48 protein-coding genes and 1 pseudogene (1 of these 49 cut by a window edge) are annotated in these 56250 nt (G+C 73.0%); 26 read left to right on the top strand and 23 right to left on the bottom strand.

Translation table 11 applies throughout. From position 1 onward, the window contains the following. Positions 1-2107 carry the 3' portion of a VCBS repeat-containing protein gene (locus ACGF2Y_RS17805; RefSeq protein WP_392947987.1) on the top strand. Its footprint begins 557 nt before the window's first position, so 2107 of the gene's 2664 nt are visible here — the last part of the coding sequence; the start codon falls outside the window, past its left edge; its stop codon occupies positions 2105-2107. Between the two features lie 71 nt (positions 2108-2178). Here ACGF2Y_RS17805 and ACGF2Y_RS17800 read toward each other — a convergent pair whose 3' ends face one another. Next, positions 2179-3168 carry an aldo/keto reductase gene (locus tag ACGF2Y_RS17800; RefSeq protein WP_392947984.1) on the bottom strand — a complete coding sequence of 330 codons (990 nt, stop codon included), beginning with the start codon at positions 3166-3168 and terminating at the stop codon, positions 2179-2181. A gap of 223 nt (positions 3169-3391) precedes the next feature. Continuing rightward, a complete protein-coding gene (gene thpR / locus ACGF2Y_RS17795) occupies positions 3392-3988 on the bottom strand; it encodes an RNA 2',3'-cyclic phosphodiesterase (RefSeq protein WP_392947981.1) in 597 nt (198 codons plus the stop codon). A 102-nt stretch (positions 3989-4090) separates the two neighbouring features. Between thpR and ACGF2Y_RS17790 the strand changes: the two genes are divergently transcribed. Further along, entirely contained in the window at positions 4091-4675 is a 585-nt protein-coding gene (locus tag ACGF2Y_RS17790; protein ID WP_392947979.1) for a Uma2 family endonuclease, read from the top strand. A gap of 78 nt (positions 4676-4753) precedes the next feature. On the opposite strand, the gene ACGF2Y_RS17785 is transcribed toward ACGF2Y_RS17790, so the two are convergent. Both ACGF2Y_RS17785 and ACGF2Y_RS17780 read right to left on the bottom strand, forming a co-directional pair. Then, positions 4754-6088 (bottom strand): MFS transporter, encoded by a 1335-nt coding sequence (locus ACGF2Y_RS17785; RefSeq protein WP_392947976.1) that lies wholly within the window; start codon positions 6086-6088, stop codon positions 4754-4756. A 138-nt stretch (positions 6089-6226) separates the two neighbouring features. Next, the gene (locus tag ACGF2Y_RS17780; RefSeq protein ID WP_007452526.1) at positions 6227-6667 is read right to left on the bottom strand and encodes a MarR family winged helix-turn-helix transcriptional regulator; all 441 of its coding nucleotides are present in this window, start codon (positions 6665-6667) and stop codon (positions 6227-6229) included. A 134-nt stretch (positions 6668-6801) separates the two neighbouring features. Here ACGF2Y_RS17780 and ACGF2Y_RS17775 point away from each other — a divergent pair. After that, positions 6802-6984 (top strand): annotated as a pseudogene (locus ACGF2Y_RS17775) (ribbon-helix-helix protein, CopG family); the annotation flags it as partial. Between the two features lie 109 nt (positions 6985-7093). On the opposite strand, the gene ACGF2Y_RS17770 reads toward ACGF2Y_RS17775, so the two are convergent. Continuing rightward, positions 7094-8548 (bottom strand): NCS2 family permease, encoded by a 1455-nt coding sequence (locus ACGF2Y_RS17770; protein WP_392947972.1) that lies wholly within the window; start codon positions 8546-8548, stop codon positions 7094-7096. Positions 8549-8772: 224 nt separating this feature from the next. Between ACGF2Y_RS17770 and ACGF2Y_RS17765 the strand changes: the two genes are divergently transcribed. Continuing rightward, positions 8773-9123, top strand: a complete 351-nt coding sequence (locus ACGF2Y_RS17765; RefSeq protein ID WP_392947969.1) for a DUF2530 domain-containing protein — start codon at positions 8773-8775, stop codon at positions 9121-9123. 233 nt (positions 9124-9356) lie between these two features. Beyond that, complete coding sequence (locus tag ACGF2Y_RS17760) at positions 9357-11855, top strand: HAD-IC family P-type ATPase (RefSeq protein ID WP_392947967.1); 2499 nt, start codon at positions 9357-9359, stop codon at positions 11853-11855. 148 nt (positions 11856-12003) lie between these two features. Here the strand turns inward: ACGF2Y_RS17760 and ACGF2Y_RS17755 are convergent, their stop codons facing one another. Both ACGF2Y_RS17755 and ACGF2Y_RS17750 read right to left on the bottom strand, forming a co-directional pair. Continuing rightward, positions 12004-15231, bottom strand: a complete 3228-nt coding sequence (locus tag ACGF2Y_RS17755; RefSeq protein ID WP_392948213.1) for a sacsin N-terminal ATP-binding-like domain-containing protein — start codon at positions 15229-15231, stop codon at positions 12004-12006. Positions 15232-15569: 338 nt separating this feature from the next. Beyond that, positions 15570-16502: a DUF3027 domain-containing protein gene (locus tag ACGF2Y_RS17750; protein WP_392947964.1), complete on the bottom strand. Its 933-nt coding sequence runs from the start codon at positions 16500-16502 to the stop codon at positions 15570-15572. Between the two features lie 620 nt (positions 16503-17122). On the opposite strand from ACGF2Y_RS17750, the gene ACGF2Y_RS17745 reads away from it, so the two are divergent. From ACGF2Y_RS17745 to ACGF2Y_RS17730, 4 genes are read left to right on the top strand one after another with little or no spacing between them, the layout of a single operon-like run. Beyond that, positions 17123-18574, top strand: coding sequence for an MFS transporter (locus tag ACGF2Y_RS17745; RefSeq protein ID WP_392947961.1), 1452 nt, complete (start codon positions 17123-17125; stop codon positions 18572-18574). A gap of 27 nt (positions 18575-18601) precedes the next feature. Further along, positions 18602-19078, top strand: a complete 477-nt coding sequence (locus ACGF2Y_RS17740; protein WP_392947958.1) for a DUF2771 domain-containing protein — start codon at positions 18602-18604, stop codon at positions 19076-19078. A 54-nt stretch (positions 19079-19132) separates the two neighbouring features. Next, entirely contained in the window at positions 19133-19882 is a 750-nt protein-coding gene (locus tag ACGF2Y_RS17735; RefSeq protein ID WP_392947955.1) for a futalosine hydrolase, read from the top strand. Continuing rightward, positions 19860-20747 (top strand): 1,4-dihydroxy-6-naphthoate synthase, encoded by an 888-nt coding sequence (locus ACGF2Y_RS17730; RefSeq protein ID WP_392947952.1) that lies wholly within the window; start codon positions 19860-19862, stop codon positions 20745-20747. Before ACGF2Y_RS17735 ends, ACGF2Y_RS17730 begins: the two co-directional genes overlap by 23 nt. A 53-nt stretch (positions 20748-20800) precedes the next feature. On the opposite strand, the gene ACGF2Y_RS17725 is transcribed toward ACGF2Y_RS17730, so the two are convergent. After that, positions 20801-21184: a cold-shock protein gene (locus tag ACGF2Y_RS17725; RefSeq protein WP_006126557.1), complete on the bottom strand. Its 384-nt coding sequence runs from the start codon at positions 21182-21184 to the stop codon at positions 20801-20803. Positions 21185-21345: 161 nt separating this feature from the next. On the opposite strand from ACGF2Y_RS17725, the gene ACGF2Y_RS17720 reads away from it, so the two are divergent. Next, positions 21346-21585 carry a hypothetical protein gene (locus tag ACGF2Y_RS17720; protein WP_392947950.1) on the top strand — a complete coding sequence of 80 codons (240 nt, stop codon included), beginning with the start codon at positions 21346-21348 and terminating at the stop codon, positions 21583-21585. Positions 21586-21597: 12 nt separating this feature from the next. On the opposite strand, the gene ACGF2Y_RS17715 is transcribed toward ACGF2Y_RS17720, so the two are convergent. Then, complete coding sequence (locus ACGF2Y_RS17715; RefSeq protein WP_392947947.1) at positions 21598-22281, bottom strand: HAD family hydrolase; 684 nt, start codon at positions 22279-22281, stop codon at positions 21598-21600. Positions 22282-22564: 283 nt separating this feature from the next. Between ACGF2Y_RS17715 and ACGF2Y_RS17710 the strand changes: the two genes are divergently transcribed. From ACGF2Y_RS17710 to ACGF2Y_RS17695, 4 genes are read left to right on the top strand one after another with little or no spacing between them, the layout of a single operon-like run. Next, positions 22565-23605 carry a FecCD family ABC transporter permease gene (locus ACGF2Y_RS17710; RefSeq protein ID WP_392947946.1) on the top strand — a complete coding sequence of 347 codons (1041 nt, stop codon included), beginning with the start codon at positions 22565-22567 and terminating at the stop codon, positions 23603-23605. Next, positions 23602-24717 carry a FecCD family ABC transporter permease gene (locus ACGF2Y_RS17705; protein WP_392947944.1) on the top strand — a complete coding sequence of 372 codons (1116 nt, stop codon included), beginning with the start codon at positions 23602-23604 and terminating at the stop codon, positions 24715-24717. The genes ACGF2Y_RS17710 and ACGF2Y_RS17705 overlap by 4 nt, the downstream gene beginning before the upstream one ends. Continuing rightward, positions 24714-25631, top strand: coding sequence for an ABC transporter ATP-binding protein (locus ACGF2Y_RS17700; protein ID WP_392947942.1), 918 nt, complete (start codon positions 24714-24716; stop codon positions 25629-25631). The genes ACGF2Y_RS17705 and ACGF2Y_RS17700 overlap by 4 nt, the downstream gene beginning before the upstream one ends. Positions 25632-25635: 4 nt before the next feature. Continuing rightward, the gene (locus ACGF2Y_RS17695; protein ID WP_392947940.1) at positions 25636-26613 is read left to right on the top strand and encodes an ABC transporter substrate-binding protein; all 978 of its coding nucleotides are present in this window, start codon (positions 25636-25638) and stop codon (positions 26611-26613) included. Between the two features lie 10 nt (positions 26614-26623). On the opposite strand, the gene ACGF2Y_RS17690 is transcribed toward ACGF2Y_RS17695, so the two are convergent. Next, a complete protein-coding gene (locus ACGF2Y_RS17690; protein WP_392947937.1) occupies positions 26624-27883 on the bottom strand; it encodes a hypothetical protein in 1260 nt (419 codons plus the stop codon). A 54-nt stretch (positions 27884-27937) separates the two neighbouring features. Between ACGF2Y_RS17690 and ACGF2Y_RS17685 the strand changes: the two genes are divergently transcribed. Further along, positions 27938-30406: a helicase C-terminal domain-containing protein gene (locus ACGF2Y_RS17685; protein ID WP_392947936.1), complete on the top strand. Its 2469-nt coding sequence runs from the start codon at positions 27938-27940 to the stop codon at positions 30404-30406. A 76-nt stretch (positions 30407-30482) separates the two neighbouring features. Beyond that, complete coding sequence (locus ACGF2Y_RS17680; protein WP_392947934.1) at positions 30483-31268, top strand: YqjF family protein; 786 nt, start codon at positions 30483-30485, stop codon at positions 31266-31268. Between the two features lie 41 nt (positions 31269-31309). On the opposite strand, the gene ACGF2Y_RS17675 is transcribed toward ACGF2Y_RS17680, so the two are convergent. Both ACGF2Y_RS17675 and ACGF2Y_RS17670 read right to left on the bottom strand, forming a co-directional pair. After that, entirely contained in the window at positions 31310-32281 is a 972-nt protein-coding gene (locus tag ACGF2Y_RS17675; RefSeq protein WP_392947932.1) for a hypothetical protein, read from the bottom strand. A 99-nt stretch (positions 32282-32380) separates the two neighbouring features. Continuing rightward, positions 32381-32833: an SRPBCC family protein gene (locus ACGF2Y_RS17670; RefSeq protein ID WP_392947930.1), complete on the bottom strand. Its 453-nt coding sequence runs from the start codon at positions 32831-32833 to the stop codon at positions 32381-32383. A gap of 69 nt (positions 32834-32902) precedes the next feature. Here ACGF2Y_RS17670 and ACGF2Y_RS17665 point away from each other — a divergent pair, with 69 nt between their 5' ends. Further along, positions 32903-33430, top strand: coding sequence for a MarR family winged helix-turn-helix transcriptional regulator (locus tag ACGF2Y_RS17665; protein WP_392947928.1), 528 nt, complete (start codon positions 32903-32905; stop codon positions 33428-33430). Positions 33431-33788: 358 nt separating this feature from the next. Continuing rightward, on the top strand, positions 33789-35429 hold the full coding sequence (locus tag ACGF2Y_RS17660) for a DNA repair helicase XPB (protein ID WP_392947926.1): 1641 nt from the start codon (positions 33789-33791) through the stop codon (positions 35427-35429). 28 nt (positions 35430-35457) lie between these two features. Here ACGF2Y_RS17660 and ACGF2Y_RS17655 read toward each other — a convergent pair whose 3' ends face one another. Continuing rightward, entirely contained in the window at positions 35458-35646 is a 189-nt protein-coding gene (locus ACGF2Y_RS17655; protein WP_392947925.1) for a hypothetical protein, read from the bottom strand. A 416-nt stretch (positions 35647-36062) separates the two neighbouring features. Between ACGF2Y_RS17655 and ACGF2Y_RS17650 the strand changes: the two genes are divergently transcribed. Further along, entirely contained in the window at positions 36063-38138 is a 2076-nt protein-coding gene (locus tag ACGF2Y_RS17650; protein ID WP_392947923.1) for a HelD family protein, read from the top strand. A 64-nt stretch (positions 38139-38202) separates the two neighbouring features. On the opposite strand, the gene ACGF2Y_RS17645 is transcribed toward ACGF2Y_RS17650, so the two are convergent. Next, the gene (locus ACGF2Y_RS17645; protein WP_392947921.1) at positions 38203-38892 is read right to left on the bottom strand and encodes a copper homeostasis protein CutC; all 690 of its coding nucleotides are present in this window, start codon (positions 38890-38892) and stop codon (positions 38203-38205) included. Between the two features lie 238 nt (positions 38893-39130). Here ACGF2Y_RS17645 and ACGF2Y_RS17640 point away from each other — a divergent pair, with 238 nt between their 5' ends. Further along, entirely contained in the window at positions 39131-41455 is a 2325-nt protein-coding gene (locus ACGF2Y_RS17640; RefSeq protein WP_392947919.1) for a heavy metal translocating P-type ATPase, read from the top strand. Between the two features lie 49 nt (positions 41456-41504). Here ACGF2Y_RS17640 and ACGF2Y_RS17635 read toward each other — a convergent pair whose 3' ends face one another. From ACGF2Y_RS17635 to ACGF2Y_RS17625, 3 genes are read right to left on the bottom strand one after another with little or no spacing between them, the layout of a single operon-like run. Next, on the bottom strand, positions 41505-42377 hold the full coding sequence (locus ACGF2Y_RS17635) for a biotin-dependent carboxyltransferase family protein (RefSeq protein ID WP_392947917.1): 873 nt from the start codon (positions 42375-42377) through the stop codon (positions 41505-41507). A 28-nt stretch (positions 42378-42405) separates the two neighbouring features. Further along, positions 42406-43272, bottom strand: coding sequence for an allophanate hydrolase subunit 1 (locus tag ACGF2Y_RS17630; protein ID WP_392947915.1), 867 nt, complete (start codon positions 43270-43272; stop codon positions 42406-42408). A 35-nt stretch (positions 43273-43307) separates the two neighbouring features. Next, entirely contained in the window at positions 43308-44057 is a 750-nt protein-coding gene (locus ACGF2Y_RS17625) for a LamB/YcsF family protein (protein ID WP_392948210.1), read from the bottom strand. Between the two features lie 126 nt (positions 44058-44183). On the opposite strand from ACGF2Y_RS17625, the gene ACGF2Y_RS17620 reads away from it, so the two are divergent. The 3 genes from ACGF2Y_RS17620 to ACGF2Y_RS17610 all read left to right on the top strand — a co-directional run bounded on the left by ACGF2Y_RS17620 (position 44184) and on the right by ACGF2Y_RS17610 (position 47776). Beyond that, a complete protein-coding gene (locus tag ACGF2Y_RS17620) occupies positions 44184-44936 on the top strand; it encodes a hypothetical protein (protein ID WP_392947913.1) in 753 nt (250 codons plus the stop codon). A 241-nt stretch (positions 44937-45177) separates the two neighbouring features. After that, positions 45178-46410, top strand: a complete 1233-nt coding sequence (locus tag ACGF2Y_RS17615) for a PQQ-binding-like beta-propeller repeat protein (protein WP_392947911.1) — start codon at positions 45178-45180, stop codon at positions 46408-46410. Positions 46411-46525: 115 nt separating this feature from the next. Further along, a complete protein-coding gene (locus ACGF2Y_RS17610; protein ID WP_392948207.1) occupies positions 46526-47776 on the top strand; it encodes a Cmx/CmrA family chloramphenicol efflux MFS transporter in 1251 nt (416 codons plus the stop codon). On the opposite strand, the gene ACGF2Y_RS17605 is transcribed toward ACGF2Y_RS17610, so the two are convergent. Continuing rightward, positions 47727-47999 carry a DUF4031 domain-containing protein gene (locus ACGF2Y_RS17605; protein ID WP_392947909.1) on the bottom strand — a complete coding sequence of 91 codons (273 nt, stop codon included), beginning with the start codon at positions 47997-47999 and terminating at the stop codon, positions 47727-47729. The two genes, ACGF2Y_RS17610 and ACGF2Y_RS17605, sit on opposite strands and share 50 nt — an antisense overlap. Continuing rightward, a complete protein-coding gene (locus ACGF2Y_RS17600; RefSeq protein WP_392947907.1) occupies positions 47996-48364 on the bottom strand; it encodes a hypothetical protein in 369 nt (122 codons plus the stop codon). The genes ACGF2Y_RS17605 and ACGF2Y_RS17600 overlap by 4 nt, the downstream gene beginning before the upstream one ends. 136 nt (positions 48365-48500) lie before the next feature. Here ACGF2Y_RS17600 and ACGF2Y_RS17595 point away from each other — a divergent pair, with 136 nt between their 5' ends. The 3 genes from ACGF2Y_RS17595 (at position 48501) to ACGF2Y_RS17585 (ending at position 52110) form a co-directional block, all read left to right on the top strand. Then, a complete protein-coding gene (locus tag ACGF2Y_RS17595; RefSeq protein ID WP_392947905.1) occupies positions 48501-49418 on the top strand; it encodes a MurR/RpiR family transcriptional regulator in 918 nt (305 codons plus the stop codon). A 65-nt stretch (positions 49419-49483) separates the two neighbouring features. Next, positions 49484-50497 (top strand): N-acetylmuramic acid 6-phosphate etherase, encoded by a 1014-nt coding sequence (gene murQ / locus ACGF2Y_RS17590; RefSeq protein ID WP_392947903.1) that lies wholly within the window; start codon positions 49484-49486, stop codon positions 50495-50497. A 62-nt stretch (positions 50498-50559) separates the two neighbouring features. Next, positions 50560-52110, top strand: a complete 1551-nt coding sequence (locus tag ACGF2Y_RS17585) for a PTS transporter subunit EIIC (protein WP_392947901.1) — start codon at positions 50560-50562, stop codon at positions 52108-52110. 27 nt (positions 52111-52137) lie between these two features. Here ACGF2Y_RS17585 and ACGF2Y_RS17580 read toward each other — a convergent pair whose 3' ends face one another. The 4 genes from ACGF2Y_RS17580 to ACGF2Y_RS17565 all read right to left on the bottom strand — a co-directional run bounded on the left by ACGF2Y_RS17580 (position 52138) and on the right by ACGF2Y_RS17565 (position 56051). Next, a complete protein-coding gene (locus ACGF2Y_RS17580; protein ID WP_392947898.1) occupies positions 52138-54630 on the bottom strand; it encodes a bifunctional serine/threonine protein kinase/MFS transporter in 2493 nt (830 codons plus the stop codon). A gap of 10 nt (positions 54631-54640) precedes the next feature. After that, complete coding sequence (locus tag ACGF2Y_RS17575) at positions 54641-55348, bottom strand: DUF6585 family protein (protein WP_392947895.1); 708 nt, start codon at positions 55346-55348, stop codon at positions 54641-54643. 234 nt (positions 55349-55582) lie between these two features. Continuing rightward, on the bottom strand, positions 55583-55819 hold the full coding sequence (locus tag ACGF2Y_RS17570; RefSeq protein WP_392947892.1) for a hypothetical protein: 237 nt from the start codon (positions 55817-55819) through the stop codon (positions 55583-55585). Beyond that, positions 55809-56051: a hypothetical protein gene (locus ACGF2Y_RS17565; RefSeq protein WP_392947890.1), complete on the bottom strand. Its 243-nt coding sequence runs from the start codon at positions 56049-56051 to the stop codon at positions 55809-55811. The genes ACGF2Y_RS17570 and ACGF2Y_RS17565 overlap by 11 nt, the downstream gene beginning before the upstream one ends. Positions 56052-56250 lie beyond the last annotated feature (199 nt).

Genomic DNA, 56250 nt, shown 5'->3' with positions numbered 1-56250 from the left:
GATCGCCTACAAGAAGCACCCGAACAGCTCGTTCTTCAACGGTGCGAACTGGAACACCGTCAAGGGCACCACGACTGCCCGCGTCGGGTACGAGAGCGTGACCAACGGGCTGGCCCGGTCCTTCTTCCGGATGAACGCCAGCAACTTGTGGTCCACCAAGAAGGTGGTCTCCTCGTCCACCTTCCGGATCAAGAACACCTGGTCCTGGTCGTGCACCAACCGGACCGTCGAGCTCTGGGCGACCAGCGCGATCTCCTCGTCCACCACCTGGAACAAGCAGCCCACGTGGCGGAAGAAGCTGGACTCCGTCAACGACTCCCGCGGCTACGACTCGGGCTGCCCGGCGGGCAACCTCGCCTTCGACGTGACCGCGGCGGCGAAGGACGGCATCGCCAACCGGTGGAACACGCTCACCTTCGGCATGCGGGCCTCCAGCGAGAGCGACGTCTACGGGTGGAAGAAGTTCGACGCCAACTCGGCCACGCTTTCGACGACGTACAACACCGTGCCCAACGTGCCGAACAGCCTGGACACCATTCCCAGCTCCGGCGGGTGCGACACGGTCGCTCCATACACCACGATCGGGAACACCGACGTCACCCTGACCGCCAAGGTCTCCGACGCGGACGGGGGAACGGTCCGCGCCCAGTTCCGCATGTGGAGGACCAACAGGCTGGCCGGCGGGACCGAGATTTTCAACCAGATCGTGTCTGCCACTTCCGGCACGGTGGCGAAGGTCAAGGTCCCCAAGGCCACGCTCCAGCAGCACCTGGCCGCGGCGAACGGCCACTTCGGGTGGAAGGTGCAGACACTCGACGCGACGTCCAAGTCCGCCTGGACGCCATCAGGCATCTGCGGGTTCACGTTCGACCCCACCCGGCCCAGCACCCCGCCCACCATCAGCTCCCAGCAGTTCCCCGACGGGACGGACGGCTGGCCCGCCACCACCGGGGAGGCCCGCACCGCCGGGACCTTCGTCCTCGGCGACGGAGGCGTCAACGACGTGAAGTCGTACGAGTACTGGAGTGACTGGGACCCCGCTGTGCGCACCGTCACACCCAACACCGACCTCGACGGAGACGGCAGGATCGATGCCAAACTCGTCCTGACCCCGCCCGCCGCCGGATCACAGCGGCTCTACGTCCGCAGCCTCGACGCCGCACAGAATCGCTCCGACCGGGCCTCCTACCTCTTCTACGCGAACGGGCTCTCGGTCCCCGACAAGGCCGGCGACCTCAACGGGGACGATCACGCCGACCTCTACGGTGTCCGGAACAACGGCGAACTGTGGCTCTACCCCGGTCAGGGCAACGGCTACATCGGAGTCGGAACCGTCGCGAGCAACAGCGACTTCACTCAAGCCGGCATCACCCACCGCGGCGACTGGACGGGGGACGGCCTCGAAGACCTCGTCGCCATCCTTCCCGGAGACGGCGGCAAGACCCTGCGGCTCTACCCGAACAACGGAGTCGGCTGGGCCTGCACCGCACGCGACGAGCAGGCCGACGGGCACTCGCGCTCCTGTCTGTACGACCGCCAGGAGCTCGCCGTCTTCGAGGAGGCGAACAACCACTGGGCGAACGCCGACCAGATCCTCGCCATCGGTGACGTCGACGGCCCCCTCGACACCGACAGCGACGGCACCAGCGATGTCGCCGGCTACCCCGATCTTCTGGTGAAGGAGGGCGACCTCCTCTGGCTGTACTTCGGTTCCGCATCCCTCTACCTCGACGACACCCGCGCGCCCGTCCTCGTCAGCAGTGGCAACTGGTCCAACTACGACCTGCTGGCCCCCGGTGACCGCACCGGCAATGGACGCGTCGACCTCATCGCCCGGAACAAGACCAGCGGAGACCTCCGCCTCTACGAAGGCATCGGCCCCGCGGGCGAAGGCCTCGGCAACGGCCCCACGGCGACCGTCACCAAGACCGACTGGACACTCGCCCACCGGCCGCTGCTCACCGCGTTTCCCGACGCCGGCTCCGACAACAGAGCCGACGCCTTCGCCACGGGCAGCGACGGCAAGCTCTACGTCTATCCCAACCTCTCCGGCAGCGGCGTCGCCGTCGGAGCCGGCGGCTGGCTCGACTTCCAGGCCCTCAGCTGACGGACGGACCAGCGGCACCGATGGGGGCCTCCCGCCACTGTGGCGGGAGGCCCCCATCGCGCCCGCAGGCGCTACCAGGCGAACGCCTCCGGCGAAGCCCCCGGCCCCGGGAAGATCTCCTCCAGGCCCGTGAGCACGGCCTCCGGGAGGTCCAGTTCCAGGGCGCGCAGGGCGCTGTCCAGCTGGCCGGCGGTGCGCGGGCCGACGATCGGGCCCGTGATGCCGGGGCGGGTCAGCAGCCAGGCCAGGGCCGCTTCGCCGGGCTCCAGGCCGTGCTTGTCGAGCAGGTCCTCGTACGCCTGGAGCTGCGCGCGGGTGGCGGGGTCGGCCAGGGCGTCGGCCGCGCGGCCCGAGGTGCGGCGGCCGCCTTCGGTGGTCTTCCTGATGACGCCGCCCAGCAGCCCGCCGTGCAGCGGCGACCAGGGGATGACCCCGAGTCCGTAGTCCTGCGCGGCCGGGATGACCTCCATCTCGGCGCGGCGTTCGGCGAGGTTGTAGATGCACTGCTCGCTGACCAGGCCGAGCGAACCCCGGCGGGCGGCCTGCTCGTTGGCCTGGGCGATCTTGTAGCCGGGGAAGTTCGACGAACCGGCGTAGAGGATCTTGCCCTGCTGGACCAGGACGTCGATCGCCTGCCAGATCTCGTCGAAGGGCGTGTTCCGGTCGACGTGGTGGAACTGGTACAGATCGATGTGGTCGGTCTGGAGGCGCTTGAGCGAGGCGTCGACCGACCGCCGGATGTTCACGGCGGAGAGCTTGTCGTGGTTCGGCCAGGCATCGCCGTCGGCGGCCATGTTCCCGTACATCTTGGTGGCCAGGACCACCTTGTCGCGCCGGCCGCCGCCCTGGGCGAACCAGGTGCCGAGGATCTCCTCGGTGCGCCCCTTGTTCTCACCCCAGCCGTAGACGTTGGCCGTGTCGAAGAAGTTCAGGCCCGCGCCGAGCGCGGAGTCCATGATCGCGTGGCTGTCCGACTCGTTGGTCTGCGGGCCGAAGTTCATCGTCCCGAGAACGAGCCGGCTGACCTTGAGTCCCGTACGTCCGAGCTGTGTGTACTCCATGGCCCCCAAGCCAACTCCTTCGAGTCCACTCCAGGCAAGCATGGCTCCAGGACGCGCCGGGCCGCCCGGCGGCGTGCGACACCGCCCGGCGGCCCGCCGGTCCCGCCGGTCTCAGCCGCCGAGGGCGGCCCCCACGGCGACGACGACGAATATCAGCACGAGCACGGCCGCCATGATGCGGTTTCTGGTCTTCGGGTCCACCCTTCGAGCGTAACGGCACCGCTCACCGTCCCAGCCGCCAGGACCGCACCACCTCATGGCGCGGCTGCTCCCCCGGCACCCCGGACACCGGCAGATCGCTCCGTACGAGACTCAGCTCCCCGGCCTCCCAGCGCTCCCCCTCGAACCCCGCCAGCGCCGCGGTGAACGGTCCCAGGTCCGCCTCGCCCCGGCTCCGGGCCAGCGTGAGGTGCGGGGTGTGGCGGCGGTGCTCCTCCATCGGCAGTCCGGCCCGCCGGGCGGCGGCGTCGGCGCGCCCGGCGAGCAGCCGCAGCGTGTCGAGCCCGCCCGCCGCCCCGGCCCACAGCACCCGCCCGCCGTAGTGCCCCGCACCGCGCACCCGGAGCGGGAAGCGGTCGGTGCGGTGCGCGGCGCGCTCCAGGCGGGTCTCCAGCTCCGGCCGTACGTCCTCCGGCACCTCGCCGTAGAACGCCAGCGTGAAGTGCCAGCTCTCGGGGCCCGTCCAGCGCAGGTCCCGCGCACCGGGCAGGGTGCGGATCGGTGCGAGAGCCGTACGGAGTTCGGCGACCGCCCCGGCGGGCGGGAGGACGGCGGCGAACAGGCGCTGGGCGGGCGGACGGCCGGGGCTGTGGCTGCTCATGCGCGCGAGTCTGGCAGGTCCGGGCGTGTCCGGGGCGCCGGGCCTATCGTTGTACTACGCGGCTGCCCGCACGCCCGTGCGGCAGCGGGGAGGAGCGGCACGATGACCGTCGTAGACACCGACAGGATCGACATGGCCGACACCAGCGACGAGCGCACCCTGGACATGATGTTCGAGTGGCTTGAGCCCGTCCCCGAGGGATTCAAGGTCGAGATCGTCGAGGGGAACGTCTACATGTCGCCGCAGCGGGACACGCACTGGGAGATCACCTTCGACATCCTGGAGCAGCTGCGCACCACCTACGAACGCCGGCAGCTGAAAACCGACGTACGCATCGACTTCCCCGGCCTCCTCAACGGCTTCGCCTCCGATGTCGCAGCCCTCTCCGCGGACGCGGCCAAAGGCGAGGACGGCCGCTGGCGGTGCCAGGACATCGAGTTCGTCGCCGAGGTGATCTCCCGGAGCACGGCAGCCAACGACTACGGCTCCAAGAAGGCCGCGTACGCCCTCGCCGGTGTCCCCGTCTACCTCATCGTCGATCCGTACACCGGCACATGGCACCTGCACACGCTGCCCAAGGACGACGAGTACCGCAGCGTCCTGAGCCTGGACTTCGGGACCCCGGTCGACCTGACGTCGACCGTCGTCGGTCTCACCCTGACCACCGACGCCTTCCCCCGCGACTGACCCCGCCGCACGCAGAACGCCCTCCTCCCGGTCGCTCCGGGAGGAGGGCGTTCTGCGCGTACAGCCGTATCCAGTGCGTTACGCCGCCGTCGTCAGCTGCTCGCGCGGGACGAAGCGGACGTGCGGGCGGCCGGGGCGGAGGTCGACCTTCAGGCGGAGGCCGCCGACGCGGGCGAGGGCGAAACCGACGCCCAGGGCGGCGATCACCGAGATCGCACCGCCCGCCGCGAAGCCGGTCCTGGCGCCGTACGTGTCGCTGATCCAGCCGACGATCGGGGCGCCCACCGGCGTACCCCCGACGAAGACCATCATGTACAGGCTCATCACCCGGCCCCGCATCTCCGGGTCGGCGGCCATCTGGACACTCGTGTTCGCGGTGATGTTCGTCGTGAGGCCGAGCATGCCGATCGGGACCAGCAGGATCGAGAACAGCCAGACCGACGGGGACAGCGAGGCGGCGATCTCCAGCAGCCCGAACGCCGTGCCCGCGATCACCAGCATCCGCAGCCGGGTGGCGCGGCGGCGGGCCGAGAGCAGGGCTCCGGCCAGCGAACCGGCGGCCATCAGGATGTTGAAGAAGGAGTACATGCCCGCGCCGCCGTCGAAGACGCCGTCGGCGAAGGCGGTCAGCCAGATCGGGAAGTTGAAGCCGAAGGTGCCGACGAAGCCGACCAGGACGATCGGCCAGATCAGCTCCGGGCGGCCACGGACGTACGTCAGTCCTTCCCGCAGCTGGCCCTTGGCGCGGGGCACCCGTACCGAGGCGTGCAGCTCGTCTCTGCGCATCATCAGCAGCCCGACGAGCGGGGCCAGGAAGGAGAGGCCGTTGAGCAGGAACGCCCAGCCGCTGCCGACCGTGGTGATCAGGACGCCCGCGACGGCGGGGCCGATGAGCCGGGCGGACTGGAAGTTCGCCGAGTTCAGGCTGACCGCGTTGCGGAGCTGCGCGGGGCCGACCATCTCGGAGACGAACGACTGGCGGGCCGGGTTGTCGACGACGGTCACCATGCCGAGCAGGAACGCGATCAGGTAGACGTGCCAGACCTCCACGGCCCCGGAGAGGGTCAGGACGGCCAGGGCGATGCCGCACAGGCCGAGCATGGCCTGGCTGACGAGCAGGATCTGCCGCTTCGGGAGGCGGTCGGCGATGACGCCGCCGTACAGGCCGAAGAGCAGCATGGGCAGGAACTGGAGGGCCGTGGTGATGCCTACGGCGGTGGCGGAACCCGTCAGGCTCAGGACGAGCCAGTCCTGCGTGATGCGGGACATCCAGGTACCGGTGTTGGAGATCACGGCGCCCGTGGCGAACAGGCGGTAGTTACGGATCTTCAGCGACGAGAAGGTCCCGCCGGTCTTGCTCTCGTGGGTGGAAGTCGGTGCGGGGGCGGAGTCTGCTCCGGATCCCGTACTCAAAAGGGTTCATCTCCTCGGGCGTCTGCGGTGTTCGGTCCGACGAGGACGTGACGACGGGCGCGCCGGCGGTGATCCGAGCCGGACCGGATGGCGTGCTTCCGGTCCAGCGGCGGATCACCGCCGGCGCGCCCGCGGGGGTCACAGGTGGGCGAGCTTCTCCAACACGGGCGCTGCGGCCCGAAGCGTCTCCCACTCGTCCTCGTCCAGGCCCTCGGCGAGGTGGGACAGCCAGGCGTTCCGCTTGGTGCGGCTCTCCGCGAGCATGGCCTCGGCCTGCTCGGTCTGGCTGACCCTCTTCTGCCGACGGTCATCGGGGTGCGGTTCGAGCCTGACCAGCCCCTTCGCCTCCAGCAGCGCGACGATGCGGGTCATCGAAGGGGGCTGCACGTGCTCCTTGCGGGCCAGCTCACCGGGGGTGGCCGAGCCGCAACGGGCCAGGGTGCCGAGCACCGACATCTCGGTGGGGCTCAGCGACTCGTCGACACGCTGGTGCTTCAGGCGACGGCCCAGCAGCATCACGGCGGAGCGGAGGGAGCTCACGGCGGCGGCACTGTCGCCGTCGTGGATCAGGTCAGGCATGTTTGTTAGCGTAACTCATTACCCAATCTAAATACCACCCGATGGCGCACTCGCGAAAGTTTGATCACCCGAACGAGTGAGTTCGCAGCGGAAAGTGACGCAAAGAGCGCTCCAGGGCAGCGACCCTGCTGGACATGGGATCGCCAGTGCTCAGCCTGCGGATAGACAGTGAGCTGCTCGACCGACTCCGGCAGCACGCCGCGAAACGCGGAATGAGCGTCCAGGACTACGTGGTCCGGACGCTCATTCGCGACGACTTCGACGAACGCTTCAAGGCGGCCGTCGAGGAGACGGAGAAGTTCTACGACGACTCCGGGGGAAGCCTGACGCCCCCCATCGACTCCAGCGGAAGCGTGACGCCCCCCTTCGACTCCGGAAGGAGCGTGCCGCCGACCGTCGACTCCAGGAGGAGCGTGACGCCACCGGTCACGTGAGGCCGAGCGCCGGCATCGCGTAGTAGAAGACGAACACCGCCGACACCGCGTACATCGCCACCGGCACCTCGCGGCCGCGGCCGGCCGCCAGGCGCAGCACCGAGAAGGCGACGAAGCCGATGCCGATGCCGTTGGTGATCGAGTACGTGAACGGCATCATCACCATCGCGAGGAACGCCGGGACCGCGAGCGTGTAGTCGCTCCAGTCGATGTCCCGCACCGAGCCCGCGATGATCAGGAAGCCGACCGCCAGCAGGGCGGGAGTGGCCGCCTGCGACGGGACCATGGTCGCCAGCGGTGTGAGGAACAGCGCCACCGAGAAGAGCAGACCGGTCACCACGCTCGCCAGTCCGGTGCGGGCGCCTTCGCCGACGCCCGCGGTGGACTCCACGAAGCACGTGGTGGCGGAGGAGGAGCTGCCGCCGCCCGCGGCGACCGCGATGCCGTCCACGAACAGCACCTTGTTCATGCCGGGGAAGTTGCCGTTCTCGTCGATCAGCTTCGCCTCGTCGCCGACGCCCAGGATGGTGCCCATCGCGTCGAAGAAGCAGGACAGCAGCACGGTGAAGACGAACAGGATGCCCGTCAGATAGCCGACCTTGGCGAAGCCGCCGAAGAGGCTCACCTCACCGAGCAGCCCGAAGTCCGGCGCGGAGACCGGATTGCCCGGCCACGACGGCGTCGTCAGACCCCAGGCCCCCTCGGGCAGCCCGGCCACCGCGTCGATGACCACGGCGAGGACCGTCATGGCGACGATCGAGATCAGGATCGCGCCGGGCACCTTGCGCACGATCAGCGCGAGCGTGAGCAGCGCACCGAGGACGAAGACGAGCACCGGCCAGCCGGCGAGGTGGCCGTCGGCGCCGAGCTGGAGCGGCACGGTGGTGTTGGCCTCGTCCGGGACGCGCGAGACGAAGCCGGAGTCGACGAGACCGATCAGCAGGATGAAGAGGCCGATGCCGATCGCGATGCCCTTGCGGAGCGACTTCGGTACGGCGTTCATCACGCGTTCCCGCAGCCCGGTCGCGACCAGCAGCATCACCACGATGCCCGCGAGGACGACCATGCCCATCGCGTCCGGCCAGCTCATCCGGGGGGCGAGCTGGAGCGCGACGACGGTGTTGACGCCGAGACCGGCGGCGAGCGCGATCGGCACGTTGCCGATGACGCCCATCAGCAGCGTGGAGAACGCGGCGGTCAGCACGGTCGCGGTGACCAGCTGGCCGTTGTCGAGGTAGTTCTTGTGCATGTCCTGGGCGCTGCCCAGGATGATCGGGTTGAGCACGATGATGTAGGCCATCGCGAAGAACGTGGCAAACCCGCCGCGGAACTCGCGTGCGACGGTCGACCCCCGCTCGGAGATCTTGAAGAACCGGTCCAGGCCGCCCTTGGGCTGCGGAGCCGAGGAGGGCGGGGCGTCGACCGGAGCGGTGGCCGAGGGGGGCATGGGTGACCTCAGTCGTACGTAGGGGGTGGAGCGAAGGGAGGCGGAGCAAAGGGGCGAACGGCGATCGAAATTGGATGTTCAGACGAACAATTCGAGCCACCCCAAAGCAGATTCAGTATGAATACATAAGGCGAAGATCGCTATCTCCGCGCGTAGACCCCTGTGCCGACCGGCCCGCCGCCCGCCGATCGGGTGGCCCGTACGTGGCCCCATACACTGAAGCCATGGAGAAGTGGACACCCAAGCACGAGGCGCCCGAACCCCTGGAGGGCCCCGTCGTCGCCACCGTCGTCGGCGGCACGATCCTCTGGTTCGTCCTCTTCCTCGCCCAGCTCCCCTTCTACGACTGGTTCGCCGACCGCGGCCACACCTGGTGGGTGTGGACCCCGCTGGCCGGCGCCGGACTGGGCCTGATCGGGATCTGGTACGTCCGCGGGCGCGACGCCGCCCTCAAGCGGCACGCGGCCCGCGCCGAGGCCAAGGACGCCGCCGGGGCCGAGGCGGCGGACAGCGCTCTGGGCGGCGACCCGGCGGGCCGCACCGACCGGACCAGCCGCACCGACCGGACCGCCTGACTCCTCTTTGCACGCCCGCACGCCCGCACGCCCGCACGCCCGGCCCGCCCACGCGCCCGCACGCCGTTTCCCGTAAGCCGCCACGCCGCTCCCGTAAGCCGTCATGCCGCTCCCGTACGACTCTTCCGGTAGCCGCTCCCGTACGACCACAGGACCGACTTCGTCCTCCCCTGGTCGGATCTTCGGCCCCCCCCGTTGGGTGATTCGAGGCGCACGCCCGTACCGTCGGAGCCATGACGCAGCGGGCACTCGATTCCTCCGGGGAGCAGACCCCCGGACCCTCCCGGCCGGCCATGATCGACGCGGGGGCGGAACTCGACCCCGTGCACCCCATGGAGCCACCGCCGCCGGCCCACCGACCGGGCGGTCTCAGCACCGCCGAGGTCGCCGAACGGGTCGCGCGCGGTGAGGTCAACGACGTACCCGTACGGTCCTCACGCTCCCTCACCGAGATCGTGCGGGCCAACGTCTTCACCCGGTTCAACCTGATCATCGGCGTGCTCTGGGTGATCATGCTGTTCGTCGCGCCGATCCAGGACAGCCTCTTCGGCTTCGTGATCGTCGCCAACACCGGCATCGGCGTCATCCAGGAGTGGCGGGCCAAGAAGACCCTGGACAGCCTCGCGGTGATCGGCGAGGCGAAGCCGACCGTGCGGCGCGACGGGGTCGCCGCCGAGATCTCCACCTCCGAGATCGTCCTCGGCGACCTGGTCGAACTGGGACCCGGGGACAAGGTGGTCGTGGACGGCACGGTCGCCGAGGCCGACAGCCTGGAGGTCGACGAGTCGCTGCTCACCGGAGAGGCCGACCCGGTGCTCAAGCGGGCCGGCGACCCGGTGATGTCCGGCAGCTTCGTCGTCGCGGGCGGCGGCGCGTTCACCGCGACCAAGGTGGGGCGCGAGGCGTACGCCGCGCAGCTCGCCGAGGAGGCGTCACGCTTCACGCTCGTCCACTCCGAGCTGCGCAGCGGCATCAGCACGATCCTGAAGTACGTCACCTGGATGATGGTGCCGACGGCGATCGGGCTGATCATCAGCCAGCTGGTCGTGAAGGACAACAACTTCAAGGACTCCGTCGCCCGGACCGTCGGCGGCATCGTTCCGATGATCCCCGAGGGGCTGGTGCTGCTGACCTCGGTGGCCTTCGCCATCGGCGTCGTACGCCTCGGGCGCAAGCAGTGCCTGGTGCAGGAGCTGCCCGCCATCGAGGGGCTGGCCCGGGTCGACGTGGTCTGCCTGGACAAGACCGGCACCCTCACCGAGGGCGGCATGGACGTCACCGAGGTCCGGACGCTGAACGGGAGCGACGAGACGTACGTACGGCAGGTGCTGCGGACGCTCGGCTCCTCGGACCCCCGGCCCAACGCCAGCCTCCAGGCCATCATCGACGCCTACCCGGCGGGCGACGGCGCCACGGACCCGGCAGGCAGGGGCGAAGCGGAGAGCTGGGCCGTCACCGACGCGATGCCGTTCTCCTCGGCGCGCAAGTACAGCGGCGCGGCGTTCGAGGAGGCCGACGGGACGGCCTCCGCGTGGCTCCTCGGCGCCCCCGACGTCCTGCTCCCCGAGGGCGACCCCACCCTCACCGAGATCGAGCACCTCAACGAGCAGGGCCTGCGGGTGCTGCTGCTCGCCCGCACACGGGGTGAGCTGGACGCGCCCGACGTCGCCGCCGGAGCCGCGCCCACCGCCCTCGTCGTCCTGGAGCAGCGGCTGCGGCCGGACGCGGCGGAGACCCTGAAGTACTTCGCCGACCAGAACGTGGCCACCAAGGTCATCTCCGGTGACAACGCCGTCTCGGTCGGCGCGGTCGCCGGAAAGCTGGGCCTCGCGGGCGCAGAGAACACCCTCGACGCCCGCCGGCTGCCCACCGACCCGGACGAGATGGCCACGGCCATGGAGCAGAACGCGGTCTTCGGCCGCGTCACCCCGCAGCAGAAGCGGGACATGGTCGCCGCCCTCCAGTCGCGTGGCCACACGGTCGCGATGACCGGCGACGGCGTGAACGACGTGCTGGCCCTCAAGGACGCCGACATCGGCGTCTCGATGGGCTCGGGCTCGGAGGCGACACGCGCCGTCGCGCAGATCGTGCTGCTGAACAACAGCTTCGCGACGCTGCCGTCGGTGGTCGCCGAGGGCCGCCGGGTGATCGGCAACATCACCCGCGTCGCCACGCTCTTCCTGACCAAGACGGTCTACTCGGTACTGCTGGCGATCCTGGTGGTGTGCTTCCAGGTGGAGTACCCGTTCCTGCCGAGGCACCTGACGCTGCTGGCCACGCTGACCATCGGCGTCCCCGCGTTCTTCCTGGCCCTCGCGCCGAACAAGGAACGCGCCCAGCCGCACTTCGTACGCCGTGTCATGCGGTACGCGATCCCCTCGGGCGTCATCGCGGCGGCGGCCACCTTCACCACCTACCTGATCGCCCGCCACCACTACTCAGGTCCCGGCGCGCTGGAGGCCGAGACGAGCGCGGCGACGCTGACGCTGTTCCTGGTCGCGATGTGGGTCCTGGCGATCATCGCCCGCCCGTACACCTGGTGGCGCATCGGCCTCGTGGCGGCGATGGGGCTCGGCTTCCTGATCGTGCTCGTGGTGCCGTGGCTCCAGGACTTCTTCGCGCTGAAGCTGGTCGGCACGACCATGCCGTGGACGGCGGTCGGCATCGCGGTGGCATCGGCCGCCGCGCTGGAGTTCGTCTGGCGCTGGGTGGGACGGCGCTTCCGGGCGTAGGCGGTACGCACGAGGAAGCCCCCGGTTCGGCACACACGGGGAAGCCCCCGGGAGGACGGCGGCCGGACGGTGATCCTCCCGGGGGCTTCCGCGTGCCGGGTACTCCTTCGCGTCGACGAGGTCACCGGCGGCCGGGACGGCCGGGCTCTCAGTCGAACCAGCGGTCCCGCGCCAGCTCCTCCGTACGCGACGGGTCCTCCAGCAGGGCCGCGACCTCGAAGCGGCGCGGCCACTGGCCCGCCGCCCAGGCCAGACCGGCCGCGACGCCCTCCAGGGTCGCGGCGTGGACAACCCCGTCCGGGGTGCGGCGCCAGTCCAGCTCGACGCCGCCCGCGCGGAGTTCGGGGTGTTCGGTGTACGTGTCCGGGGTGCCGGGTCCGAGCAGGACCCGGACCGACTCCGGTACGCGGTGCTCCTCACCCTCGCTGGTGACGCCCGCCTCGATCGTCTCGCCGAGCCGCCGCACCTGGAGGAGGTCGGCCAGCTCCGCCGCGCGCGCAGGGGCCACGGGGAGCAGGGGCAGGCCCTCCGTCAGCGGCAGCACGTCCGGGGCATCCGCGATCACGGCGTCCGCGGCGTCGACCACCGCCACGCCCCCGTCCACCACCGCCCGCAGCTCGTCCGGCAACGTCACCTGGTCCGGGTCGAGTTCGGCGAGGGCCGTGTACAGGGCGTGCAGTTGTACGGGGGTGACGGGGCGGTCCTCGTCGGCGAGGCGGCCCAGCAGTTCGGCCGCGCCGCCCGGCTCGTCCAGGAGCGCGGCGACCGTGGTGCGCACCCCCAGGGCCCGCAGCACCTGGGCGTCGTCGAAGCCGGTGGCGTCCACCGCGTCGTACAGCCCGGCCAGCCGGGGGTCGCCGCCCGCCGCGCGCAGTCCGGCGGGGCGGCGGCCGTCCAGCACGGGGTGATCGCGCAGCCACCACGCGGTGTACGGGCGCACGGACTGCGTCGTCCCGTCCGGCAGCAGCACCCGCACCGGCTGCGTCAGCGCGTCGCGCAGCGGCGGCCGGGCCAGCATGGCGAGCGCCTGCGGCCAGGCGTCGTCGTCGACCAGGTCCAGATCCCGTACAGCGACGATCTCGGTGGCGACGGGCGGCACCGGGGTCTCGGGCAGCTGGTCGAGGAGGTCCTCGCACCACACGTCGACGGCGTCCAGCAGCCCGGCGTCATCGGGTTCGGCGAAGTCGCTGTCGCGGGGCTCCAGTTCGTCCGGGTCCAGGACGACGTCGGTGGCCCGTACGAGGGCGAAGGTGGCGAGCACCCCGCAGGCGGCGAGCGGCCCTTCGCCCCAGCGGTCAGCCAGTTCCTGGTCGGCGAGGGCGAGTTCGCCCTCCCGCATGATCTGCGCGAACGGGCTTGCGGGGAAGACCAGTTCACCGGCGGGGGCCGGTTCGCCATCCTCGTCGGGAAGGGCGAGGGCACCGAGCCAGGGCTCGTCGCCGGGGGCCAGTTCGGCATCGCGCACGAGGGTGAGCACGGTCTCGGCCAGCTCGTCGGCGTCGAGCGCGTCCTCGTCCCAGATCTCCCCCGCGTCCAGCGAACCGGCCACGGCCGCCCGCACCTGGGGGGTCGTCAGCACGGCGTGGGGCGTGGCGGGCAGGGCGCCGAGCTTCTCCAGGAGCGGATGCGCGGCGTCCGGGTGGGCGACCTTCAGCCCGAGCCGGGAGAGCCGGGCGAGGACGGGACCGGTAAGTCCGTCCGGAAGCGGCAGCAGGATCTGCCGCGGCCCGATCGCGGTGCGCGGCGGGCGGCCCGCCCGCTCGTCGTCCGGGTCGCCCGCGAGCGGGACCGGCAGGCCGGTGAGCCGGTCGGGGTCGGTGCCCGCGAGGCTGTCGTAGAGCCGGTGCCACCAGGCCGGGTCGCGCTCCAGACCGGCGAGGCGGTCGATGGCCTCGGTCAGGGGCACCCGGGCGACCCCGAGGGTGCGCAGTTCGGTGCGGCGCTCAAGACCGGCGGGCAGCAGACAGGGCAGCACCTCGGCGAGCACCCGTACGGTCTCGGCCCCGACCCCTTCGACGACCTCGGCCTCCACGGGCCGCAGGGCGGCGGCGCCGGGGGCGGCTGTGTCGCCGTCCCGCTCCCAGCCGTCCCGCTCCCAGCCGTCCTCCCAGCGGTCGACGGCCTCGGCGGAGGCGTCGCGGGGCGCGGCGGGCTCCAGGAACGCGACCCGGGGCAGCCGGGCGAGGATCGCGCCGCGCAGCGAGCCGTCCAGCGCCCCCTTGCCGAGCTGTCCGGGCACCAGGCCGATGGTCCCGGTCGACACCGGCCGCCAGGCGCCCAGCAGCTCCGCGTACGCGTCGGCCGCCCGCTCCACCAGGAAGTCGGTCAGCGGCCCCGGCGCGGGGTGCCTGCGGGCGGTGTCCAGCGGGAGGGAGGCGATGAGCAGGGCGGGGATGCCGAGCGGTTCGTCGGTGGGTGTCGGGGCGTGCACGACGGGTGCCGTACGGGGGTGGAGGGGCGCCCCGGACTCGTCGACCGGGACCGCCCAGGTGACCGACCAGTGCGGGCGCAGCCGCTCCTCGACCGGCCGGTCGGCGAGGAGGGCCGGCTCGACGGGGCCGTGGTGGAAGACGGTGCGCCAGCGGTTCAGGCCGTGCGCGGAGTCGTCGATGTGCGTGTACGGGCCGTGGACCGAGCGGCTCAGGGTCCGGGTGCCGTCCGGCGTCTCGATGACGACCTCGTCCAGGCCGGGCAGCGTGAGCAGCAGCGCGTCGTCCACGGCGGCCAGCAGCCGGGCTGCCAGATCCTCGGCCGTGCCGTCGCGCAGCGGCAGCACGACGACGGTGTCGTACCCGGCGGGCGCGGAGCCCTCGGCGGGCAGCGGAAGCCGCAGCAGCGGTACGTGCCCGTCGCGGCGGCGCAGCTCGTCCCCGAGGCCGGGGCTGCCGACGGCCGCCCCGCGGGCCAGCTCGCGCGCCTCGGCCAGGGACCAGCGCACACCGCCGTGCCGGCCGAGCACCGCGGGCTCGTCGCTGACCGCGAGGACGGCGGCGAACCCGACGCCGAAGCGGCCCACCGCGGACGCGTGGCCCTCGCGCTTGGCGGAGGCCCGCAGGGTGCTCAGGGACTCCACGCCGGTGGCGTCCAGGGGTGCGCCGGTGTTCGCGGCGGCCAGCACGCAGCGGCCGTCCGGGTCGCCGGGGGCGGCGGGGTGCAGGGTGAGGCGGAGCCGGCCGGGGGTGCCCGCGCGGGCGGCGGCGTCGGCGGCGTTCTGGGCCAGCTCGACGACGAGGCGGTCGCGGTAGCCGCCGAGCGCGAGGTCCTCCTCGGCGTTGGCGTCCTCCCGGAACCGGGCGGGCCCGGCCCCCCACGCGTCGAGCACGCCGCGCCGCAGCCGTGCCGTCCCGAACGGATCGGCCCCCTCGGTCGCCTTCATGCTCACGCTCTCGACTCCGTCCGCTGTGTGGGTGGGGCGCACATACGCCCGTACCCGTGCCGCCCAGTGTGCGCCCGAAGGTACCGCGCTCCCAGCCCGCCGGGGGCGGCGCGCCACTTCAGCCCGTCGGGGGCGGCGCGAATCAGCCCGTCCGGCGTTTGAGGACGGAACCCTTGCTTAGGTGAGCGGGCACATAGGACAGGGACCTCGGGCGCGGGCCCCCGCAGCGGCACCCGGTGCCCACGTCGACGGTTCCGTCCTCAATCGCCGGACGGGCTGAACAGGCGCCCCGCGATTCCCGGGCACCGCGAGCCCGGACCCCTCAGCGGGCAGGAGCGTCAGGAGTGGCCCAGGTCCTCCGAGGCCCCATCCGCCTCGTCCGGCACGGAGCCCCCGTCCCGCTCGGGCCGCAGCGAGTACGTGTCCACCCGCATCGTGTCCATCGCGTGCGGCGCCGGCTTCGGCGGCGCCGGCATCACCGCGGCCTCCGAGTGCCCGCCGCAGCCGTACGCCAGCGACACCACATGGCCGTCCGCCGGACCGAACTCGTTCGCGCACACCCCGAAGGCCTGCTTCAGCGAGCCCGCCATCGGGATCAGGAACGCGCAGCTGACGCACGTCGCGGGGGCCGCCTGGGCCATCGGCGTCTTCGGGCCGAACGCCTCGTCCCAGCGGTCGGCCGCCGCGTACAGCCCGTAGCGCGACAGCACCCGCGCCCGGCGCGTACCGAGCTCGTCCGCGACCGCGGCGATGGACCCGCGGCTGGTGGCCGCCACCGGCCGGTCCGTCAGCTCGGCGTCCTCCGCGTCGGCCAGCTCCGCCAGCTCCTCGGAGACCACGGAGTTCGGCGGCGGCTCGTCCTCGCCGGTCCAGCCGGGCTCCAGGCGCAGGTCCTCGGCCTCGGTGGGCAGCAGGTCGCCGGGGCCCATGTCGCCGGGGCGCAGCCGCTCGCTCCACGGCACCCACTCCGGTGCCAGGAGCGCGTCGGTGCCCGGCAGCAGCACCGTCTCGTCCAGGGTGACGTTCTTCGCGCGGGAGGCCCGCGCCACCGTCACCGCCCAGCGCCAGCCCCGGTAGCCGGGCTCCCGGGCCTCGAAATAGTGGGTGACGACCCGGTCCCCCTCGGAGACCACGCCGATGTACTCACCGACCACACCGGGCGCGGCGGCCTCCTCCGCGGCCGCGCGCGCGAGGTCCACCGCCTCGGCGCACAGGCGGTCGGGAACGGGGGTACGGGCCGTACGGCTTCGCGTCGTCGTCGCAGCACTCACAGGTCTTCGCTTCTCTCCATACGCCAGTCTCACGAGCGCGCCAGCTGCTGCACGATTGCCGTTTCGGCCAGACAGGTGCGGGCGGAGCGGACCTGGGGGCCGCGTCGACGTCCACACCCGTTGTGCCTGCCTCGGGCGCGCCTTCTGCCACCCATTCTGCGGGATCGCCGAGAGGCGCGCGGCCAAGAACAACCGCCGGTGGCGCGTTACGCACGCTACCCTCTCCGCCGCTCTGCGCCCACCTGCCCGTCCCAAACGTGCCGTATCCGTTCCCCGCCGGGTTCCCGCCCCCAAGGGCTGTCCCGTCATCCCTGGTGGGCGCACGACGACAGCTACGGCACCTCGCCGCGTTGTCGGAACGCCCGAATACATCCAGTATGCGGACGTCCCTCCGCCTTGCGACGCACCGCATCCGACGCCGCGCGCTGATCCACCAGGGATGACGGGACAGCCCTTACCCGATCGGACAGCGGCGACGACGACCGCGGCGGGCGGTACGGCCCTCGTCCGCCCGACCGCGAGCCCGGAAGAAAGCCCGGCAGGAAGCCCGACAGCGAGTCACACGCGCGTCCGCGGCCGATCACCGTTCATATCGGCCAGGGTTGGGGCACTATGACGGGGTGACTGCCGCCAGGTCGCACCACGGTCCCGGCCCGCTCCGCAGGGCGGGACGGGCGACGGGCCGTGCCCTGCACGCCCCGTTCACCGGCACGGCGCGCGGCATCCGCAAGGCGACGCACGCCCACGGCGCGGGGGAGTCCGGCCTCGGCAAGCTCATCGAGCTGCACGCGGTGAACGGCGCGGGCGACGTCATGATCACGATCGCGCTCGCCTCCACGGTCTTCTTCTCGGTGCCCACGGACGAGGCGCGGGGCCGGGTGGCCCTCTACCTCGCCATCACGATGGCCCCCTTCACCCTGCTCGCCCCGGTGATCGGCCCGCTCCTGGACCGCCTGCCGCACGGCCGCCGCGCCGCGATGGCGGGCGCGATGCTGGCCCGTGCGCTGCTGGCGCTGACCATGTCGGGCGCGGTCGCCACCGGGGGTCTGGAGCTGTATCCGGCCGCACTGGGCGTCCTGGTCTCGTCGAAGGCGTACGGCGTGGTGCGCAGCGCGGTCGTGCCACGCCTGCTGCCACCCAAGTTCTCCCTGGTGAAGGCCAACTCCCGGGTCACCCTGGCCGGGCTGCTGGCCACCGGGGTGGCGGCCCCGATCGGGGCGGGGCTCCAGATGATCGGTTCCGCCTGGCCGCTCTACGGCGCCTGCGCGATCTTCGTCACGGGCACCTTCCTGGCCTTCACCCTGCCGCACAAGGTCGACTCCGCGAAGGGCGAGCGCCGGGCGCGGCTGATCGACCCGCACCACGAGGAGGCCGTGCCGCGGCCCGCCCCCCGCACGGCCGGCGGGAGGACGGGCAGCACCTGGGCCGGCCTCCGCGGGGGCGGCAACGGGGAGAGACCGCCCAAGGAGCGGCCGCCGGGCCTGCGGTCCGTCGGCGGGTCCGTGCTGCACGGGCTCCAGGCCAACGCCGCGCACCGGGCCCTCTCCGGCTTCCTCATCTTCTTCCTGGCCTTCCTGCTGCGCGAGCACCCGCTGGCCGGGCAGAGCGCGGCCGTCTCGCTCGGCATCGTCGGCGTGGCGGCGGGCGTCGGCAACGCCTGCGGTACGGCGGTGGGCTCCTGGCTCCGGGCGCGCGGGCCCGAGGTGATCATCGCGACGGTGCTCGGCCTCGCGCTCGGCATGGCGGTCCTCGCCGCGGTGTTCTTCTCCACCGTGCTGGTCGCCGCGCTCGGCGCGGTCGCCGGCTTCACCCAGGCCCTGTCCAAACTGTCGCTCGACGCGATGATCCAGCGGGACGTGCCCGAGGAGGTCCGCACCTCCGCGTTCGCCCGGTCCGAGACGTTGCTCCAGATGGCATGGGTGGTCGGCGGCGGCATCGGCATCGCCCTGCCGCTCAACGCGGTGCTCGGCATGTCGGTCGCCGCGGGCATTCTCGCGCTCGGCGCGGCCACGTCTGTACGGGGCCTCCTGGGGGCCGCGCGGCGCGGCACGCCGCACCCCCGCGTGGCATGAGCGGAGGCGACCGATAGCCTTCGGCCCATGACCGTTGCGTTCTTCTCCGGTAAGGGCCGTCGAATCGGCGTCGCTCTTGGTGCCGTGTCCGCGGGACTCCTTGTCCTGTCCGCCTGCGACAAGCCGACGCCGCTCGCCACCGTGACGGTCGGCAGCAACTCGGTGAACTCCGAGGCCACCTGTTACAACGACGGCGATGCGATCAAGGAGTCCCTGATCCAGGGCTGCCTGAACAAGAAGGCCGAGAAGACCATCAAGGTCTCCATGGACGACAAGGTCCGTTTCGGCGTCGACCCCGAGATCGCCGAGAACGGCTGGACGCTCTTCATCAACGGCCAGCAGGCCGAGCAGGAGCCGTTCGAGAAGACCTACCGGACGATCCCCGGCAGCGCCTTCTTCGCCAGCCAGACGGGCGAGCCGGCCGACAAGACGAACATCTCCATCGTGGAGACCAAGGGCAAGAAGCTCACGGGCATCTGGCAGTTCGAGTTCAAGAAGGACTGACCCCACCACCCGAAGTGCGCCCTCTCCCCCGTCCTCGACCCTGAGGCTGTACCCGTGCGTGTGCTGGTCGTGACCGCTGTCCCGGTGGAACGGGACGCGGTCACGCGTGCGTTCGGGGGCGCGTCGGAGTCCGTGGCGCTGCCGGGGGCCGAGCTGCACCGCTGCGGGGCGTTCGACGTCCTGGCGGGCGGCGCGGGCCCGGCCGCCGCCGCCGCGGCCACCGCCTTCGCCCTGGCGTCCGCACCCCGGTCGCCGGGCGCGGCGGGCACGTCGGGCGCACCGGTCTCCGGTCCGTACGGTCTCGTCGTCTCGGCCGGGATCGGTGGGGCGTTCACCCCCCTGACCCCGCTCGGCTCGCTGGTCGTGGCGAGCGACATCGTGGCCGCCGACCTGGGCGCCGACACCCCCGACGGTTTCCTGCCGGTCACCGCGCTCGGCTTCGGCCGGGACCGCTTCGCTCCGCCGCCCGCGCTCGTACGGGAGGTGGCGGCCGCCGCGGGCGCCGCCGCCGGCCCCGTCCTCACCGTCTCCACCGTGACCGGCACCGCCGAACGCGCCGCCGGCCTGCTCGCCGCGCACCCGGGGGCGCTGGCCGAGGCGATGGAGGGCTTCGGGGTCGCGGAGGCCGCCGCCCGGACCGACGTGCCCGTACTGGAACTGCGGGCCGTCTCGAACGCCGTCGGCCCCCGCGACCGGGACGCCTGGCGCATCGGCGACGCGCTGGCGGCGCTCACGGACGCGTTCGGGAAGAGCGCCCCCGTACTGGAAGGTTGGAACCGGCATGACGACCGACACCGCAGCTAGCGAGGGCCCGGCCGGGGACGCGATCGAGATCGCGTTCTCCCCCTGCCCCAACGACACCTTCGTCTTCGACGCCTGGGCGCACGGCCGGGTCCCGGGCGCGCCCCCGCTGAACGTGACCTTCGCCGACATCGACATCACCAACGGTATGGCCGAGCGCGGTGAGCTGGACGTCCTGAAGGTCTCCTACGCCGTTCTGCCGTGGGTGCTCGACGACTACGCGCTGCTGCCGTGCGGCGGGGCGCTGGGCCGGGGCTGCGGGCCGCTGGTCCTCACCAAGGAGCTGGGCCTCGACCTCACCGGCCGGACCGTCGCCGTGCCGGGCGAGCGCTCGACGGCGTACCTGCTGTTCCGGCTCTGGGCGGCGGAGATGGTCCCGGGCGGCGTCGGCGAGGTCGTCGTGATGCCGTTCGACGAGATCATGCCCGCCGTACGGGACGGCAAGGTGGACGCCGGCCTGGTCATCCACGAGGCCCGCTTCACGTACCGGAACTTCGGGCTCCACAACCTGGCCGACCTGGGCCGGCACTGGGAGGACACCACCGGCCTCCCGATCCCCCTCGGCGCGATCATCGCCAAGCGCTCCCTCGGCGAGGACACCCTGCGACGCCTGGCCGACTCGGTCCGCAGCTCGGTCCGGCTGGCCTGGGACCACCCGGAGGTCTCCCGGCCGTACGTCCTGGAGCACGCCCAGGAGATGGACCCGGCCGTCGCGGACCAGCACATCGGGCTGTACGTGAACGAGTTCACCGCCGACCTCGGCGAGGACGGCTACGCGGCGGTCCGCGGCCTGCTGACCCGCGCGGCGGCCGAGGGGCTCGTACCGCCCCTCGGCCCGGACGCGCTGGCGTTTCCCGCTGCCGGCTGACCTCTGAGGACCCTCTGAGGACACGTCCGCCACGCGTCCGCACCTCTGCACGTCTACACGTCGAGCTGGTCGGCGACCGCCCTCAGCAGGCCCGCGATCTTCGCGCCGGCGGCCTTGTCGGGGTAGCGGCCCCGCTCCAGCTGTGGCGTGATGTTCTCCAGGACCGTCGTCAGGTCCTGCACGATCGACGCCAGCTCGTCCGGCTTGCGGCGCTGTGCGGCCGCGACGGACGGGGTGGGGTCGAGGACCACCACGGAAAGGGCCTGGTCGCCGCGCTGGCCCGCGACCACGCCGAATTCCACACGCTGGCCGGGCTTGAGGGCGTCGACTCCGGCAGGGAGTACCGACGAGTGGACGAAGACGTCGCCGCCGTCGTCGCGGGAGAGAAAGCCGAAGCCCTTCTCGCTGTTGAACCACTTGACCTTGCCGGTGGGCACGTCTGTCCTCGTCCTCGTCGGTGTGCGGAAGAGCCGGGATACGGCTCCGGATAGCAGTACAGCGGGTCACCGTGACCCGCCCGGTCCCAGGCTAATGGCCCCAGGGCCGGTGACAAGACGTCGCCGGAGAGTTCCTCCGGGCCGGGAACTACCCTGGTCGGGTGAGTACTACTCCTTCAGGCGCAGGTGACCGGCTTGTTCAGGTCGGCGCGATCGTCTTCTTCGTCGGCGCACTGGCCACTCTGGTCACGGTCGCCCCACTGTTCCTGGGCACGGACCCGTTCCCGCCGGTCGCGTACGCGGTCTGCATGCTGATGGGCGTCGGGTTCCTGATCGCCGGGGCGGGCGTCATCCGTTCGGCGTGGGTCAGCTCCCCGAAGCGGGCCGCGAACCGCGCCTGACACCCCTCCTCGTCACGCCGTCCGGTCCGCCTCGAAGGCCGCCAGCCAGGCCGGGAAGCCCGCCAGGTCCTCCAGCACCACGTCCGCGCCCGCCGTCCGCAACTCCTGCGCGTCGCACGGGCCCGTCGTCACCGCGACCGACAGCGCTCCGGCCGCCCGTGCCCCGCGCACATCGCCGGTGTGGTCGCCGACGTAGACCTGCGCACCGTGCTCGCGCAGGGCTTCGCCCTTGGCCTCCGCCCACAGCCGGCCGACCAGCGTGTCCGGCTCGATCCCGAGGTGGGCCAGGTGCAGCTTCGCGTTCGGCCCGTACTTCGCCGTGACGACGATCGCCCGGCCGCCGAGCGCCCGCACCGCGGCCACCGACTCCCGCGCCCCGGCGAGCGCCGGACTCGGGGCTATCGCGTGGTCCGGGTAGAGGCCCCGGTAACGGTCGGCGGCGGCGGAGACCTCGCCGGCCGGGTACCAGTGCGCCAGCTCCGTCTCCAGCGGCGGGCCGATCCGGCTCACCACCAGGTCGACGTCGATGGGCACCCCCGTCTCCGCGGACAGGGCCAGGTAGGCGGCGGCGATGCCGGGGCGGGAGTCGATGAGCGTCATGTCCAGGTCGAAGCCGACCGTCAGGGGGTGGCGGCGCGGGTGGTGGGGCGGGAGGTGGCGCGGGTGCTGACCGGGGTGCTGAGCCGTGGACGTCATGCCTGCCATTGTGCCGACCGGCCGGGGGCGGGCCCCGGGGCAGCCTGACGGGGGCGGCCCCGGGGGCGGCCCGGCAGGCGCGGGCCCGCAGAGGCGATCCGGCAGGCGCGGGCCCGCAGAGGCGGCCCGGCAGGCGCGGGCCCGCAGGGACGGGCCCGAAGCCCTCGGCGGCCCTGAAGTGCCGCCCCCTAGACTGAGGCGCGCACTTAGCCAAGCCTTACCGGGACCGGCCCCGTCCCCCCCCAGCGTTCCCTCACGTTCCGTATCCGTCCGATTGGTTGAAATGTCAGCGTCAGCGCCCGTGCGGGCCGCCGCGCCACCCCGCGCGCCCCGCCTCTCCCGACGCGCGACCGCGACGGCCGCGGCCGTCGTCGCCCTGCTGCTGGCGGTGCTGCTGAGCCTCGCCGTGGGGGCGCGTTCCATCCCCCCGGGCGAGGTCATCGACGCCCTGCTGCACGGCGGTCACTCCGACGCCGCCGAGGTGATCCGCACGATGCGGGTGCCGCGCACGCTCATCGGGCTGATGGTCGGCGCGGCGCTGGCGCTCGCGGGCGCGGTGCTCCAGGGGATCACCCGTAACCCCATCGCCGACCCCGGCATCCTCGGCATCAGCCAGGGCGCGTCGGTGGCGGTGGTGATGGCCATCGCGTTCGCCGGGGTCCACACGCTCACCGGGTACGTGTGGTTCGCCTTCGCGGGCGCGGCGCTCGCCTCGGTCGCCGTGTACGCCATCGCCGCCGGCGGGCGTGGCGGCGCGACCCCGGTGAAACTCGCGCTCGGCGGTGCGGCGATCAACGCGCTGCTGGTGTCGGTGACGACGGGGATCCTCACGACGAAGGCGTCCGCGCTGGACGAGTTCCGCTTCTGGCAGGTCGGCTCGCTCGCGGGCCGGGAGGCGGACGTCGTCCAGCAGGTGTGGCCGTTCCTGCTCCTCGGCGCCGTCCTCGTGCTCTCCGTCGCCCGCGGCCTGGACGCGCTCGCGCTCGGCGAGGACGTCGCGAAGGGGCTCGGGCAGAACGTCGCGGCGGTCCGGATCGTCGGCGGCATCGGGGCGACCGTGCTCACCGGGGTCGGGGTCGCCGCCGCCGGGCCGATCGCGTTCATCGGACTCGCCGTCCCGCACATCGCCCGCGCGGTCGTCGGCAACGACCACCGCTGGGTGCTGCCCATGGCGGCACTGATCGGGCCCGTGATGCTGCTGGTCTCGGACGTCGTCGGCCGGATCGTGTTCCCGCCGGGCGAGGTTCCGGCGGGTGTGATGACGGCCCTGATCGGGGTGCCGGTCCTGGTCGCCCTCGTACGCCGGAAGGCGGTGCCCGCATGAGCGACGCGACCGTGACCGACACACCTGAGACCGGCGCACCCGTGACCGGCACGCCCGTACGGGTCCGGCCCGCCGGGTACGCCGTCGTGAAGGCCGGGCCGCGCGGCCGGTTCCTGCTGCACCGGCGGGCCTCCGTCGTCGCGGCGGCCCTCGTCGCGCTGCTGGCCGCCGTCTGCGTCGCCTACCTGTGCGTCGGGGAGAGCTTCGTCGCGCCCGGCGAGGTCGTGAAGGTGATCCTCGGGCAGCCGTCCCAGGCCGAGCTGGTCGTGGGCACGCTGCGGCTTCCGCGCCTGGTCGTCGGGCTGCTGGTGGGCGCCGCGTTCGGGGTCGCCGGGGCGCTGATCCAGACGGTGGCCCGCAACCCGCTGGCCAGCCCCGACATCATCGGCATCAGCCAGGGCGCGAGCGCGCTCACGGTGGGCGCGATGACCTTCGGCATCACCTCGTACACCGTCCTGCCCTACCTCTCCGTCGTCGGCGGCATCGCGGCGGCGGCCCTCGTGTACGTCTTCGCCTGGCGCGGCGGCCTGCACGCCACCCGCTTCGTCCTCATCGGCATCGGCTTCGCCATCGCGCTGCGGTCGGTGACCACGCTGTTCCTGACCAAGGGCGACTACCTGGTCGCCCAGCAGGCGCAGATCTGGATGACCGGTTCGCTGAACGGGCGCGGCTGGTCGGAGGCCGGCCCGATCGGCTGGACGCTGCTGATCCTGCTGCCCGCCATCGCCTGGGCCGCCCGCGCGCAGCGCACCGTCACGATGGACGACGACACCGCCACCGCGCTGGGCGTGCGCCTGGGGCGCGTACGGCTCGGACTCGTCGCGCTCGGCGTGGTCCTGGCGTCCGTGGCGACGGGCACGGCGGGCCCGGTGGACTTCGTGGCGCTGCTCGCCCCGCAGATCGCCCGCCGGATGACCCGGACCGCGCAGATCCCCCTGCTGTCCTCGGCGCTGCTGGGCGCGGTGATCGTCGTCTTCGGCGACCTGCTCGCCCGCAGGCTGTTCTCGCCCACCGAACTGCCGGTGGGCGTCCTCACGGCGGCGGTCGGCGCCCCGTACCTGATCTGGCTGATCATCCGCGGTCACCGCGGCCGCAGTGGAGGCACCGCATGAGCCCGACGACCGACGCAGCGCGGCAGACGACCGGCGGCAGGCTCGCCGCGCGTTCCCTGACCCTCGCGTACGAGAACCGCACCGTGGTCCACGAGCTGGACCTCACCGTGCCCGACGGGCAGGTCACCGTCATCGTCGGCCCGAACGCCTGCGGCAAGTCCACCACCCTGCGGGCGCTCGGCCGGCTGCTGAAGCCGCGCGGCGGGGCGGTCCTGCTGGACGGCACGGAGCTGGCGCGCATACCGACGAAGACGATCGCCCGGTCCATCGGGCTGCTCCCGCAGACCCCGGTGGCGCCCGAGGCGATCACCGTCTCCGACCTGGTCGCCCGGGGCCGCCAGCCGCACCAGAGCTGGTGGCAGCAGTGGTCGGACGAGGACGAGCGGGCGGTGACCGACGCCATGTCCCGTACGGATGTGACGGCGCTGGCCGACCGGTCGGTGGACGAGCTGTCGGGCGGTCAGCGCCAGCGGGTGTGGATCGCGATGGCGCTGGCCCAGGACACGGATGTGCTGCTGCTCGACGAGCCGACGACGTATCTGGACATCGCCCACCAGGTGGAAGTCCTGGACCTGGTACGCCAGTTGGCGTCCCCTGCCGCTGACGGCACCCGGGGCCGTACCGTCGTCACCGTGCTGCACGACCTCAACCAGGCCGCCCGGTACGCGGACCGTCTGGTCGCCATGAAGGAGGGCCGGATCGTCGCCGAGGGCCGGCCCGGGGACGTCGTCACCGCCGAGCTCGTCGCCGAGGTCTTCGGCCTGGAGGCGGTGATCGTCCCGGACCCGGTGACGGGTTCACCGCTCGTCGTCCCGAGCGCCCCGTGGACCCCCGCGTCCCCTTCCGCCGCCCTTTCCCCTTCCGCTCCCGATTCGCCCTCCGCCTCAGCTCCGACTCCCGGAAAGACTCTCTGAACCCATGACCCCGCGCAGCTTCCGTCCCCGCGCCCTGGCCGCCGTGTCCCTGACCACGGTCGCCGCACTGACCCTGGCCGCCTGCGGCTCGTCCGACAGCTCCGACTCCGACTCCGCTCCCCCCTCGGGCTCCACCCGTACGGTCAAGACGGCGATGGGCGACGTGAAGGTCAAGGAGGCCCCCGAGCGGGTGGTCGTCCTGGACACCGCCGAACTGGACTCGGCCCTCACCCTCGGTGTGAAGCCGGTCGGCGCGACCCACTCGGACGTGGAGTCGGGCTTCCTGAACTACCTGCCGAAGGACCGGCTCGCGGGCATCAAGGACGTCGGCCAGATGATGACCCCGAACCTGGAGGCCATCGCCGCTCTGAAGCCCGACCTCATCCTCACCAGCAAGATCCGGCACGGCGACAAGTACGCCGAGCTGTCCAAGATCGCGCCGACCGTGATGACGGAGAACACCGGCTACCCCTGGAAGGAGAACTTCCAGGTCCACGCGGAGGCCCTCGGCAAGAAGACCGAGGCCAAGACGGTCACCGACGACTACGCGAGCCACGTGGCGGACGTGACCGAGGCGCTGGGCGGCAAGGACAAGGCCGCCCAGACCGAGGTCAACATGGTCCGCTTCGTCGAGGGCGCGGACATCCGCATCTACGGCAAGAAGAACTACATCGCCACGATCCTGGCCGACGTGGGCCTCGGCCGTCCCGCCATCACGGACAAGGCGGCGGACGGCTTCTCCTACGACGTCAGCCCCGAGAAGATCGACCTCGCGGACGCGGACGTGGTCTTCCACTCGACGTACGGCGACCCGAAGAAGTCCAAGGAGACGGAGACCACCGGCGGCGGCCTGTGGAAGAACATGGACGCGGTGAAGAACGGCAAGGTCTTCGCGGTCGACGACCAGCTGTGGATCCAGGGCATCGGCTACACGGCGGCCGACAAGATCCTCGGCGAACTCCACGAGGACCTCACCAAGTAGCACCCGGCCCTCACCCCGTACGCCTCCGCGCCCGCCACACCAGGTAGAGCGCGGAGGCGACGGCGGCGACGCGGACGACCACCGGCCAGGCCTCCAGCAGGACGTCCCGCATCGCGCCCTCGCGGATCGGCTCGCCCCAGCGCCCGTCCAGCCGCCCCCACACCCATACGAGGGCCCCGGCCGCCACCACGCCCGGCAGGCCGAGCGCCGCCCACTTCGCCTCCGTACGGGAGAGGGCGCGCGAGCTGTACGCGATCAGCCAGCCGCCCGCCAGCGGCAGCCAGGAACCGGTGGCCACGCCGGCGACGAGCAGGACGGCGGCCAGGAGCAGCAGCGGGTGCGCGAAGCCGCCGCGGGGGCCGGGGGCGGCGGCCTCGGGCTCGGCGGCCGCCGCGGTCCTGCGGCGGCGGAGCTTCACGAGGCGCAGGGCACGGCGGCGCCGGACGGTTCCAGGGACGGTCCCGTCAGTCCCGTCGGTCCCGTCCGTCCCCTCTGCCTCGCCCTCCGCGCCCTTCCCTTCCGCCTCGTCCTCCCCGTCCTCCTCGTCCTTCTCGATGGGCCTCGGCCGCCTCCCGAGCAGCTCTGGGGCCTCGATTCCGCCGAAGAACCCCGGGATCGCGGTCCCCTCGTCGAAGGGGCCCGGCTCGAGCCGCCACCAGTCGGTCGCGCCGTCCGCGTCCCCCTGCTGGTCCTGGCCGAGCATGTGCGGGGCGGAGGGGTCGGGCCAGTCGCGGACCGGTACGCCGTCGTCGGGGGCGGGCCCGGGGCGGGGCACGGCGGCCGCGTCGGCGACATCCGTACGGCGCTGCGGCGCGTCCTCGGGGTCGCGGCGCGACGCGCCCCGCCCGAAACCGGCTTTCGGCTTCCTGAGCGCCTTGGCCTCCCGGTCCTCGCCCCGTCCCGGAGCGGGCTCCTTCGGCTCCCCGGGCTCCTTGCGGAGGAGTCCGCTCCGGGGCCGGGGCAGACTTCGCCGCCGCTGCTCGCCGGCCCCCGCCCCGCTGCGGGCGGACGGCAGCGGGACCGTGCCGTCGGCCGACTCCGCCGCCGCCGCGACCAGTTCGTCCGGGCTGCCCAGCCTGCCGATGATGCGCCGGACCGTCGCCGGGGAGTCCGCGCCCGCCGTGCCGCGCTGCCGGTCGATCTCGCCCCGAAGCGTCGAAACCAGGCGCATCCGGGCGCCCGACGACAGCTGTTGCTGCTGGGCCAGGTCGCCGACCCGGCTCAGGTAGTCGTAGACGAGCTGGTCGCTCTCGATCCCCACGCGGTGCATCCCCTCTACCGGCCCTGCCCCGACGGTAGCGTTCCAGCGGCTACCGTGGGACGGATGGGGACGACCACACCACCGCGCACGCTCGCCGAAGCCCTGCGCGCCCGGGGCGACGAATCGCTGGCCGGGCTGCTGCGTGCCCGCCCCGACCTCCTCAACCCGGTGCCGAACGACATCACCCAGCTCGCCACGCGGGCCGGCACGCGGGCGTCCGTCGTCCGCGCGCTGGAACACCTGGACCGGTTCGCGCTGCAGACCGCCGAGGCGCTGGCGGTGGCCCCGGACCCGGCCCCGTACGACACGCTGCTCTCCCTGCTCACCGGCGACGGACTCGACGACGGCGAGCAGCGCGACGAAGCGGGCGCGGCGGTCACCGCCGCGCTGCCGGGCGCGCTGGCGACCCTGCGCGAACAGGCCCTCGTCTGGGGCGAGGACGACCGGCTGCGGCTGGTGCGCACCGCCCGCGAACTGCTCGCCCCGTCCCCGCAGCACCCCTCCCCCACGGGCCTGGGCCCCACGGTCTCCGAGGCCACGGCCGGGATGTCGCCGGGCCGGCTCCAGGAGATCCTGGTGGCGACCGGGCTGCCCGCGACCCACGACCCGGTGTCCGCGGTGGCCACGCTCGCCGCCCTGTTCACGGACCGGACGCGGATGGCGGAGCTGCTGGACACCGCCCCGGTGGAGGCGTTGTCGGTCCTGGACCGGCTGGTGTGGGGCCCGCCGTACGGGGAGGTCACCCCGAATCCGACGCCGCCGGTGAAGTGGCTGCGCGACCGGGGTCTGCTGCTGCCGGTCTCCACGCGCACGGTGGTCCTGCCGCGCGAGGCGGCCCTCCATCTGCGCGCCGGACGCGCGCACCGCGTACCGGAACCGGTCCCCCCGGCCGTCGCGGCGGCCGCCGAACGCGATCCACAGGCTGTGGACAGAGCGGCGGCGGGCCAGGCGTTCACGGCGCTGTCCACGGTCGAGGAGCTGCTGAAGCTCTGGAACGGCGGCGGCCCCGCGATCCTGCGCGCGGGCGGGCTGAGCGTGCGGGAGCTGAAGCGGGCCGCGAACGCCCTGGACGTGGCGGAGCCGGTCGCCGCGTTCTGGATCGAACTGGCCTATGGTTCGGGCCTGCTGGCCACCGACGGCGAGACGGACGAGCGGTACGCGCCGACGCCCGCGTCCGACGAGTGGCTCGACCTGTCCACCGAGGACCGCTGGACGCACCTCGCCACCGCCTGGCTCGCCGCCACCCGGACCCCGGGCCTGGTCGGCGGCCAGGACGCCAAGGGCCGGGCCCTGTCCGCGCTCGGCCCGGAGCTGGACCGTTCGGCCGCCCCCGACGTACGCCGCCGGGTCCTGGCCCTCCTCGCCGAACTCCCGCCGGGCACCGCGCCGGACGCCGGGACGCTGCTGCGACGGCTGCGCTGGGAACGCCCGTTGCGCGGCGGAACGGCCCCTTCCAGCGCTTCGGCGGAGGGGACGGACCTCCGCTCCCGCCTCGCCCTGTGGACGCTCAACGAGGCGGAGCTGCTGGGCATCACGGGCCGGGGCGCGCTCAGCGCACAGGCCCGCGCACTGCTGGACGAGGGCCCGGACGCGGCGGCCGCCCGCCTCGCGCCGCTCATCCCCGAACCGCTGGACCACGTCCTGCTCCAGGCCGACCTGACGGCGGTGGCGCCGGGCCCGCTGGAACGTCCGCTGGCCCAGACGCTGTCCGTCCTGGCCGACGTGGAGTCGAAGGGCGGGGCGACGGTGTACCGCTTCACGCCCGGTTCGGTGCGCCGCGCCCTGGACGCCGGGCAGGCGGCCGCCGACCTGCACGCGTTCCTGGCCGCGCACAGCCGTACGCCGGTGCCGCAGCCGCTGAGCTACCTGATCGACGACGTGGCCCGCCGCCACGGCCACCTGCGGATCGGGGCGGCGGCCGCGTACGTGCGCTGCGACGACGAGGCGGTCCTCAACGAGATCCTGGCCGACCGCCGCTCGACCGGCCTCCGCCTGCGCCGCCTGGCCCCCACGGTCCTGGCCTCCCAGGCAGACCCCGGCTCCCTCCTCGAAGCCCTGCGCGACATGGGCTACGCACCGGCCGCCGAATCCGCCGAGGGCGACGTCCTGATCACCCGCGCCGGCGCCCGCCGCACCCCGCCCCGCACGCCTCCGGCCCCGGTCCCCGAGGGCCCGCCGGTCCCGGACGCCACGCTGCTCGGCGCGGCGGTACGGGCCATCCGCGCGGGCGACACGGCCGCCACGGTGGTCCGCAAGGAGACGGCCGAGGACACGTCGTCCACCGCCCCCGCCGGCTCCCTCCCCCGCACCACCCCGGCCGAGACCCTGGCCACGGTCCAGGCGGCCGCGATGACGGGCTCGGCGGTCTGGATCGGCTACGTCAACGCGGACGGCGCGGCCAGCCAGCGGGTGATCGCCCCGGTCCGTGTGGAGGGCGGCTTCGTCACGGCGTACGACCACACGGCCGACGAGGTCCGCACCTACCCGCTGCACCGGATCACGGGGGTGGCGGAGCTCGCGGAGGACGGGTAGGGGCAGGGGCCGGCGCGAGCACCTCGTCGAGCAGTCGGCGGAGTGGCCGGCCGGCCCCGTCTGCGATGCTGCGGGCATGTCCTTCGCCGACCGGGACCCCGTGCCGACGCGCGTGCCACCGGAACCGCTGCCCCACGAGCCCGTGTCGCCCGCGCCGCCCCCCGCGCCGATGCGGCCGCTGCTGACGCAGTCCTGGCTGGATCTGGCGTTTCTGCACTGGGCGGCCGATCCGGCGGACGTGGCGCCGCTGCTGCCGGAGGGGACCGTGCCGGACACCTTCGACGGGGTGACCTACGTGGGGCTCGTGGCGTTCCGGATGTACCGGGTGGGGTGGCTCGGGCTGCCGGGGCTCCCGTATCTCGGGACCTTCCCCGAGACCAACGTCCGGCTGTACTCCGTGGACGAACACGGCCGGCGCGGCGTCGTGTTCCGCTCGCTCGACGCCGCGCGGCTGATCCCCGTCCTCGTGGCACGGGCCGCGTTCCGGTTGCCGTACATGTGGTCCCGGATGGACATCGAGCGCTCCGGCGACACCTTTACGTACACGAGCAGCCGCCGTCGGCCCGGTCCGCGCGGTGCGCGGAGCAGGATCGCGCTGCGGGCGGGGGAGGCGATCGGTGAACCCACGCCTCTGGAGCACTTCCTGACCGCCCGCTGGGCCCTGCACAGTTCGCTCTTCGGGCGGACCGTGTACCTGCCCAACGTGCATCCGCGGTGGCCCCTGCACCGGGCGGAGCTGGTCGAGTGCGACGAGGACCTGGTGGCGGCGGGCGGGCTGCCCGCGCCGGCCGGCGAGCCGGTGAGCGTGCTGTACTCCCCCGGCGTCGCCGTGCGCTTCGGGCCGCAGCGGCGCGGGGCCTGAGACCGGAGCGGAACCCGGGCCCCGGGCCCAGGTGTTGGTCGTCAGGCGGGTTCCATGTCCTGGAACCGCTCGAAGGTGTCCGCCCCCGTGGCGCCCTTCTTCCAGGTGACGGTCAACGTGTCGCCGTTCTGCCGCAGTTCACCGAACCGGTCCTTGCTCTCGACCCGCGCCCCGTCCTGCTCGCACAGCAGACCAACCTCCAGGCCGCCGCTCCCGTCCTTCTGCCAGCGGCCCTTGCACGCGAACCCGTCGCCGTCGCTGAGGATCGCGTTGACCCGCGCGGGCTCGTCGGTGTACGCGTCGCCGAGCGCGAGCATCGTGGAGTCCCGCTTCTTCCACACCGCCTGGAGCCCGGTGCCGGTGGGCTGGGGCACGAACGGGTTGTCCGAGCGTGCGGGCGGTGAGGCGGACGGTTCACCGGCCGGGTCCGTCGTCGGGTCCGTCACCGCCGGGCTCTCCCCGGCGCTTCCCTCGGCCCCGGACGCACTCGGGGTCCCCACGGACGCCGGCGACTTGGCGTCGTCGCTGCCGCTGTCGCTTCCCCGGCCCACGGCGAACCAGACCCCGCCGCCGATGACCGCCACGGCCAGCACGGCGGCGACCGCGATGAGCGCTGTCCTCTTCCGGGGCGCGGGCGTACCCGGCTGCGGCGACGGAAAGCCCCCGGGGCTCCCGTACGGGCCGTGGGGGCCCTGGCCGTTCCCGTAAGGGCCGTCGGGTGCCTGGCCGTTCCCGTACGGGCCGTGGGGTGCCTGGCCGCTCCCGTACGGGGTGGGCTGCGCGCCGTAGCCGTACCCCTGCGGAGGCGTGTCCTGGACCGGCTGCGCGTACGGATTCCCGGCGACCGGCTGCGGCTGTCCGTTCCCGGCTGCCGGCTGTCCGCTCCCCGGGCCCGGCCGCGGCGGGCCGTACCCCGGCTGCGGGGGCAGCGGCGGAGGCGGTGGTGCACCGAAGGGCTGCTGCGGCTGAGCCCCCGCCGGTGTCGGCGGCTGCTCGTCGAACGGCTGAGACACGCGTGTCCTCCCCCGTACCGGCGCCCTGCCGGCACACCACCTCTTTGTACCAGCCACCGGTCCGCCGTCTCCGTGCGCACCTCCTGCCCGGCTGTGAACTCAGCGGCTCCGCCAGGCCTGTTCCAGCACCTGCTTGATCCGTCGGGCGTCCCCGCGTTCGGTGCGCGTGATCACGGCGGCGATCAGGGGGCGCAGGAGGCGGTCGCTCCCGGTCAGGGTCACCCGCTTGACGAGGTCCACCCGGCACCGGCCCTCCCCGGTCGCGGTCACCGAGCGGCTGCCATCGGCGGTCGCGCCCTCGACGACCCGCCACGCGAAGGAGTGCCCCTCCCGCACGTCCGAGACCTCGACCAGGCTCTCCACGACCCTGCCCAGCACACGAAGCGTCTCCTCCACCCGGGCGCCGTCCCGCACCGGGCCCGGCGGGCTCTGGGTCATCCTCTCCAGGCCGGACCGCCACTCCAGGTCGTTGCCGTAGACGCGGAGGAAATCCCACACGAACTGCGCGGGAGCATGGACGTCGGCCGAGGAGCGCACAGCGATGGGCTTCATCAGAGCACCTTCCTAATGTGGTTAACCAGTTGACCATATACCGGATAACCAGTGCGTTACCATCGCCGTATGGCCGACAGCTCCGAGACCCGCCCCGACTTCGCCGACATCGCCGTCACCCACTGGGAGCGCGAGCGACCGGACCTCGACTTCACCGCGATGGCCACGCTGGCGCGCTTCGCCCGCCTCCACATCGCCGGCAGCCGTCGCGTGGACGCGGTCTTCGCCGCCTACGGCCTGGATCGCGGGGAGTTCGACGTTCTCGCCAGCCTTCGCCGCACGGGTGCGCCGCACGAGATGCCCCCCTCACAACTCGCGGAGATCCTCCTCATCACCCGCGCGGGGATGACCAAGCGCGTCGATCGCCTGGAAGCGCGCGGCCTCGTCGCCAGGCGGGCCGACCCGGAGGACCGCCGAAGCCTCCGCATCGGCCTCACACCCGAGGGACTCGACCTCATCGACGCGGCCGTCGCCGAGCACACCGCGAACGAGAACCGCGTACTCGGCCTGCTCACCGACGACGAGGCACACGCGTTCGACGCGACCCTGCGCAAACTTCTGGCCGCCCTCGAAGGGAGCACGCCGAAGCAGGCGTGATCGGCGCACTACGGAGCGCGCCCGCCCGGGAGCCCGCCGAACCATGGCCCCGGAAGCCCGCCGAACCATGGCCCCGGATCAGGCCGAACCGTGGTCCCGGATCAGGCCCGACCACGGCCCCGGAACAGGAGAACCGCCGCCCGGAACCCCCGCAGGACCGCGGTTCCGTCGCCGTCCTGCCCGTCAGCGTCCGGGCGGGGTAGAATCATCTGTTTCGCGTGAAAGTCCGACGTGGACAGCAGCACGCATCCCGGCACGCCGGCCGGGACACCCGCACGGCGACGGGCACGGGGCAGAGCCCGCGCCATGCACGGGTGCACTGTTCCGTCACGGGACGATCCCACTTCCGGAGGTATATGTGTCCTGCCTGATCGTCCAGAGCGACAAGACGCTGCTCCTCGAAGTCGACCACGACCTGGCGGACGCCTGCCGTCGTGCCATCGCGCCGTTCGCGGAGCTGGAGCGTGCGCCCGAGCACATCCACACGTACCGGGTCACCCCGCTCGGGCTGTGGAACGCCCGCGCCGCCGGGCACGACGCCGAGCAGGTCGTCGACGCCCTGGTCGAGTACTCCCGCTACCCCGTGCCGCACGCGCTCCTGGTCGACATCGCCGAGACGATGGCGCGGTACGGGCGGCTCACCCTGTCCAAGCACCCCGTGCACGGGCTCGTGCTCACCAGCACCGACCGGCCCGTGCTGGAGGAGATCCTCCGGTCGAAGAAGGTTCAGCCGCTGGTCGGGGCCCGGATCGACCCGGACACCGTGGCCGTGCACCCTTCCGAGCGCGGGCAGGTCAAGCAGACCCTGCTCAGGCTGGGGTGGCCGGCCGAGGACCTCGCGGGGTACGTCGACGGCGAGGCCCATCCGATCGAGCTGGCCGAGGACGGCTGGGCGCTGCGGCCCTACCAGAAGCAGGCCGTCGAAGGGTTCTGGCACGGCGGGTCGGGGGTCGTCGTACTGCCGTGCGGTGCGGGGAAGACCCTGGTCGGGGCCGGTGCCATGGCCGAGGCGAAGGCCACCACCCTGATCCTCGTCACCAACACCGTCTCCGCCCGGCAGTGGAAGCACGAGCTGGTGAAGCGGACCTCGCTGACCGAGGAAGAGATCGGCGAGTACAGCGGGACGAAGAAGGAGATCCGGCCGGTCACCATCGCCACCTACCAGGTGCTGACGACCCGGCGCAAGGGCGTCTACCCGCACCTGGAGCTGTTCGACTCCCGTGACTGGGGCCTGGTCGTCTACGACGAGGTGCACCTGCTGCCCGCGCCCGTCTTCAAGTTCACCGCCGACCTCCAGGCCCGGCGGCGGCTGGGTCTCACGGCGACGCTGGTGCGCGAGGACGGGCGGGAGTCGGATGTGTTCTCGCTCATCGGGCCGAAGAGGTTCGACGCTCCGTGGAAGGAGATCGAGGCGCAGGGTTACATCGCGCCCGCCGACTGTGTCGAGGTCCGGGTCAACCTCACCGACTCCGAGCGGCTTGCCTACGCGACCGCCGAGGCGGAGGAGAAGTACCGGTTCTGCGCCACCACCGCGACCAAGCGGAAGGTGACCGAGGCGCTGGTACGCAAGCACCAGGGCGAACAGACCCTCGTCATCGGCCAGTACATCGACCAGCTCGATGAGCTCGGCGAGCATCTGGACGCCCCCGTGATCAAGGGCGAGACCAGCAACGCCCAGCGCGAGAAGCTCTTCGAGGCGTTCCGCCAGGGCGAGATCAGCGTCCTGGTCGTCTCCAAGGTCGCCAACTTCTCCATCGACCTGCCCGAGGCGACCGTCGCCATCCAGGTCTCCGGGACCTTCGGGTCGCGCCAGGAGGAGGCACAGCGGCTGGGGCGCGTCCTGCGGCCGAAGGCCGACGGGCACGAGGCCCGGTTCTACTCGGTCGTCGCCCGCGACACCATTGACCAGGACTTCGCGGCGCACCGCCAGCGGTTCCTGGCCGAGCAGGGGTACGCGTACCGCATCGTCGACGCGGACGAGCTGCTCGCCGGCAGCTGAGAGAGGGGCGTGGGGTACGGCAAGGGCCTCAGCGGGCCCGCCGTACTCCCGCCTCTTCCGCGTACTCCCCGAGGACGACCACACCGAACGCCGTGGTCACGAACACCTTCACGGCGCGTACCGCGTCGCCGACACGGTGGGGTCGATGGTGACCGGTGACCGCGGTCGCGCCGTGCGCGGGGCCGGTCCTGCGGGGGTTGAGGGTCGCTGTGCTCATGTATCCATGGTGCTCCCGTCACCCATATGGGCGCGTCGGTCCGCAGACGGAGCCCGGCGAGCGGGCGAGTAGCCCTCCGGTGCCGGGCCCGGTTCCCGCATCCCCTACGGGTATCCCTTGCATCGCCCGCTCCGGCGGAGTCCGTATTCCGTTTAGACCGCGCGGCCCTCGGTGGCTACAATCGCCGGTCTGCCCGCCTCCCGCACCGTGGTACCGGCCTTTCGCCGCCGGCAGCCGGGGGAGCGCCGCCGACCGGACGGAAACCGGCCGACACACGCGATCGAACCTTCCGAGCGGACCCGCCCTGCTCCGGCCGCAGCCGGCCGCGGCGCGCGGTCCGCCGTCCTGCGTCGGACAGCCGTCGAAGAGTCGTCGACGAGCCGTCGAAGAGTCGTTGAAGAGCCGGAGGCAACACCGTGCCCGCGCACGTAGCAGAGAGCGATTCCACCACCGACCCCCTGGCGCGCGAGCGTGCCCACCTCGCCGCGTCCCGCGCCGCCCTCCGCGGGATGCGTGAGGACGTCCAGGCCCTCGACATCCGCGATGTCACCGCGAACTGGGTCAACGCCGCCGTGCTCCAGTCCCAGATCGACGACCGCATCAAGGCGCTCGCCGACCTCTCCCACACCCCGCTGTTCTTCGGCCGCCTCGACTATCTGCACGCCGTCGGCGGCGAGCAGGCCGAGGGAGCGGCGGGCGAGCGGTTCTACATCGGGCGCCGGCACGTCCACGACGCCGCCGGCGACCCCATGGTCATCGACTGGCGTGCGCCGGTCTCCCAGCCGTACTACCAGGCGTCCCGGAAGAACCCCCAGGACGTGGGGCTGCGCCGACGCTTCGGTTACACGAGCGGCGAGCTGACCGCGTACGAGGACGAGCACCTCACCGATCCGCACGAGGCGGCGCAGACCAGCCGGCTGCTCCAGGCGGAGATCGAGCGGCCGCGCGTCGGCCCGATGCGTGACATCGTCGCCACCATCCAGCCGGAGCAGGACGAGATCGTCCGCAGCGGTCTCGGCGGCACGGTCTGCGTGCAGGGCGGGCCCGGCACCGGGAAGACCGCCGTCGGCCTGCACCGGGTGGCGTACCTCCTGTACGCGCACCGCGAGCGGCTCGCCCGCACCGGCACCCTCGTCATCGGGCCGAACCGTTCCTTCCTGCACTACATCGAGCAGGTCCTCCCCGCCCTGGGCGAGCTGGCGGTGCAGCAGGCCACCGTCGACGACCTGGTGCGCACCGGCGTCGAGGTCCGGGGCGAGGACGAGGCGGCCACCGCCGTCGTCAAGGGCGACGCCCGCATGGCCGAGGTGCTGCGGCGGGCCATCCGCTCCCATGTGAGCGCCCCCACCGAGTCCGTCGTCGTGGTGCGCGGCTCCCGGCGCTGGCGCGTGCCCGCGTACGAGGTCCAGGAGATGGTCGACGAGCTGCTGGACCGCGACATGCGGTACGGGGCCGCGCACGAGGCGCTGCCGCAGCGGATCGCGCACGCCGTCCTCGTACGGATGGAGGAGGCCGGGGAGGCGCCCGACGACCGGGTGCAGAACGCGGTCGCCCGGAATCCCGCGGTGAAGGCCGCCGTGAAGGCGGTCTGGCCCGCCGTCGATCCGGCGAAGCTGGTGCTGCGGCTGCTCTCGGACGCGGAGTTCCTGGCCGCGCACGCGGAGGGTCTGCTGAGCGAGGACGAGCAGAAGCGGCTGCTGTGGGCGAAGCCCGCCCGCAGTGTGAGGTCCGCCAGGTGGTCGGCGGCGGACGCCGTGCTGATCGACGAGGCGGGCGACCTGATCGCCCGTACGCACTCGCTCGGCCATGTGGTGCTCGACGAGGCGCAGGACCTGTCCCCGATGCAGTACCGGGCGGTGGGGCGGCGGTGCTCGACCGGTTCGGCCACCGTTCTCGGCGATCTCGCGCAGGGCACGACCCCGTGGTCCACCGAGAGCTGGAGCGAGGCCCTGTTCCATCTGGGCAAGGCGGACGCGGTGGTGGAGGAGCTGACCGCGGGCTTCCGGGTGCCGCGCGAGGTCATCGCGTACGCCTCCCGGCTGCTGCCCGTGATCTCGCCGGGGCTCGCGGCGGTGGAGTCGGTACGTGAGTCGCCCGGTTCGCTGGTCGTACGGGAGGTTCCCGGGGCGGAAGCGCTGGACTCCGCCGTCGTCTCCGCCTGCGAGGAGTCGTTGCGCCACGAGGGGTCGATCGGGCTGATCGCCGCCGACGCCCGGATCCCGGCGCTGGGCGCGGCCCTGACGGCGGCGGGCCACGCGTGTCTCTCCCCCGGTGAGGAGACGACCGCCGCGTCCCGGCTGACGCTGGTGCCCGCGTCGCTCGCCAAGGGCCTGGAGTACGACTACGTGGTGCTCGACGAACCGGCGGCCGTGGTCGACGGCGAGCCGGACGAGCGGACCGGGCTGCGGCGGCTGTACGTGGCGCTGACCCGTGCGGTCTCCGGGCTCACGGTGCTGCACGCGGCCCCGTTGCCGGAGGCGCTGGAGCCGTAGGACAGGCAGGTGGGGCGGGCGGGGAGTCCCGGCCCCCGGCCCGCCCCGCCCCGGCCCCCCTTGCTCAGGCGTCCAGCGCCTCGCGCCACTCCCGTACCGCTGCCGCGTCCACCGGGGCCGACCAGCCTCCGGGCCGGGCCGCACCGCCGATGTGGACCGCGTCGATCCCGCCCGCCCGCAGCCGGGGCAGGTGGTGCAGGTGGAGGCCGCCGCCGACCAGGACCTGCGCCTCGTAGCCCGGCTCGCCGGTACGGGCCGCCTCGGCCAGGAGGGTCGGGATGCCGGCGTCCACCCCGGCGGGCGAACCCGCCGTGAGGAAGGTGTCGAGGCCGGGCAGGTCCGCGAGCTGCTTGCGCAGGGCGTCGCGGTCGGCGGCCCGGTCGATCGCCCGGTGGAACGTCCACCGGCAGCCGTCCAGCTCGGCGACGAGCCGTTCGACGGCGACGAGGTCGGCGTGGCCCTTCCCGTCGAGGAAACCGAGCACGAACTCGTCGGCCCCCGCCTCCCGCATCTCGCGGGCCTTGCCGACGAGTACGTCGATGTCGCCGGCGGCGAAGCCGTCCGCCACCCTGAGCATCACGCGCAGCGGGATGTCCACGGCGGTCCGGATCGCCGCGAAGGTCTCCCGCGACGGCGTCAGACCGTCGGCGGCCATGTCGGTGACCAGTTCGAGGCGGTCTGCACCACCGGCCTGGGCAGCGACCGCGTCCTCCGCGTCAAGAGCGATCACCTCCAGGACTGCACGGTTGCTCATGGGTCCCCATTCCTCCGATACACAGCTATAGGTCTAGTCCAATGGCCAGCCTACGGGGCGGTCGACGGGCAGCGCAGCCCTCTATCTGAACGCACGGCCGCGGTGACGCGCGAGCCGACCCCGCAAACGAGTGGCGGGCGCCTTCGCCACGCCTTGCGCTTCATAGGGGTCGGGGGTATACATGGAGAGAGAAAGAGATACCCCCTAGGGGTATTCGGACAGCTTCAGGGAGGACCCCGTGTCCGCGCACTCCGCCACCACCGGCACCGGCACCGGCACCGATGCCGACGTCGGCACCGCCGCTGTCGAGCTCGCGATCGGCGGGATGACCTGCGCCTCGTGCGCGGCCCGCATCGAGAAGAAGCTCAACCGGATGGACGGCGTCGAGGCCACGGTGAACTACGCCACCGAGAAGGCGAAGGTCACCTACCAGGGCGCCGACGTATCCCTCGACGACCTGATCGCGACCGTCGAGGCCACCGGCTACACCGCCCGGCCGCCCGCTCCGCCGGCGCCGCCCGCACCCACTTCCGTCCCCGGGAGCAGGGGTACGGACACGGCAGGCCCGGCGGCGGAGGGCACGGACGACGACGGGCTCACGACCCTGCGCCAGCGCCTGGTCACCGCCGTCCTCCTCGCCGTCCCGGTGATCGCGATGGCGATGGTCCCGGCGCTCCAGTTCGACAACTGGCAGTGGCTCTCCCTGACACTGGCCGCGCCGGTCGTCACCTACGCCGGCTGGCCGTTCCACCGCGCCGCCTGGACCAACGCGAAGCACGGCGCGGCGACGATGGACACGCTGATCTCCCTCGGCACGTCGGCCGCGTTCCTGTGGTCGTTGTGGGCGCTGTTCTTCGGGACCGCGGGCATGGCCGGGATGACGCACCCCTTCGAGCTGACCATCGCCCGCGGCGACGGCGCCGGGAACATCTATCTGGAGGCCGCGGCGGGGGTGACGGCGTTCATCCTCGCCGGGCGCTACTTCGAGGTCCGTTCGAAGCGGAAGGCCGGAGCGGCGCTGAAGGCGCTGATGGAGCTGGGGGCGAAGGAGGTCACGGTCCTGCGCGACGGCGTCGGGACGACGATCCCGACCGCCGCGTTGCAGGTCGGGGACCGTTTCCTGGTGCGTCCCGGGGAGAAGATCGCCACGGACGGGACCGTGGTCGAGGGATCGTCCGCCGTGGACGCCTCGATGCTCACCGGCGAGTCCGTACCCGTCGAGGTCACCGTCGGCGACACCGTCACCGGAGCCACCCTCAACGCCGGCGGCCGCCTCGTCGTCGAGGCCACCCGCGTCGGCGCCGACACCCAGCTCGCCCGCATGGCCCGCCTCGTCGAAGACGCCCAGAACGGCAAGGCCTCCGCCCAGCGCCTCGCCGACCGCATCAGCGCCGTCTTCGTCCCCGTCGTCATCGTCCTCGCCCTGGCCACCCTCGGCTTCTGGCTCGGCACCGGCGCCGGACTCACCGCCGCCTTCACCGCGGCCGTCGCCGTCCTCATCATCGCCTGCCCCTGCGCCCTCGGCCTCGCCACCCCGACCGCCCTCATGGTCGGCACCGGACGCGGCGCACAGCTCGGCATCCTCATCAAGGGCCCCGAGGTCCTGGAGACCACCCGCCGCGCCGACACCATCGTCCTCGACAAGACCGGCACCGTCACCACCGGCCGCATGACCCTCCGGAGCACCCACACCGCCGCCGGAACCGACGAGAAGGAAGTGCTGCGGCTGGCCGGAGCACTGGAGAACGCCTCCGAACACCCCATCGCCCAGGCCGTCGCCGCCGCCGCGACCGACGCCACCGGGCCGCTCCCCACCCCCGAGGACTTCCAGAACATCCCCGGACTCGGCGTCCAGGGCGTCGTCGAGGGCCACGCCGTCCTCGTCGGACGGGAACAGCTCCTGGCCGAGTGGGAGATCCCTCTCCCCGACCGCCTCGCCGAGGCGAAGAGGACCGCGGAGGCCGCCGGGCGCACCGCGATCACCGTCGCCTGGGACGGCGAGGCGCGCGCGGTGCTGGAGGTCGCCGACGCGGTGAAGGACACCAGCGCCGAGGCCGTCCGCCGGCTCCGCGCCCTCGGCCTGACCCCGATCCTCCTCACCGGCGACAACCGGGCCGTGGCGGAGTCGGTCGCCGCCGAGGTCGGCATCGACGAGGTGTACGCGGAGGTCATGCCGCAGGACAAGGTCGACGTGGTCAAGCGCCTTCAGGCCGAGGGCCGTTCGGTCGCGATGGTCGGGGACGGGGTCAACGACGCCGCCGCCCTCGCCCAGGCCGACCTCGGTCTCGCGATGGGCACCGGCACCGACGCCGCCATCGAGGCGGGCGACCTCACCCTTGTCCGCGGCGACCTCAACGCCGCCGCCGACGCGATCCGCCTCTCCCGCCGCACCCTCTCCACCATCCGCACCAACCTCTTCTGGGCCTTCGCCTACAACATCGCGGCCCTCCCGCTGGCCGCCGCCGGACTCCTCAACCCGATGATCGCCGGAGCCGCGATGGCCTTCTCCTCCGTCTTCGTGGTCGGCAACTCCCTGCGGCTGCGCACCTTCAAGGGCGCGTGAGGCCCCAGGCCCGGCCTGAGCGCGGCGGGACCCTCCGGTCCCGCCGCGCTCAGGCGCGTACGAAACGCAGCCGGGTCCCCGGTACCGCCTGCGCCGCCGCGGCGATGGCCCGTCCGGCGACGATGCCGACGACCGGGTAGCCGCCGGTCGTCGGATGGTCGTTGAGGAAGACGACGGGCCGGCCGTCCGGCGGCACCTGGACCGCACCCAGGACCATGCCCTCGCTGGGCAGTTCACCCGTACGGGACCGCTCCAGCGCCGGGCCCTCCGTCCGCAGGCCGATGCGGTTGCTGTGCGGCGAGACCCGGTAGGCGGCGGTGTGGAGGGTACGGAGCGCGGCTTCGGTGAACCAGTCGTGGCGGGGCCCGGGGTGGGCCGGGAGCACCAGCTCGGCGGGGGCGCCCGGCCAGGGAACGGGACCGGCGGGCGGCGGGCCGCCCGGCGCCGGATCACCCAGCGGGAGTTCGTCGCCGTCGCGCAGCGGGGCGGGCCCGAGCCCCGAGAGGAGGTCCGCCGAGCGGCTGCCCAGCACCGCTTCCGGCTCCAGGGCGCCCGCGAACGCCAGGTAGCCGCGCAGGCCGCTCACGGCGGGGCCCGCGTCCAGCACCGCGCCCGCGGGCACACGGACCGGCGCGCCCCACGCCACCGGCCGCCCGTCGACCGTCACCCGGCAGCCCGCCCCGCCGACGACGGCCACGACCGGCCGGTCCGGGCTGACCGCGCACCCGGTGAGCGTGGTCTCCAGGACGGCGGCGTCCGGCGGGTTGCCCACCAGCCGGTTGGCCAGCCGGGCGGCGGGCGCGTCCAGGAACCCGGCGCGCCCGACCCCGAGGTGGGCCCAGCCGGGACGGCCCGCGTCCTGCACGGTGGTCAGCGCCCCGGCCCGGACGACGCGCAGGCGGGAGGCGGCGGGCGGGGTCATGCCCCCAGCCCGGAGGGGCCGGGCGGGGTCATGCCCCCACCGGGGAATCCCGCACCGGGAAATCGCCTGCCCGGTGAGCGTCCGCCCCGGGTGCGTGCGCGCGGGAAGCGTCCGCCCCAGGAGCGTCCGCGCGGGAAGCGTCCGCCCGGGGAGCCTCCGCCCGAGGAGCCGGGATCGCAGCCCCGCCGTCCGCAGCCGCCGCCGCTTCCTCCGCCCCCACCGCCACGAACCTGACCGGTGTCCCCGGCCCGAGCAGCGCCGCCGGTTCCCGGGCCGGGTCCCACAGGGCCCCCGGGTCCGGCATCCGCCCGACGATCTGCCAGCCGCCGGGCGAGGGGCGCGGGTACACCCCGGTGTAGGGCCCGGCGAGGGCCACCGCCCCGGCCGGTACCCGGGTGCGCGGGGTCGTGCGCCGGGGCACGTGCAACCGCTCGGGCAGCCCGGTGAGATAGCCGAACCCGGGGGCGAACCCGCAGAACGCCACCCGGAACGCGGCACGGGAGTGCAGGACGGCCACCTCCCCGGCCGGGACACCCCAGAGCGCGGCGACCTCGGCCAGGTCGGGGCCGTCGTAGACGACGGGGATCTCCACCGGGTCGCGGCCCTCGCGCTGCGGCGGCGCCACCCGCCACGCGGCGAGGTCGCGGGCGAACCGGTCCCGGGCCCCGGGCGTGCGGTCCGCGATCCCGTCGAGCAGGACGGTACGGGCGGCCGGGACGATCTCGCGTACGGCGGGGAGTTCACCGCGCTCGCGGCGGCGGAGCAGTTCGGCGTGGAAGGCCTCGGCGTGCTCGCCGTCGGCCAGCTCGACGAGCAGCGCGTGCGGCCCGGCGGGCAGGACGCGTGCCTGCCCCGGGAGCACGTCCGCCTCCCCCGCACCGCCTGCGCCGTTCACACGAACGCGCCCACCGCCCGCACCCCCTGAGCCGTTCACACGAACGCCCGTACCGTGACGCCCGCTTCCTCCAGCGCGGCCCGCACCCGGCGCGCGAGGGCCGCCGCGCCCGGGGTGTCCCCGTGGACGCAGAGCGAGCGCGCCGAGACGGGTATCCGGCTGCCGTCCACCCCGGTCACCGTCCGCTCGACGGCCATGCCGACGCTCCGGCGTACGACGTCGTCCGGGTCGTGCACCACCGCGCCCGGTTCACCGCGCGGGACGAGGGTGCCCTGCGGGGTGTACGCGCGGTCGGCGAAGGCCTCCTCCACTGCGGGCAGTCCGGCCTCGGCCGCGTGGGCGAGGAGCCGGGATCCGGGCAGCCCGAGCACCGCCAGATGGCCGCCCGCGAGCCGGACGCCCGCGATGACGGCGGCGGCCTGGACGTCGTCCCGGACGGCCCGGTTGTAGAGCGCGCCGTGCGGCTTGACGTACGAGACGGCGGACCCGGCGGCCTCCGCGAACACCCGCAGCGCGCCTATCTGGTAGGCGATCTCGGCGGTCAGCTCGGCGGGCGGCACGTCCATCGGCCGCCGCCCGAAGCCGGCCAGGTCCCGGTAGGAGACCTGCGCCCCGATCCGTACCCCGCCGGCCGCCGCCGCGTCGCAGACCCGCCGCATCACGGAGGCGTCGCCCGCGTGGAAGCCGCAGGCCACGTTGGCACTCGTGACGCAGGCGAGGAGCGCGTCGTCGTCGGTCAGGGTCCAGTTGCCGAAGCCCTCGCCGAGGTCCGCGTTGAGATCCATCATCACGGGCGCACGGTAGTGACCGTTCACGGGGGCGACAAGGGGTGGTCCGGGGGCCGGACGGGCGCGGCCCCACGTCCTGGAGCCGCCCGCCCCGGAGTCGTCCCGTCGCCCTAGAGTCGTCCCATGACGGACAGCCCGCGCCCGCACGACGCCACTTCCCGCGACGCCGATTCCGGCGAGACCGCTTCCGGCGAGACCGCTTCCCGATCCCATGAGGCCGTTTCCCGCGACGCCGCTCTCCGCGACCGCTGGCACGACACGCTGCTGGCCGCGCGCGCCGGGGCGGACGGCCCCGATCCGCTGCCGTACGCCGAGAACCTCCTCGCCCGCTGGGCCGAACCGCAGCGCCGCTACCACACGACCGCCCACCTGATCACCGTCCTGGACGGCATCGACGCCCTGGCCGGGTACGCCGACGACGTGCACGCGGTACGCCTCGCCGCCTGGTTCCACGACGCGGTGTACCGGCCCGACCGGACGGAGAACGAGGAGCGCAGCGCCGCCCTCGCCGAGCGCGCGCTGCCCGAGGCGGGGGTGCCGGAGGCAACGGTGGCGGAGGTCGCCCGGCTGGTCCGCCTCACCGTCACGCACGACCCGGCGGACGGCGACCGCAACGGCGAGGTGCTGTGCGACGCCGACCTCGCGATCCTGGCGGGCGGCCCGCAGGAGTACGCGGCATACGCGGCCCAGGTCAGGGAGGAGTACGGATTCGTCCCGGACGAGGCGTTCCGGGAGGGCCGGGCGGCGGTGCTGCGGCAACTCCTGGACCTGCCCCGGCTGTTCCGTACCCCGTACGGCGCGGCGGAGTGGGAGACGCGGGCCCGGCACAACCTGGCGACGGAACTGGACCTGCTGACGTCGTCCGGCACCGGCTGACCACAGCCCCGGGGGCAGAGGCCGGGGCCGGGGCCGGCGAATGTTCCGGTTCGTTCACGGTGCCGTCCCGGTCGGGCCCTGGCCCGACCGGTGAAGCCGAGCGGCGGCTAACGTCTCCCATCGCAGATGCACACACTCTGCAAAGGCAACCCGTTCCGCTCACGCTCATCTTTCCGCTCACGCTCATCTTTCGCTCACGTTCGACTTTCCACTCATACAAACTCCACGGGGGTACGGCGAAATGTCCAAGGGATACGGCACGACGGTCGGCAGATCTTCCCGGCGGCGCATTCTGCGACTGGCCGGGGGTGGAATCGCGATGGCGGCGCTCGGAGCCGGACTGACCGGCTGCGACGACGACCTCGCGGCCGGCGGCGACGGCAGCACGCCGCCGCCCGGCGCTTCCACCGAGGACGGCCGTGCGCCCGAGGACGGCCGGGCCCCCGAGCCGCTGTGGACGAAAACGACGTCGGCGCAGACCTTCGGGGACAACGACGAACTCGTGGCCGTGGACGGTGTGGTGATCGCGAGCGGCGACCCGCTCGCCGCCCTCGACACGGCGAGCGGTGATGAGCGGTGGTCGCTGCCGGACGGCGCGGTCCCCGGTGCGCCGCTGCTGCTCGGCGACGGCACCCTGTACCTGGCCAGCGGCACGTACGACGGCAACGTCATCGGTTACACGCCGGCGTCCGGCAAGGAGACCTGGCGCAGCCACCTCGGCAAGGAGTACCGGCAGCCGAGGCCGGTCGCGGTGGACGCGGAGCAGGTGTACGTCATCGCCGAGATCCTTGAGGCCGACCACTCGTCCCGCACCAACGTGATCGCCGCGCTGAACAGCGGCACGGGCAAGGTCGTCTGGAAGGAGCAGCGCGACCTCGGTACCCAGCAGAACGGTGTGCACGCCGTCGTGCGGGGCCGCTACCTCGTCTACACCGACTTCAAGAAGAACCTCACCGTCCGCGACACCGCCACCGGCCGGCAGGTGTGGACGCACAAGACGACGAAGACGAGCTACGGCCCCTTCGCCGTCCACCAGGACCTGGTGATCGTCCCGCAGGGGCAGCGGCTCCAGGCGTTCGCCCTGTCCGACGGTTCCGAGAAGTGGTCCGTGGAGACCGAGCGGTACACCTCCTTCCGGGAGCCGAGCCTGGTGGAGGACGTGCTCTACATCGCGGACAGCGGCCGGACGCTGTGGGCCGTCGAGCCGGGGACCGGCAAGAAGATCTGGCAGTCCACGGCCCTCAAGGACGCGGGCGCGCAGGTGCCGCGACAGTTCGTCAAGGCGGGCGGCACCCTCTACGGGGCCACCGGCCTGGACAAGCAGGGCGGCGTCCACGCCTTCGACGCGAAGACCGGCGCCCTGCGCTGGACGTTCAACGACGAGTCCGGCGACTACCACGCGTGGCTGATCGCCACCGACGGCAAGCGCGTCTTCGCCCTGCACGGCAAGAAGCTGCACGCCCTTCCCGCGTAACGGGGGCGTCGTACGGGCGCGCCCCCGTGTTCCCCGGTGCCCGGTGCGGGGAATGCGGGGGCGTTCGCCGGCGTTGGGACGAGTCATGCCCGACTCTCCCTCCCGCCGCGCTCCCATGCCGCTGGCCGTATACATTCTCGGCCTCTCGGTCTTCGCCCTCGGCACCAGCGAGTTCATGCTGTCGGGCCTGCTCCCGCCGATCGCCGACGACATGAACGTGTCGATCCCGCAGGCCGGGCTCCTCATATCCGCGTTCGCGATCGGCATGGTGGTCGGCGCCCCGCTGCTGGCCGTCGCCACGCTGCGGCTGCCGCGCCGCACCACGCTGATCGCGCTGATCTCGGTGTTCGGCCTCGGCCAGATCGCCGGTGCGCTGGCCCCGACGTACGAGATCCTCTTCGTCTCCCGGGTGGTGAGCGCGCTCGCCTGTGCGGGCTTCTGGGCGGTCGGCGCGGCCGTGGCCATCGCGATGGTCCCGGTGAACGCGCGGGCGCGGGCGATGGCCGTGATGATCGGCGGCCTGTCCGTCGCGAACGTGCTGGGCGTACCGCTGGGGGCCTTCCTCGGCGAGCACCTCGGCTGGCGTTCGGCGTTCTGGGCGGTCGGCGCGGCATCGGCGGTGGCCCTGGTCGGCGTCGCCACGCGCATTCCGCACATTCCGCTGCCCGAGAAGAAGCCCGAACTGAAGCGGGAGCTGGCGATCTACCGGGACCGGCAGGTCTGGCTGGCCATCGTGATCACCGCGCTCGCGGCGGGCGGGGTGTTCTGCGCGTTCAGCTACCTGGCGCCGCTGCTCACGGACGTGGCGGGCCTCGGCTCGGGCTGGGTGCCGTGGATCCTCGGCCTGTTCGGGGTGGGTGCGCTGATCGGTACGGTGATCGGCGGCCGGGTCGCGGACGCGCACCTCTTCGGGGTGCTGCTGAGCGGAATCACGGCGTCCACGGTGTTCCTGGTGGCGCTGGCGCTGTTCGCCTCCAGCCAGATCGCGGTCGTCGCGCTGGCGTTCCTGCTGGGCCTGTCCGCCTTCTTCACCGCCCCCGCGCTGAACGCCCGGATGTTCAACGTGGCCGGGGCCGCCCCGACGCTGGCCGGAGCCACCACGACGGCGGCGTTCAACCTGGGCAACACGAGCGGCCCGTGGCTCGGCGGCACGGTGATCGACCTGGACTTCGGCTTCGCGTCCACGGCCTGGGCGGGCGCGGCGATGACGGTCCTGGCCCTGGCGGCGGTGGGGGTGGCGCTGCACCTCCAGCGCGACGGCGGTGGCGGGGGCGTCCGGTCGCGCTCGCGGCTGATCGCGAAGAGCGCGGCGGGCCCTAGGCCGGCGCCGGCCGCCCCTTCGGCCTCCGGAGCCCCGCGGCCGTAAGGCGCCGGACCAGCTCCTTGGAGCCGATCTCCCGCGCCCCGGCCCGTACGGCGTCCGCGTAGTGCGACTCCGGTACGTCGTAGTGATCGCGTTCGAAGGCGCGCGGCGGGCAGCCGATCGCGGCGGCGAAGGCGTGCAGCTCCTCGAACGACGCATCGCTGACCAGGTGCGACCAGAGGCGGCCGTGTCCGGGCCAGGTGGGCGGGTCGATATAGAGCGTCACCGCCGCAGCACCCCGCCCAGCGCCCCCACCGGCGCCACCGCCACGGCCGCTTTGGTGCACACCCAGTGCGGGTCGGGCCCCAGCTCCGGCTCCACGTCGAGCGCGTGCGGCTCCTCGTCGGCGCACACGGGGCACAGCGGCCACCGCCCGTACCGCTCCAGCAGCGCGTCCTGAACGTCCTGGGCGACCAGCCCGGCCACGAACTCCGCGCCCTCGGGCCACTGCTCCACCCACCACCGCCGGTGGGACACCGCGTCCTCGACCAGCGAGACGATGTCCGCCTCGGCGACATCGCCCGCCACCAGGTCGGCCATGACGAGCGCGCGGGCGGCGTGCAGGGACTGCTCCAGGGTGTTCAACTCCATGCCCCCATTGTGCGCCCGGCGCGAGGGAGCCACCCTCCTGAGTCACCGCCAGAGGCAGCTGAGGCACCGCCAGAGGCAGCGACCAGAGAAGGAAAGAAGGGTTGACGGACCCCCGGGCTGAAAATATCTTTCAGATGTGACCCGTGACGTGAAGGAAATTTCCAGCGGCGAATCCCCGCCGGCCCCCGCGGCCCTCGCCGCCAAGGTCCGGACCCTCGCCCCCTCCATGACCCGTTCGATGCAGCTGGTCGCCGAAGCCGTGGCGGGCGACCCGGCCGGCTGCGCCGCCCTCACCGTCACCGGTCTCGCCGAGCTCACCGGCACCAGCGAAGCCACCGTCGTCCGCACCGCACGGCTCCTCGGCTACCCCGGCTACCGGGATCTGCGCCTCGCGCTGGCCGGCCTCGCCGCGCACCAGGAGTCCGGCCGGGCCCCCGCCGTCACCGCCGACATCGCGGTGGACGACCCGATCGCCGACGTGGTCGCCAAGCTCGCCCACGACGAGCAGCAGACCCTTGCCGACACGGCCGCCGGGCTCGACACCGTACAGCTGGGGGCCGCCGTCGCCGCCGCATCCACCGCCCGTCGCATCGACGTCTACGGCGTCGGGGCGTCCTCCCTCGTCGGTCAGGACCTGGCGCAGAAGCTGCTCCGGATCGGCCTGATCGCCCACGCCCACACGGATCCGCACCTGGCGGTGACCAACGCCGTGCAACTGCGCAGCGGGGACGTGGCCATCGCGATCACGCACTCCGGCTCCACCGGCGACGTCATCGAACCGCTGCGGGTCGCCTTCGACCGGGGGGCGACCACGATCGCGATCACCGGTCGGCCCGACGGGCCCGTAACGCAGTACGCGGACCATGTGCTGACCACGTCCACCGCGCGCGAGAGCGAGCTGCGCCCCGCCGCCATGTCGAGCCGCACGAGCCAGCTGCTCGTCGTGGACTGCCTGTTCATAGGCGTCGCGCAGCGGACGTACGAGACCGCCGCGCCCGCCCTGGCCGCCTCCTACGAGGCCCTCGCCCACCGGCACAACCCCCGCAGCCGCTGACCGCCCCGGAACGGGCCGTGCACCACCCGTACGCGTACGCGACCGAGAAAGCAGAGCCGCTCCCCATGACCTCTCCCACCGGCACCACTGACACCACCAGCACCCCTGACACCACCGGCACCACCGGCACCACGGGCACCACCGGCACCACCGAGAGCTACGGCGAGCTCCGCGCCCAGCTGGCCACCCTCACCACCGAGGCGTTCCGCCCCGAGCTGGCCGAGATCGACCGGCTGGCCACCCAGGAGATCGCGCGGATCATGAACGGCGAGGACGCCACCGTCCCGGCCGCCGTCGCCGAGCGGCTGCCGCAGATCGCCGCGGCCGTCGACGCCACCGCCGAGCGCATGGCCCGGGGCGGCCGGCTGATCTACGCGGGCGCGGGCACGGCGGGCCGCCTCGGGGTGCTGGACGCCAGCGAGTGCCCGCCCACGTTCAACACCGACCCGTCCGAGGTCATCGGCCTGATCGCGGGCGGCCCCTCCGCCATGGTCACGGCCGTCGAGGGCGCGGAGGACAGCAAGGAGCTGGCCGCCGCCGACCTGGACGCGCTGAAGCTGAGCGCCGACGACACGGTGGTCGGTATCTCCGCCTCCGGCCGCACTCCGTACGCGATCGGCGCGGTCGAGCACGCCCGCGCGCAGGGCGCCCTGACCATCGGGCTCTCCTGCAACGCGGACTCCGCGCTCGGCGCCGCCGCCGAACACCCCCTGGAGATCGTCACCGGCCCCGAGCTGCTCACCGGCTCGACCCGGCTGAAGGCGGGCACGGCCCAGAAGCTCGTCCTCAACATGATCTCGACGATCACGATGATCCGGCTCGGCAAGACGTACGGGAATCTCATGGTCGACGTCCGCGCCTCCAACGAGAAGCTGCGCGCCCGCTCCCGGCACATCGTGTCCCTGGCCACCGGCGCGTCCGACGCCGAGATCGAGGCCGCGCTCGCCGCCACCGACGGCGAGGTGAAGCACGCGATCCTCGCCATCCTCGGCGGGGTCGACGGCCCCACCGCCACCCGGCTCCTGACCGAGTCCGACGGCCACCTCCGCGCCGCCCTCGGGGCCGTACGCACCACCTGACCCACCCCGGGCACCCCATATCCCCGGGCACCCTCCCCCCGCACAGCGAGGCACCCTGCACCATGGCCGCAGAAGACAAGAACCGCGCCACCGCCGCCGCGATCCTTCCGCTCGTCGGCGGCGCCGCGAACGTCAGCTCCATCGCCCACTGCATGACCCGGCTCCGCCTCGGTCTGCACGACCGGTCCCGCGTCGACGACGAGGCGCTGAAGGCCCTGCCCGCCGTGCTGGGCGTCGTCGAGGACGACACGTACCAGATCGTGCTGGGTCCGGGCACGGTCGCCCGGGTCACGCCGGAGTTCGAGCGGCTGGTGGAGGAGGCCCGCGAGGCGTCACCGGCTCCCGCTGCCGTGTCGGCCGAGGAACTGGCGGTGCGGGGCGCGGCGATCAGGGCACAGCGGAAGGCGAGGAACGCGACCCCGTTCAAGCTGTTCCTGCGCCGCATCGCCGACATCTTCGTGCCGCTGATCCCGGCTCTCATCGGCTGCGGGATCATCGCGGGCCTCAACGGCCTGCTGATCAACCTGGAGTGGCTGCCCGCCGTCACGCCCGCGCTGGCGGCGATGGCGTCCGGCTTCATGGCGCTGATCGCGGTGTTCGTGGGCTACAACACGGCGAAGGAGTTCGGCGGTACGCCGGTCCTGGGCGGTGCGGTGGCGGCGATCATCGTCTTCCCGGGCGTCGCGGACATCGACGCCTTCGGCCAGACCCTCTCCCCCGGCCAGGGCGGTGTGCTCGGTGCGCTGGGCGCGGCGGTCCTCGCGGTGTACGTGGAGAAGTGGTGCCGCCGGTGGGTGCCGGAGGCGCTGGACGTCCTGGTCACCCCGACCCTGACGGTGCTGGTCTCCGGCCTGGTGACCATCTTCGGCCTGATGTACGTGGCCGGTGAGGTGTCGTCCGCGATCGGTACGTTCGCCAACTGGCTGCTGGCCAACGGCGGCGCGGGCGCGGGCTTCGTGCTGGGCGGCCTGTTCCTGCCCCTGGTCATGCTGGGCCTGCACCAGGCGCTGATCCCGATCCACACCACGCTGATCGAGCAGCAGGGCTACACGGTCCTGCTCCCGATCCTGGCGATGGCCGGGGCGGGCCAGGTGGGCGCGGCGACGGCCGTCTACTTCCGCCTCCCCCGCAACGAGTCGATCCGCCGCACCATCAGGTCCGCGCTCCCGGCGGGCCTGCTGGGCGTCGGCGAGCCCCTGATCTACGGCGTCTCGCTGCCGCTGGGCCGCCCGTTCGTCACGGCGTGCGTGGGCGGCGCGTTCGGCGGCGGCTTCGTCGGTCTGTTCAGCCAGCTCGGCGACACGGTCGGCTCGACGGCCATCGGCCCGTCCGGCTGGGCCCTGTTCCCGCTCCTGGACGGCAACCACAGCCAGGGCCCGACGCTCGCGGTCTACGCGGGCGGCCTGCTCACCGGCTATGTCGCCGGTTTCGCCGCGACGTACTTCTTCGGCTTCGGCAAGGACCTGCTGACCGAGTTCAACGTCTCCCAGGAGCCGGTCCCGTCCACCGTCGCCGCCACGGGCGGCACGCACCCGGCACCGGACGCGGGAGCGCCGGGCGGGCCCGGGGGCCCCGACCCGGACTCCCCGGCGAAGGCCCGGACGGGAGTCTGAACCTCCGAGCCCCGACCGGCCCCGTGCTCATCGCGGCAGGGTCGGGGCCGACCAGGGCTCGGCGGGGGCGGCGGTCCTCGCCGGACCCTTGACCAGCAGCCCGCCGAGCAGGGCGGCGACGGCCAGGACCCCGGCCGACCCGTAGAAGAGTGCGGGGTTGTTGAACGACAGCTGGAGCATCCCCCCGCCGAGCAGCGCGAACGCGAGCTCACCACCCATGTGCTGGTTCACCATGACCAGACCGCCCCGGCCGCCGGAGTCGTGCGCGGCGACGCCGTCGGTGATGGCCGAGTAGAGCACCGTACCGGCCATGCCCAGGCCGACGGCGATACAGACCATGCTGGGGATGGTGCTGGAGAGGGCTTCCTGGGCCGACTGGATGATCAGCACCCCGACCGCCGCGAGCAGCAGACCCGGCACGAGCAGGACGCGGGGCCCGATGCGGGGCAGCAGCCGCGCCGAGACGGCCAGGGAGCCGATGAGGAACGCGCCCGTCATGCCCAGGAAGGCGGCGAGCGACGCCGACAGGGAGACGGATCTCAGGAACTCCCCGAGGAACGAGACCACGGGCGTCAGCGCGAGCGTGGTCAGGAACAGGGTGAGCGAGGCGCCGAGGCTGTCGCGGGTCCTGGTCGCGTACGTCGGCAGGATCGGGCTCGCCGCCCTCGACTGCTGCCAGGCGAAAGCGGCCAGCAGGACGATGCCGAGGACGGGAACCATCAGAGGCTCTCCCCAGGCGCTCCATCCGCCCACCAGCTGAGCCAGGCCGAAGACGACGGCCCCGACCCCGAGTGTGCTCAGCAGCGCGCCGGGTCCGTCGAAGCGGGCCGGAGTACGGCCGCCCCGGTCGCGGACCAGGGCGGCGGTGCCGGTGAGGGCGACGAGGGCGAGCCCGGCCACGACGTACAGGGAAAGGCGCCAGTTCAGCAGATCGGTGAGCGGCATGGCGATGATCAGGGCCAGTGCGATACCTCCGAGGCCGGCCGCGGAGTAGATCCCGAAGGCCCTCCCGCGTTCCTTCGGCCCGGTGAACTGGGCGGCGACCAGGCCGAACGAGGCCGGGGCGATCAGGGCGGCGAAGACACCCCGCAGGACGAGGCTCCAGACCAGTGCGTCGCCTCCGGCGGCCGTGGCGCCGACCACGGCCGCCACCGCGAACCCGGTCAGACCGATGAGCAGCGTCGCCCTGCGGCCGATGAGATCCGCGATGTGCCCGCCGACGAGCAGCAGCGAACAGAAGGCCAGGGCATAGCCGACGTAGATCTGGTCCAGGTCGTAGGTGGCGAATTCCAGGTCCTCGACGGCCCAGTACAGCAGCGCGGGCGTGCTCGCCGCGTGGACCAGCACGACCAGTTGCGCGAAGGTGGCCATCGCCAGGCCCCACCAGCGCCGGGGGTTCGGCGCGACACCGTCGCCCGCCGGAGCGACCGTCGGCGCGTAAGGGTTCGGAGCGGCGTACGGGCTCGGGGCCGCGTTCGGGTTCGGAGCGTGCGGGGGCGGTGGCGTGGCGGGCGGCAGGGGGTAGGAGGTCGGCTCGGGCCGGGCGTCCGGGTGAGCGGGCCGTGCCCGCGGGTCGGACTGCGCACCCCGCGCGCGCGGGTCGGGCTGCGCACCGCGTACCTCCGGTGCGAAGTCCAGCAGCTCCGCCGCCTTCCGCCCGAGTTGCGCCAGCACCGAACCCGGCAGCCACTCCCCGGGCCGGTCCGTCGCCGTGCGCTCGATCACCTGGGCCGTGGTGGGCCGCCGGGCCGGTTCCTTGTGCAGGCAGGCGCGTACGAGGTCCAGCAGGGAGTCCGGTACGCCGGTCAGATCGGGTTCTTCCTCGGCGATCCGGAACAGGTGCGCGTTGAGCCCGGTGTCCGTGGCGCCGAAGAGGAGGCGTCCGGTGGCGGCGTGGACGAGGACCGCACCGAGGCAGAACAGGTCGTTGGCGGGAGTGAGTTCGTGGCCCCTCACCTGTTCCGGCGACATGAAACCGGGGGAGCCGATCAGCATGCCGGTGCGGGTCAGGAGGCTGTCGCCGCCGACGCTGTCCAGCGCCCGTGCGATGCCGAAGTCGATGACGCGGGGGCCGTCGACCGTCACCAGTACGTTCGACGGTTTGAGGTCGCGGTGGATCAGGCCGGCGTCGTGTACGGCCTGGAGGGCGAGGGCGAGGCGGTTGGCCAGGGTGTGGACCGAGTGCTCGGGGAGCGGGCCGAAGTCCCTGCCGACCACGGTGGTCAGGTCCGGGCCCGGGATGTACTGGGTAGCCACCCAGGGCGTCGCCGCCTCGGTGTCGGCGTCGAGCACGGCGGCCGTCCAGTCGCCGCCCACCCGCCGGGCGGCGGCGACCTCACGGGCGAACCGCCTGCGGAATTCGGGGTGCTGGGCGTGCTCGGCCTGCACGACCTTCACCGCGACCGTGCGGCCGAGGTCGGACCGGCCGAGATAGACCAGGCCCATTCCGCCCTCGCCGAGCCGGGCGATCAGACGGTAGGGGCCGATGTGGGCGGGGTCCTGCCCCGTCAGCTGTTCCACGGTGGCGGGATCAGTCGTTCAGATGGGGGCTGAGATGGCGGCACAGCTTCATGAAGAGGTCGAGGTTGGGAATCCGGAACACATCCGCGTGCTCCGGCGCCTTCGACCTCCTCTGAGGACCGTTGAAGACCAGGGAACCGCTGTGCAGGCCGACTTCGATGACCTCCGGCCAGGTCGCCGAGCGCCTCTTGTCCGAGACGCCGTCCCGGTCGACCGTGTAGGGGCCGAAGCCGACCGACTCCCCCTGCTGGATGCGCGCGATCGTCCCGGCCAGCTGGGCGTGGGTGACGCGCCCCTGGATGTGTTCGCCCCAGATGAACGGATAGAGGAACGAGGCGCCGTTCTCCCACGAGGTGATCCCGAGAGCCTTCTTGTCGGACGGGAAGAGAGGGGGCCTGCCCAGCCCTATGTTCAGAGCGTTCCCCGCCGGGTCGATCAGCGTCGAACAGGCATCCGACGCAGTGCCGTTGACGGTCCTGCGGTACTGGAGGACGCGCACGGTCCCCCAGTCGTACGCGGCCGTGACGCCGGTCGGCGCCGTCATGACCAGGCCGCCCGTGAAGAAGTAGAGCCGCCAGTCCCGCCACTTCTTCCACCCGAAGCCCTGCTTCGTCGCGAACGTATCGATCCAGTCGCCCAGGCCGCGCCGGGCGGCGAGCGCGGCAGCGGACTCGGACGGACGCTCGGTACGGATGTGCTCGATCTGGTCCTTGGTCATGCGACGGTCCCCCCGGCAGGCTGCGGAGCCCCTAAGGTAGTACAACTATCCAAGGCGCCGGTAGGAGTTGCCGACAGGAGTTGCCGGGAAGAAGCGGCGGACTTCCGGGGCCGCATACGCCCCCGCCGGCGGGGGGCCGGCCCCGGGGAGAGGCCGGGTCCACCGCGCGTACCTGACCGCCGCGCGCACCTGACCACCTCGCGCACCTGACCACGGCCCACCGGCCCCCGCACCTCACCGCGGCAGCTGCCCCTGCCTGTTGATCTCCGTCACCCGGGCCCGCAGCACCACACCCGGCGACGCCGGCCGCACCGCCTCCGGCGGGCAGTCCCACTCCGGCCCGCCACCGGGCGGCCGCAGCCGCACGTTCGGTCCGGACCGGCCCGCCACCCGGCCGACCCGCCCGTCCCGCTCGTCCACCGCGAACGACCCCGGCTCGGGCGTACACGGCTCACCCACCTCACCCGTCATGACCGCTCTCCTTCTCCGCCAGCACCTCGCACAGCCGCAACGCGGTGTCGATGTTGCAACGGCCCAGGTCGACCAGGGGCGTCGGTTCGTCACCCGCACACGAGACCGGATCGATCCGCAGGGACGGCAGCTTCACTCCGCGTTCCGCGAGCCCTTCCCTCAGCTGCTCCACGGCGTGCTCCGCCGTCCGTACGCGGTCCGCCGCCGCCCTGCGCCGCTCCATCGCTTCCATGCCGCACACCTTCCACTCTGAGTGATGGCCATGCATACCCAGCGTGTCCAACGCGCAGTTGGCCCGGAAGAGGCGCAGTTACGGCAACCGCTCCATCGCCACCGATGGTCGCGGCCGCCCCCGGCCCTCTCCTGGGAGCGCTCTCAGCGTTGTCGGCGCCCGGCGCTAGGCTGTAGACGATCCGGCGGCGACACCGAGC

It is taken from the genome of Streptomyces sp. NPDC048142 (assembly GCF_043202835.1).
GTDB lineage: Bacteria > Actinomycetota > Actinomycetes > Streptomycetales > Streptomycetaceae > Streptomyces.
This window is presented reverse-complemented; position numbering and strand designations above follow the sequence as displayed.

What these genes read in the sequence shown, in the direction of transcription:
- ACGF2Y_RS17800 (WP_392947984.1), bottom strand. Translation starts at nt 3,168, where the DNA reads ATGGAGTACACACAGCTCGGACGTACGGGACTCAAGGTCAGCCGGCTC.
- thpR (WP_392947981.1), bottom strand. Translation starts at nt 3,988, where the DNA reads ATGAGCAGCCACAGCCCCGGCCGTCCGCCCGCCCAGCGCCTGTTCGCC.
- ACGF2Y_RS17790 (WP_392947979.1), top strand. Translation starts at nt 4,091, where the DNA reads ATGACCGTCGTAGACACCGACAGGATCGACATGGCCGACACCAGCGAC.
- ACGF2Y_RS17780 (WP_007452526.1), bottom strand. Translation starts at nt 6,667, where the DNA reads ATGCCTGACCTGATCCACGACGGCGACAGTGCCGCCGCCGTGAGCTCC.
- ACGF2Y_RS17770 (WP_392947972.1), bottom strand. Translation starts at nt 8,548, where the DNA reads ATGCCCCCCTCGGCCACCGCTCCGGTCGACGCCCCGCCCTCCTCGGCT.
- ACGF2Y_RS17765 (WP_392947969.1), top strand. Translation starts at nt 8,773, where the DNA reads ATGGAGAAGTGGACACCCAAGCACGAGGCGCCCGAACCCCTGGAGGGC.
- ACGF2Y_RS17760 (WP_392947967.1), top strand. Translation starts at nt 9,357, where the DNA reads ATGACGCAGCGGGCACTCGATTCCTCCGGGGAGCAGACCCCCGGACCC.
- ACGF2Y_RS17755 (WP_392948213.1), bottom strand. Translation starts at nt 15,231, where the DNA reads ATGAAGGCGACCGAGGGGGCCGATCCGTTCGGGACGGCACGGCTGCGG.
- ACGF2Y_RS17740 (WP_392947958.1), top strand. Translation starts at nt 18,602, where the DNA reads ATGACCGTTGCGTTCTTCTCCGGTAAGGGCCGTCGAATCGGCGTCGCT.
- ACGF2Y_RS17730 (WP_392947952.1), top strand. Translation starts at nt 19,860, where the DNA reads ATGACGACCGACACCGCAGCTAGCGAGGGCCCGGCCGGGGACGCGATC.
- ACGF2Y_RS17715 (WP_392947947.1), bottom strand. Translation starts at nt 22,281, where the DNA reads ATGACGTCCACGGCTCAGCACCCCGGTCAGCACCCGCGCCACCTCCCG.
- ACGF2Y_RS17710 (WP_392947946.1), top strand. Translation starts at nt 22,565, where the DNA reads ATGTCAGCGTCAGCGCCCGTGCGGGCCGCCGCGCCACCCCGCGCGCCC.
- ACGF2Y_RS17705 (WP_392947944.1), top strand. Translation starts at nt 23,602, where the DNA reads ATGAGCGACGCGACCGTGACCGACACACCTGAGACCGGCGCACCCGTG.
- ACGF2Y_RS17700 (WP_392947942.1), top strand. Translation starts at nt 24,714, where the DNA reads ATGAGCCCGACGACCGACGCAGCGCGGCAGACGACCGGCGGCAGGCTC.
- ACGF2Y_RS17695 (WP_392947940.1), top strand. Translation starts at nt 25,636, where the DNA reads ATGACCCCGCGCAGCTTCCGTCCCCGCGCCCTGGCCGCCGTGTCCCTG.
- ACGF2Y_RS17690 (WP_392947937.1), bottom strand. Translation starts at nt 27,883, where the DNA reads ATGCACCGCGTGGGGATCGAGAGCGACCAGCTCGTCTACGACTACCTG.
- ACGF2Y_RS17685 (WP_392947936.1), top strand. Translation starts at nt 27,938, where the DNA reads ATGGGGACGACCACACCACCGCGCACGCTCGCCGAAGCCCTGCGCGCC.
- ACGF2Y_RS17680 (WP_392947934.1), top strand. Translation starts at nt 30,483, where the DNA reads ATGTCCTTCGCCGACCGGGACCCCGTGCCGACGCGCGTGCCACCGGAA.
- ACGF2Y_RS17670 (WP_392947930.1), bottom strand. Translation starts at nt 32,833, where the DNA reads ATGAAGCCCATCGCTGTGCGCTCCTCGGCCGACGTCCATGCTCCCGCG.
- ACGF2Y_RS17665 (WP_392947928.1), top strand. Translation starts at nt 32,903, where the DNA reads ATGGCCGACAGCTCCGAGACCCGCCCCGACTTCGCCGACATCGCCGTC.
- ACGF2Y_RS17655 (WP_392947925.1), bottom strand. Translation starts at nt 35,646, where the DNA reads ATGAGCACAGCGACCCTCAACCCCCGCAGGACCGGCCCCGCGCACGGC.
- ACGF2Y_RS17645 (WP_392947921.1), bottom strand. Translation starts at nt 38,892, where the DNA reads ATGAGCAACCGTGCAGTCCTGGAGGTGATCGCTCTTGACGCGGAGGAC.
- ACGF2Y_RS17635 (WP_392947917.1), bottom strand. Translation starts at nt 42,377, where the DNA reads ATGACCCCGCCCGCCGCCTCCCGCCTGCGCGTCGTCCGGGCCGGGGCG.
- ACGF2Y_RS17625 (WP_392948210.1), bottom strand. Translation starts at nt 44,057, where the DNA reads ATGGATCTCAACGCGGACCTCGGCGAGGGCTTCGGCAACTGGACCCTG.
- ACGF2Y_RS17620 (WP_392947913.1), top strand. Translation starts at nt 44,184, where the DNA reads ATGACGGACAGCCCGCGCCCGCACGACGCCACTTCCCGCGACGCCGAT.
- ACGF2Y_RS17615 (WP_392947911.1), top strand. Translation starts at nt 45,178, where the DNA reads ATGTCCAAGGGATACGGCACGACGGTCGGCAGATCTTCCCGGCGGCGC.
- ACGF2Y_RS17610 (WP_392948207.1), top strand. Translation starts at nt 46,526, where the DNA reads ATGCCGCTGGCCGTATACATTCTCGGCCTCTCGGTCTTCGCCCTCGGC.
- ACGF2Y_RS17600 (WP_392947907.1), bottom strand. Translation starts at nt 48,364, where the DNA reads ATGGAGTTGAACACCCTGGAGCAGTCCCTGCACGCCGCCCGCGCGCTC.
- murQ (WP_392947903.1), top strand. Translation starts at nt 49,484, where the DNA reads ATGACCTCTCCCACCGGCACCACTGACACCACCAGCACCCCTGACACC.
- ACGF2Y_RS17585 (WP_392947901.1), top strand. Translation starts at nt 50,560, where the DNA reads ATGGCCGCAGAAGACAAGAACCGCGCCACCGCCGCCGCGATCCTTCCG.
- ACGF2Y_RS17575 (WP_392947895.1), bottom strand. Translation starts at nt 55,348, where the DNA reads ATGACCAAGGACCAGATCGAGCACATCCGTACCGAGCGTCCGTCCGAG.
- ACGF2Y_RS17570 (WP_392947892.1), bottom strand. Translation starts at nt 55,819, where the DNA reads ATGACGGGTGAGGTGGGTGAGCCGTGTACGCCCGAGCCGGGGTCGTTC.
- ACGF2Y_RS17565 (WP_392947890.1), bottom strand. Translation starts at nt 56,051, where the DNA reads ATGGAAGCGATGGAGCGGCGCAGGGCGGCGGCGGACCGCGTACGGACG.